Annotated in this window: 46 protein-coding genes and 1 other annotated feature (1 of these 47 running past the window's edge); of the genes, 8 read left to right on the forward strand and 38 right to left on the reverse strand. The window is 28.2% G+C overall.

All coding sequences use genetic code 11. The features are described 5' to 3' along the window. Positions 1 to 275: 275 nt before the first annotated feature. Together BM027_RS04785 and ychF are read right to left on the reverse strand one after the other, a co-directional pair. Positions 276 to 1,124 carry a TerC/Alx family metal homeostasis membrane protein gene (locus tag BM027_RS04785; RefSeq protein ID WP_090089290.1) on the reverse strand — a complete coding sequence of 283 codons (849 nt, stop codon included), beginning with the start codon at positions 1,122 to 1,124 and terminating at the stop codon, positions 276 to 278. 406 nt (positions 1,125 to 1,530) lie between these two features. Beyond that, positions 1,531 to 2,628 carry a redox-regulated ATPase YchF gene (gene ychF, locus BM027_RS04790; RefSeq protein WP_090089292.1) on the reverse strand — a complete coding sequence of 366 codons (1,098 nt, stop codon included), beginning with the start codon at positions 2,626 to 2,628 and terminating at the stop codon, positions 1,531 to 1,533. A gap of 164 nt (positions 2,629 to 2,792) precedes the next feature. Between ychF and pdaA the strand changes: the two genes are divergently transcribed. After that, positions 2,793 to 3,662: a delta-lactam-biosynthetic de-N-acetylase gene (pdaA, locus tag BM027_RS04795; RefSeq protein ID WP_090089295.1), complete on the forward strand. Its 870-nt coding sequence runs from the start codon at positions 2,793 to 2,795 to the stop codon at positions 3,660 to 3,662. A 117-nt stretch (positions 3,663 to 3,779) separates the two neighbouring features. Here pdaA and BM027_RS04800 read toward each other — a convergent pair whose 3' ends face one another. The 12 genes from BM027_RS04800 to zapA all read right to left on the reverse strand — a co-directional run bounded on the left by BM027_RS04800 (position 3,780) and on the right by zapA (position 21,042). Next, positions 3,780 to 4,433: a cyclodeaminase/cyclohydrolase family protein gene (locus BM027_RS04800; protein ID WP_090089297.1), complete on the reverse strand. Its 654-nt coding sequence runs from the start codon at positions 4,431 to 4,433 to the stop codon at positions 3,780 to 3,782. A 26-nt stretch (positions 4,434 to 4,459) separates the two neighbouring features. After that, positions 4,460 to 5,695, reverse strand: coding sequence for an O-antigen ligase family protein (locus tag BM027_RS04805; protein WP_090089300.1), 1,236 nt, complete (start codon positions 5,693 to 5,695; stop codon positions 4,460 to 4,462). Continuing rightward, a complete protein-coding gene (locus BM027_RS04810) occupies positions 5,679 to 6,839 on the reverse strand; it encodes a glycosyltransferase (protein ID WP_090089302.1) in 1,161 nt (386 codons plus the stop codon). The genes BM027_RS04805 and BM027_RS04810 overlap by 17 nt, the downstream gene beginning before the upstream one ends. A 6-nt stretch (positions 6,840 to 6,845) precedes the next feature. Further along, positions 6,846 to 8,129 carry a glycosyltransferase family protein gene (locus BM027_RS04815; RefSeq protein ID WP_090089304.1) on the reverse strand — a complete coding sequence of 428 codons (1,284 nt, stop codon included), beginning with the start codon at positions 8,127 to 8,129 and terminating at the stop codon, positions 6,846 to 6,848. 8 nt (positions 8,130 to 8,137) lie between these two features. Then, positions 8,138 to 9,667 carry a murein biosynthesis integral membrane protein MurJ gene (murJ, locus tag BM027_RS04820; RefSeq protein ID WP_090089307.1) on the reverse strand — a complete coding sequence of 510 codons (1,530 nt, stop codon included), beginning with the start codon at positions 9,665 to 9,667 and terminating at the stop codon, positions 8,138 to 8,140. 4 nt (positions 9,668 to 9,671) lie between these two features. Next, entirely contained in the window at positions 9,672 to 10,391 is a 720-nt protein-coding gene (locus tag BM027_RS04825) for a WecB/TagA/CpsF family glycosyltransferase (protein WP_090089310.1), read from the reverse strand. Positions 10,392 to 10,455: 64 nt separating this feature from the next. Beyond that, on the reverse strand, positions 10,456 to 11,544 hold the full coding sequence (locus tag BM027_RS04830) for a tetratricopeptide repeat protein (RefSeq protein ID WP_090089312.1): 1,089 nt from the start codon (positions 11,542 to 11,544) through the stop codon (positions 10,456 to 10,458). A 254-nt stretch (positions 11,545 to 11,798) separates the two neighbouring features. Further along, on the reverse strand, positions 11,799 to 13,526 hold the full coding sequence (locus BM027_RS04835; protein ID WP_090089315.1) for a phospho-sugar mutase: 1,728 nt from the start codon (positions 13,524 to 13,526) through the stop codon (positions 11,799 to 11,801). A gap of 315 nt (positions 13,527 to 13,841) precedes the next feature. Then, positions 13,842 to 14,567, reverse strand: coding sequence for a 2-thiouracil desulfurase family protein (locus BM027_RS04840; RefSeq protein WP_090089317.1), 726 nt, complete (start codon positions 14,565 to 14,567; stop codon positions 13,842 to 13,844). A 39-nt stretch (positions 14,568 to 14,606) separates the two neighbouring features. After that, positions 14,607 to 16,964: an endonuclease MutS2 gene (locus tag BM027_RS04845; protein WP_090089320.1), complete on the reverse strand. Its 2,358-nt coding sequence runs from the start codon at positions 16,962 to 16,964 to the stop codon at positions 14,607 to 14,609. A 16-nt stretch (positions 16,965 to 16,980) separates the two neighbouring features. Then, on the reverse strand, positions 16,981 to 19,329 hold the full coding sequence (locus BM027_RS04850) for a U32 family peptidase (protein ID WP_090089323.1): 2,349 nt from the start codon (positions 19,327 to 19,329) through the stop codon (positions 16,981 to 16,983). A gap of 213 nt (positions 19,330 to 19,542) precedes the next feature. Further along, positions 19,543 to 21,042 carry a cell division protein ZapA gene (gene zapA / locus BM027_RS04855; protein WP_090089325.1) on the reverse strand — a complete coding sequence of 500 codons (1,500 nt, stop codon included), beginning with the start codon at positions 21,040 to 21,042 and terminating at the stop codon, positions 19,543 to 19,545. 500 nt (positions 21,043 to 21,542) lie between these two features. Between zapA and cax the strand changes: the two genes are divergently transcribed. Beyond that, positions 21,543 to 22,586 carry a calcium/proton exchanger gene (gene cax / locus BM027_RS04860; RefSeq protein ID WP_090089328.1) on the forward strand — a complete coding sequence of 348 codons (1,044 nt, stop codon included), beginning with the start codon at positions 21,543 to 21,545 and terminating at the stop codon, positions 22,584 to 22,586. Positions 22,587 to 22,809: 223 nt separating this feature from the next. After that, entirely contained in the window at positions 22,810 to 24,159 is a 1,350-nt protein-coding gene (locus BM027_RS04865) for a [Fe-Fe] hydrogenase large subunit C-terminal domain-containing protein (RefSeq protein WP_090089330.1), read from the forward strand. A gap of 144 nt (positions 24,160 to 24,303) precedes the next feature. Here BM027_RS04865 and BM027_RS04870 read toward each other — a convergent pair whose 3' ends face one another. The 12 genes from BM027_RS04870 to ytxC all read right to left on the reverse strand — a co-directional run bounded on the left by BM027_RS04870 (position 24,304) and on the right by ytxC (position 39,233). After that, positions 24,304 to 26,088 carry an ABC transporter ATP-binding protein gene (locus BM027_RS04870; RefSeq protein ID WP_090089333.1) on the reverse strand — a complete coding sequence of 595 codons (1,785 nt, stop codon included), beginning with the start codon at positions 26,086 to 26,088 and terminating at the stop codon, positions 24,304 to 24,306. Beyond that, on the reverse strand, positions 26,088 to 27,815 hold the full coding sequence (locus tag BM027_RS04875) for an ABC transporter ATP-binding protein (protein WP_090089335.1): 1,728 nt from the start codon (positions 27,813 to 27,815) through the stop codon (positions 26,088 to 26,090). Before BM027_RS04875 ends, BM027_RS04870 begins: the two co-directional genes overlap by 1 nt. Before the next feature lie 487 nt (positions 27,816 to 28,302). Beyond that, positions 28,303 to 29,220 carry a S66 peptidase family protein gene (locus BM027_RS04880; protein WP_090089337.1) on the reverse strand — a complete coding sequence of 306 codons (918 nt, stop codon included), beginning with the start codon at positions 29,218 to 29,220 and terminating at the stop codon, positions 28,303 to 28,305. A 544-nt stretch (positions 29,221 to 29,764) separates the two neighbouring features. Then, positions 29,765 to 32,143, reverse strand: coding sequence for a phenylalanine--tRNA ligase subunit beta (pheT, locus tag BM027_RS04885; protein WP_090089340.1), 2,379 nt, complete (start codon positions 32,141 to 32,143; stop codon positions 29,765 to 29,767). Positions 32,144 to 32,161: 18 nt separating this feature from the next. Beyond that, positions 32,162 to 33,181: a phenylalanine--tRNA ligase subunit alpha gene (gene pheS, locus BM027_RS04890; RefSeq protein ID WP_090089342.1), complete on the reverse strand. Its 1,020-nt coding sequence runs from the start codon at positions 33,179 to 33,181 to the stop codon at positions 32,162 to 32,164. Positions 33,182 to 33,346: 165 nt separating this feature from the next. Then, positions 33,347 to 33,567: a binding site (T-box leader), on the reverse strand. Between the two features lie 113 nt (positions 33,568 to 33,680). After that, on the reverse strand, positions 33,681 to 34,460 hold the full coding sequence (locus BM027_RS04895; protein ID WP_090089345.1) for a TrmH family RNA methyltransferase: 780 nt from the start codon (positions 34,458 to 34,460) through the stop codon (positions 33,681 to 33,683). An 87-nt stretch (positions 34,461 to 34,547) separates the two neighbouring features. Continuing rightward, entirely contained in the window at positions 34,548 to 35,216 is a 669-nt protein-coding gene (locus BM027_RS04900; protein WP_090089347.1) for a potassium channel family protein, read from the reverse strand. Between the two features lie 14 nt (positions 35,217 to 35,230). Continuing rightward, positions 35,231 to 36,577: a TrkH family potassium uptake protein gene (locus BM027_RS04905; protein WP_090089349.1), complete on the reverse strand. Its 1,347-nt coding sequence runs from the start codon at positions 36,575 to 36,577 to the stop codon at positions 35,231 to 35,233. Positions 36,578 to 37,036: 459 nt separating this feature from the next. Then, positions 37,037 to 37,396: a 50S ribosomal protein L20 gene (gene rplT, locus BM027_RS04910; protein ID WP_090089351.1), complete on the reverse strand. Its 360-nt coding sequence runs from the start codon at positions 37,394 to 37,396 to the stop codon at positions 37,037 to 37,039. Between the two features lie 29 nt (positions 37,397 to 37,425). After that, on the reverse strand, positions 37,426 to 37,623 hold the full coding sequence (gene rpmI / locus BM027_RS04915) for a 50S ribosomal protein L35 (RefSeq protein ID WP_090089354.1): 198 nt from the start codon (positions 37,621 to 37,623) through the stop codon (positions 37,426 to 37,428). 20 nt (positions 37,624 to 37,643) lie between these two features. Then, positions 37,644 to 38,165 (reverse strand): translation initiation factor IF-3, encoded by a 522-nt coding sequence (gene infC, locus BM027_RS04920; RefSeq protein ID WP_090089356.1) that lies wholly within the window; start codon positions 38,163 to 38,165, stop codon positions 37,644 to 37,646. Positions 38,166 to 38,333: 168 nt separating this feature from the next. Next, the gene (gene ytxC, locus BM027_RS04925; protein ID WP_090089358.1) at positions 38,334 to 39,233 is read right to left on the reverse strand and encodes a putative sporulation protein YtxC; all 900 of its coding nucleotides are present in this window, start codon (positions 39,231 to 39,233) and stop codon (positions 38,334 to 38,336) included. A 162-nt stretch (positions 39,234 to 39,395) separates the two neighbouring features. Here ytxC and BM027_RS04930 point away from each other — a divergent pair, with 162 nt between their 5' ends. Next, positions 39,396 to 40,100 (forward strand): DUF6873 family GME fold protein, encoded by a 705-nt coding sequence (locus BM027_RS04930; RefSeq protein ID WP_090089360.1) that lies wholly within the window; start codon positions 39,396 to 39,398, stop codon positions 40,098 to 40,100. A gap of 260 nt (positions 40,101 to 40,360) precedes the next feature. Here BM027_RS04930 and hslO read toward each other — a convergent pair whose 3' ends face one another. The 3 genes from hslO to BM027_RS04945 all read right to left on the reverse strand — a co-directional run bounded on the left by hslO (position 40,361) and on the right by BM027_RS04945 (position 42,369). Then, positions 40,361 to 41,245 carry an Hsp33 family molecular chaperone HslO gene (gene hslO / locus BM027_RS04935; RefSeq protein WP_090089361.1) on the reverse strand — a complete coding sequence of 295 codons (885 nt, stop codon included), beginning with the start codon at positions 41,243 to 41,245 and terminating at the stop codon, positions 40,361 to 40,363. Positions 41,246 to 41,259: 14 nt separating this feature from the next. After that, complete coding sequence (locus BM027_RS04940; RefSeq protein WP_090089364.1) at positions 41,260 to 41,997, reverse strand: class I SAM-dependent DNA methyltransferase; 738 nt, start codon at positions 41,995 to 41,997, stop codon at positions 41,260 to 41,262. Positions 41,998 to 42,111: 114 nt separating this feature from the next. After that, complete coding sequence (locus BM027_RS04945; protein ID WP_090089366.1) at positions 42,112 to 42,369, reverse strand: alpha/beta-type small acid-soluble spore protein; 258 nt, start codon at positions 42,367 to 42,369, stop codon at positions 42,112 to 42,114. Positions 42,370 to 42,734: 365 nt separating this feature from the next. Here BM027_RS04945 and BM027_RS04950 point away from each other — a divergent pair, with 365 nt between their 5' ends. Genes BM027_RS04950 through dapB form a run of 3 tightly spaced genes read left to right on the forward strand, consistent with a single transcriptional unit; the run spans position 42,735 to position 45,390 of the window. Continuing rightward, the gene (locus BM027_RS04950) at positions 42,735 to 43,727 is read left to right on the forward strand and encodes an aspartate-semialdehyde dehydrogenase (protein ID WP_090089376.1); all 993 of its coding nucleotides are present in this window, start codon (positions 42,735 to 42,737) and stop codon (positions 43,725 to 43,727) included. A 16-nt stretch (positions 43,728 to 43,743) separates the two neighbouring features. Continuing rightward, entirely contained in the window at positions 43,744 to 44,622 is an 879-nt protein-coding gene (dapA, locus tag BM027_RS04955; protein WP_090089379.1) for a 4-hydroxy-tetrahydrodipicolinate synthase, read from the forward strand. 9 nt (positions 44,623 to 44,631) lie between these two features. Next, complete coding sequence (gene dapB, locus BM027_RS04960; RefSeq protein ID WP_090089381.1) at positions 44,632 to 45,390, forward strand: 4-hydroxy-tetrahydrodipicolinate reductase; 759 nt, start codon at positions 44,632 to 44,634, stop codon at positions 45,388 to 45,390. Positions 45,391 to 45,806: 416 nt separating this feature from the next. Here dapB and BM027_RS04965 read toward each other — a convergent pair whose 3' ends face one another. The 7 genes from BM027_RS04965 to BM027_RS04995 all read right to left on the reverse strand — a co-directional run bounded on the left by BM027_RS04965 (position 45,807) and on the right by BM027_RS04995 (position 55,461). Further along, positions 45,807 to 47,462, reverse strand: coding sequence for a peptide ABC transporter substrate-binding protein (locus BM027_RS04965; protein WP_090089385.1), 1,656 nt, complete (start codon positions 47,460 to 47,462; stop codon positions 45,807 to 45,809). Positions 47,463 to 47,518: 56 nt separating this feature from the next. Continuing rightward, positions 47,519 to 48,499 (reverse strand): ABC transporter ATP-binding protein, encoded by a 981-nt coding sequence (locus tag BM027_RS04970; protein WP_090089386.1) that lies wholly within the window; start codon positions 48,497 to 48,499, stop codon positions 47,519 to 47,521. Next, entirely contained in the window at positions 48,499 to 49,506 is a 1,008-nt protein-coding gene (locus tag BM027_RS04975) for an ABC transporter ATP-binding protein (protein WP_090089387.1), read from the reverse strand. Before BM027_RS04975 ends, BM027_RS04970 begins: the two co-directional genes overlap by 1 nt. Before the next feature lie 14 nt (positions 49,507 to 49,520). Beyond that, the gene (locus BM027_RS04980) at positions 49,521 to 50,465 is read right to left on the reverse strand and encodes an ABC transporter permease (RefSeq protein WP_090089388.1); all 945 of its coding nucleotides are present in this window, start codon (positions 50,463 to 50,465) and stop codon (positions 49,521 to 49,523) included. Positions 50,466 to 50,478: 13 nt separating this feature from the next. Further along, the gene (locus BM027_RS04985) at positions 50,479 to 51,405 is read right to left on the reverse strand and encodes an ABC transporter permease (RefSeq protein ID WP_090089389.1); all 927 of its coding nucleotides are present in this window, start codon (positions 51,403 to 51,405) and stop codon (positions 50,479 to 50,481) included. A gap of 554 nt (positions 51,406 to 51,959) precedes the next feature. Further along, on the reverse strand, positions 51,960 to 53,633 hold the full coding sequence (locus BM027_RS04990; protein ID WP_090089390.1) for a peptide ABC transporter substrate-binding protein: 1,674 nt from the start codon (positions 53,631 to 53,633) through the stop codon (positions 51,960 to 51,962). Positions 53,634 to 54,315: 682 nt separating this feature from the next. Continuing rightward, positions 54,316 to 55,461, reverse strand: coding sequence for a pyridoxal phosphate-dependent aminotransferase (locus tag BM027_RS04995; protein ID WP_090089391.1), 1,146 nt, complete (start codon positions 55,459 to 55,461; stop codon positions 54,316 to 54,318). Between the two features lie 273 nt (positions 55,462 to 55,734). On the opposite strand from BM027_RS04995, the gene dapD reads away from it, so the two are divergent. Further along, positions 55,735 to 56,445 carry a 2,3,4,5-tetrahydropyridine-2,6-dicarboxylate N-acetyltransferase gene (gene dapD, locus BM027_RS05000; protein WP_090089392.1) on the forward strand — a complete coding sequence of 237 codons (711 nt, stop codon included), beginning with the start codon at positions 55,735 to 55,737 and terminating at the stop codon, positions 56,443 to 56,445. Between the two features lie 153 nt (positions 56,446 to 56,598). Here dapD and BM027_RS05005 read toward each other — a convergent pair whose 3' ends face one another. Both BM027_RS05005 and BM027_RS05010 read right to left on the reverse strand, forming a co-directional pair. Continuing rightward, positions 56,599 to 57,249: a single-stranded DNA-binding protein gene (locus tag BM027_RS05005; protein WP_090089393.1), complete on the reverse strand. Its 651-nt coding sequence runs from the start codon at positions 57,247 to 57,249 to the stop codon at positions 56,599 to 56,601. An 89-nt stretch (positions 57,250 to 57,338) separates the two neighbouring features. Continuing rightward, positions 57,339 to 57,671, reverse strand: the 3' portion of a protein-coding gene (locus BM027_RS05010; protein WP_090089394.1) for a polysaccharide deacetylase family protein. Its footprint extends 441 nt past the window's final position; only the last 333 of its 774 coding nucleotides appear in the window; the start codon falls outside the window, past its right edge — the gene reads right to left on this strand; its stop codon occupies positions 57,339 to 57,341.

The following is a 57,671-nucleotide window of genomic DNA, read 5'->3' on the forward strand; positions in this document are numbered from 1 at the left end:
TACCCATAAAAGATTGCTCCTAATATGCATTAGGACAATCATTTATGGAACAACTTCAAATGAAGAAACTCTAAGCTTATTTTTCAATGCTTCTTCCACAAATGTTATTTCTATTTCTTTTTTGAATATACATCATATCATTAAATGATTTGTATTATGAGACAGACCCTTATTTTTTTCAATGTGCCTTACATTTTTGTTAACTTTAAAATTTCTAGTCACTTCTTATAGCAAATACCTTTTATTTACTTTTATCATATTTCTGTTTACTATTGCTATTTTAAATATCTCATACCCTTTTCATTTTTACTCCCATCAAATATCAAAGATAATAATATACTACTAAGTAAAATAATCATTATAATCAATACAGATATTAAAGCTGATATTTCTATACCAAAATGTATAATTACAAGCTTTATTCCTGTAAACATTAATATGAAGGCTACTCCATACTTCATAAACTTAAACATATTATTCATTTTTGCTAATATATAATACATACTCCTTAGCCCAAGTATTGCAAATATGTTAGATGTATAAATTATAAAGGTATCAGTTGTAATTGAAAAAATAGCTGGTATCGAATCTAATGCAAAAATAACATCTGAAAACTCTATTACTAATAGTGCAACAAATAGTGGCGTAGCATAAATAACTTTATTTTGTCTAATGAAGAAATTATTATTATGAATAGTATTAGTTACTGGTATTATTTTTCTTAGTATCTTAACAGCAAAATTATCATGAAATTGTATATTATGATGTCTAGAAAATAGCATTTTAAAACCGCTAACCAATAATATCACACCAAATACATAAAGTATCCAATGAAATTTACTTACTATTGTTACACCTAATAATATAAATATTAAACGTAATATCATGGCGCCAAGAACTCCATATAGTAATACTCTTTCTTGATATTCAGGGCGTATTCCAAAACTTGAAAATATCATTAAAAATAGAAATAAATTATCTAAGCTTAAAGACATCTCTATTATATATCCACCAAAATATTCAACTGCTGCACTTTCCCCTCTTGTATAAAATACAAATACATTAAACAAGATTGATAATATTATCCAAAAAATTAAATTACGTAATGAACTTTTTGTCTTCATTAATAAAACTCCTTAATAAAACTCTTAAAGTATTTATATTAATTATTTTCAGATTATATCCTTACGTAATAAAAGTTTAGGCACATTAAATAAAAAAATCACGCAATTTCTTGCGTGATTTAATAAATCTAATTAAGACATATTTAAATTAATGACTATTTTTTAAAACAGTGTTGATATTGTTACATATTGTTCAGTGTGCTAAAGAATTGGACTTAAGAACATCTAAATGAGTATAGTCCCATTCCAGCTTGTTCCAAAAGCAAATTTTGGACAAGCAACTAATGTGACAATACTCATTAAGAGTTCTAAAAGTCAAATTCTAATGCACACTTCACAAAAATGTAACAATATCAACACTATATTAAAACAGCATTAAATTAATAAATTTAAAATATAATAATTCCTATACGTTAAATCTAAAATTAACTACATCTCCATCTTTCATTATGTATTCTTTTCCTTCAAGTCTGAACTTTCCTTTTTCTTTAGCTGCTGCTTCTGAACCACATTCAACTAAATCTTCATATCCAACAACTTCTGCTCTTATAAATCCTCTTTCAATATCTGAATGGATTTTACCTGCAGCTGCTGGAGCCTTTGTTCCTTCTTTAATAGTCCAAGCTCTTACTTCTTGAACTCCTGCTGTTAAGAAACTCATAAGTCCTAGTAATTTATATGAAGCTTCAATTAAAGTATCTAGACCTGATTCATTTAAACCATACTCTGTAAGCATTTCTGCTTTTTCTTCATCATCTAATCCAGATAGTTCTTCTTCAATCTTAGCAGAAACAACCATAACACCTGAATTTTCTTGTTTTGCATACTCTTCAACCTTTTTCACATATGCATTATGTGGATCTCCACTCATAACATCATCTTCTGATACATTACATGCATATAATACTGGCTTTGAAGTAATTAAGAATAAACTTTTTATAAATGCATCCTCATCTTCTGTTACTTCTAAAGTTCTAACTGGAAGATTATTCTCTAAATGTTCTTTAACTTTTTCCATTAATGCATATTCTATTTTAGCTGTCTTATCTCCTGATCTTGCAAGCTTTACTGATTTTTCAAGTCTTCTCTCTAAAACTTCTAAATCAGAAAATATTAATTCTAAATTTATAGTTTCTATATCTCTTATAGGATTAACAGAACCTTCTACGTGAACAACATTTCCATCATCAAAACATCTAACAACATGAACGATTGATGAAACTTCTCTAATATGAGATAAAAATTTATTTCCTAAACCTTCACCTTTTGAAGCTCCCTTAACTAATCCTGCTATATCATAAAACTCGATAGCTGTATATATTTTTTTCTTTGTATTATACATCTTTTCTAAAACATCTAATCTCTTATCTGGTACACTAACTACACCCACATTTGGTTCAATTGTACAGAATGGATAATTAGCTGATTCTGCTCCAGCTTTTGTTATTGCATTAAACAATGTGCTTTTACCTACATTCGGTAAACCTACAATTCCTAACTTCATTTATGTACAGTCCTTTCTAACATTTATAATACACCTTTAAAAATTATACTCTAGAATGCCTTTTTTTTCAACTAAGGCATATTAAAGAAAGAAATTACCATGACTAATACTAAATAAAATACTAATACTAATTTATATAAAATTAATGATTGAAGGTGTGCTAAATGAAAATTTTCTATAAAAAGTGGATTTTAACTTTTCTGTTAATTGCATTAGTAATAAATTTTATTTCTATTCCTGCTAATGCAAAATTCAAAGAATTTAAAGAATTTAAAGAAGAGGATATTGAAGAATTTGAAAATGTAAAGATAAAAGATATATTTTCATTATTTTCTAACGATGGAGAACTTAATTGGTATTTTGTTGGTAAAGGTAAGGGAAACATTGCAGAAGGTCCAAAAGAATCTCTATCTTTTCTCAAAGAAAATGATGCATATTTTTTAGGTGATGCATCAAAAAAAATAATATACCTTACTTTTGATGAAGGATATGAAAATGGTAACACAGGTAAAATATTAGATATATTAAAAGAACTTAAAGTGCCTGCAGCATTCTTTGTTGTTAAACCTTATATTGATAAAGAACCAGATTTAATAAAAAGAATGGTGGATGAAGGACATTTAGTATGTAATCATAGTTCTCACCATCCATCAATGGCGCAAATACATGATAAAGAAAAATTTAATTCTGAATTTACACAAGTGGAAGAAGCGTATAAAAATCTTATAGGAAAAGATATGCCAAAATATTTTAGACCACCTATGGGAAAATACTCAAAAGAATCTTTAAGTATGACTAAAGACTTAGGTTATAAATCTATATTTTGGAGCTTTGCATATAAAGATTGGCTAGTTAAAAATCAACCGGCTGAAAGTTATGCTGTGGAAAAAATAACCAATGGAGCTCATCCTGGATGTATAATGCTTCTTCATGCAGTTTCATCTACTAATACTAAAATATTAGAACCTGTTATTAAAAACCTTCAATCACAAGGATATGAGTTTAAATCTTTAGATGAATTTCCATTTGATTAATTTTTAAGGGAAGTCAAAAGTGACTTCCCTTAATTCATATTTCAAAAATAGAGTGTGCCTAAGCTAAACATTTATCATTACACAATAGCTTATCATAAATTAAATATGCCTAATTATTTAAACTTCAGGAAAAATACAAGCATTTACTTTTTTATTTATTAGATCCTTTTTCATTAAAGAATTATTTAATATAGTATTTAATTCATCTTTTATTTGATTAAAAAATTCTTTATCTTCTCTTAAACAATTTAAATTAACTTTTACATTCATTATGGAACTCTCTATAGCACAATGAAGTAATATAGCTGACATTCCTAAATCTGAAAGAAGCATCTTATTTCCATACTTACTCATTACATTTAGGTTTTTATAAAAAGATATTGATTCTCTTGCCAATGTTAAAGGTGGTAACATAGCTTTTTTTGTATTTTCTTTTATTGCTAAGTTTCTTTTTTCTTTATCTTCTTCTGTCTCTTTAGGTAATTTATATGAGTCCATTAAAGCCAAGAACCCATTTCGATCTTCTTCCATAAGTTCTAAACTTCTAGTAGTAAATTTTTTTGATTCCTCTTGAAACTCTTTTATCATAGATTTATCATCTTCATTTAATGATTCATAGCTCTTCTTTCCAATGGTTAATGAATACACCATTGAATTTAATGCCCCCGATAATGCTGCTATTAATCCTGCTACGCTTCCACCACCCGGTGATGGTAAATCTGATGACACATTTTCTAAAAACCCCACAATTGTTTCTTTATAAAACTCCATTTAAATTTCCTCCTTACTTTGCTTACTTAGCTTATATTTTTATTATCTAAAATTGATATCAAATAGCCTAAATATGTCCAAAATATAATAGATATAAAACTTACTATATAAACTAAATTACTTTCAAATAAATTTACAGCTATAATTCCAACAAGCATAGAAGTTATAGTTGTCATTTGAATTTTTTCTTTTCTCTTTAGCTTATCCAACTGCTTTATTATAAATACCATAATGCTTAGTAAAAAAGTAATAATTAATCCTAAAGCAATTACTCCATTAGTAGTTGCAATTTGAACATAAATATTGTGTAGTCCACCGCCTTCAATTCCTGGTAAGTACTCAACTTCTTTTACATCTGTTACGGCTTCTATTAAATCACTACTTCCAACTCCAGTTAAAGGATGCTGTTGTATTACCATACTACCTGATGTCCATAATATATTTCTTCCTGATGTAAATTTATGAAGCCTATCTTCATTAAAAGTAAAACATATGCTTCCTGCAATAATTGGTATTAATATTAAGGCAAATCTAAAATACTTATTTTTATAATACACAAATAAAAATAAGAATATTATCGCAATTATAATTAAATATGAACTTCTACCTTTAGCTTCAATCATAGTTATTGTCTGAATTACTATGTTTAACACTAAAAGCATTTTAACTTTACCACTTTTAGCTCTTAAATTAAGATATACACTCATAGCAATAGCTAATGATGCTGCTATTGCTAATGCATTTTCATTTATAAAAAGCCCATTTGTTGAACCAAATATTATTTCACCTATTTCTATAGTCTTACCTGAAAAACGCATATATAAAGATATTATTGATAATGGAAACATAAATATAGTATAAAAATATGTTATTATGTTAATTTCCTTAATATTTGTTTTTTTATTTTTGAATACATCAATTGTAAATATAGATGTTAATAAAATTAAATTGAATATCCAAACTTTAATATTATCTATATTTCTATAAACAGTTAAATTAAATATTAATGTAATAATAATAAACCCTGCTAAAGGAATATCAAATTTATAAATTTTTCTTGTTTTATATTCATTAAATATCATAAATAATATTAGTAACATACCCCATACTAATGCTATACTATTTAATGTCTTTATTCCTATCTTTATTCCTGGTATATTTGAAAGAATAGTTACAAAACTTATACTAACAAATAAATATAGTAATCTAAAATATAATCTATTGTTTATAAAATTATATATATTTTTAAATATTTCTTTCATATACTTCTTTGTACACCCCTTTTAGCTTCTTAACTAGCACTTCCTCACAGTAGTTAAAAGCAGTCTTATCTCTTATATCATATTTATTATAGCTATTATAATTTTCTTTAATGTATATTAATGCATTAATTAATTCTATCATATTATTTTTTTGAATAATTAATCCATTATCTTCTGTTATAATATCTTCAGCTCCACCATTTTTAGCTCCTATTACTGGTTTGCCACATGCTAAAGCTTCAATATACACTACTCCAAATGTTTCATGTTCTGAAGGAAGAGCAAATGCATCACAATTTTTCATTTCATTTGCAGTCTGAGTCCTCGATAACGCTCCTAAAATAGTTATTTGATCATTAATGCCTAATTCTTTAATAAGTTCCTCTAATGACGATTTAATAGAACCATCTCCACCTATTCTAAGGGTTACATCTTGATTTTTAAATGCTTCTTTAAATGCTTTAATCAAAAGCTCCATACCTTTTCCTTCTTCAAGAAAAGCACAAGAAAAAAAATTAAAATGCTGTTTTTCTTTATATTCTTCTGTTTTATTATCAATATTAAACATTGATAAATCAACCATATTATAAATTACATCTATTGGCTTATTTACATATCCTTGAAGCTCTTTTTTGAGTCCATTTCCAACTGCAATTAAAGAATCTGCACTTTCATAAGCTTTATAAATATACTTTTTATAACTTTCTTTTAAATACTTCGCATATTTTAATGAAGAATGTTCTGTTATTACTAGTGGAATATTGTACTTTTTACTAATGTATGAAGCTGCAATACCACCCCATAAAGCTGAATGCGCATGTATTAAGTCTACTTTTCCTTCATTCTTAACAATATCTTTATATAATTTATCCATCCTTCTATTAAAGCTCTTAAACATAAGCGGATTCTTAGGTAAGTAATTGTAATCTTTGTATCTGTATGTCCTAAGTCCATCTTCTACATTAAAATTAATCTTTCTCTTTTCATTAATTTTCCCAAATAAGGTAATTGGCCAAATTTCATTATAAGCAACAGTAATCTTTTCTCCACTATTTTGAAGTGCTTTAAACTGTTCTTTAAAAAAGCTTCCATGAACCTTATTCTTAGGTGATGAATACCAAGAAGGTATTACCATTATGTGCATAAAAGATCACTTCTCCTCCAATATATTGTTTAACTTCTTGACTATACTGTTCCACTCATACTTATAATCAGGAACTACTTTTATTTCTTTATTTTTGTAATTCTCTATCAATCTATAAATCTTATCTTTTATTTCATATGATGAATTATTACTAGTAATACATTTATCATGATTTTCTACTAAATCTCTAATTGGATCTTTATCATCACCATATATTACAAATACTTTACCATTTGTTCCAAAATAATCATATATCTTAGCTGGTATTTGTTTAGAATTTTTATTACCAAATAACAGTAAAACTTCAGAATTAAGCATATACTTTAAAGCTTCATCAAAAGGTATTCTTGATGAAACACTTGATACTTCTAATTGTTCTAATCTTTTCTTACCTTCAACATCATCTATATTTCCAAAAAACAAAATATTAAGCATATTATAGCTATCTATGTTTTCATTTTTAATTTCTTCAAGTGCCTTAATAAATGGATTTATATCTCTAAGTTTAGAAAATATTTCTCCTGTATAAACCATATTCAGTTTATCATTTTTTATAAGCTTTGGAACTTCTTCTAATGATAATCTTTGATATAAACCTTTATCAAATCCTCTATTTAATATATATGTATATTTAGATTTCTTCTTTGAAAAATTATATCCTTTTATATAATCATTTTTGTTTTCTTCTGTTACAAAAATGAATTTATCTGCTAAATTAACTACATTTTGTTCCATTCTCTTTTCTATTATCTTCTTTAATATAAATGATTTTTGCCTTGTTGAATCTTTAAGCCATGGATCACTCCAATATGTAATCCAAGGTATATTTTTAAACTTCTTTTTTATGTAATAAGCACATAGATGAGAAGATGGTGGTTCATGCATAGAAAATATAACATCAAACTTTTCACTTTGCATTAAATTAATTCCATATTTTGATGCTCTTTTTGCCCATCCATAATACATATCTGGTATTACTATTGAATTTTTTACTTTTCTTAAAATTTTTTTATTTTTTCCAATACTCACATTAACATTATTTTGAGAAGATTTTTTGGGCATTAATTTCTTAAAAATAGGTCCACCATCAATTATGTGACATTTAATTTTAGTGTCCATCATAGAAAATAAATATTCATCATAATATATTGAGTTTTTAGGGAAATTAACTGTTAAAAGATGTACTTCATTCCCATTAATTTCACTCAGCTTATTTAAATACTGTAAAGTTTCAATTGCTGCTGAGTTATTTATTAATGGAGAATAACACGCAATAAATAATATTTTCATATTCCCTCCTATTTTTTAATCTTTCTTAACACTAAATTTTTAACTTCTATAATTTCTTTAATCTTAAACCAATAACACAATGTAACATATACTATAATTCCAAGTATAGTCCCTAAAAATAAAACTACTATCTTAGGCATGCTTTCATTTATAAAACTAATAAAAGCAATGATTGCTATTCCCATTAAAATTGAATTTAATGTTATTATGCTTATCTTTTTGATTATATCTTTAAATTTAAAATTCTTTTCTAGTTTCACAATGCTTCTAAATAATAATAATGAAGTTATTATCATAGCTATAGATGAAGCTAGTGCTACTCCAACTAAGCCTATATATTTTGATAATGTAATACTTAATAATATGTTTATTATTACACCTATAATTCCATTTAAAGTTGTAATTTTAGTTTTTCCCATAGAAAATAAAGTAGAATTTAGGATATCCCTCATTCCAGTAAAAAATATTCCAACTGAATATCCTAATAAAGCTAATGTTGTTAAATTTACTGCATATTCTTTAAATTCTCCTCTTTCATATATAATACTAACAACATTTCTTTTAAAAATTATAAGTCCAATTGTAATTGGTATTAAAAGAAGTGCTAAATATATGATAGATTGTTTTAATACACTTATAAATTCTTTATGATTTCCATTATTCCGAGTATTTGCCATAATAGGATATGCAACACTTGCAATAGAAGTTGTAATTATACTGTTAATAAAAAATATTAATTTTACAGCGTAATTAAGGGCAGAAACTGATCCTACTTCTAATGATGTTGCTATCATTGTATCTACTACCATATTTAAAGAATTTGCTCCTGATGCAATAATAACAGGAATTATTAATATTAAAATAGCTTTTAATCCTTCATCCTTAAAATCAACAAAAAATCTATATCTATATCCATGAGATACTAGTGATGGTACTTGAACTGCTACCCTAAAAAAATTTCCTATTACATTTGCTATAGTTAATCCAATAATATCGTAATTTTTAAAAAATAGTAAATATAAAATCATAGGAAGATTAAAAAACAATCCTAGAATTGAAGGTATAATAAAATCTTCATTTACCTGTAATAATGAAGTAAAACATGCATTAATAGACAAGAATAAAAGATTTATCAACGTAATTCTTGTTAATCTAACTGCTAATATAGTAGTTTCTGTATCGAATCCTTTTCCTAAAGTTGCTACTATTTCTTTTGAAAAGATGCTAGTTACTATAAAAAATACTAATGAAATAATAAATAGTATATTAATTACATTATTTGCAAAGGCATACATATCTTCTTCATTCTTTTTAGCTCTTATTTTACTAAGTATTGGAAGAAACGAAGTTGATATTGCAAGTCCTACAAGCATAAATATTGTTTCTGGAATAGTTACTGCTACATTATATGCATCAGTATAAATACCAGCTCCAAAGCTTTTGCCAATAAGCATATCTCTAACAAATCCTATAACTCTACTTATGCAAGATACTATCATTATTATAAAGGTTGATTTTACTAAACTGTTTGACTTCATTTTATCACCTATTTTTATTTCTATGTTTTAATACTGTTATTAAGAATTTAGGTATTGAAGCAAGCCTAGTAATCCTCCAAGGCTCCTTAACAACTCTATATAGCCATTCTAGCCCTAAACTTATCATCCATTTAGGTGCTCTTTTAGATATTCCTGCAAAAATATCAAAACTACCTCCAACTCCCATAAATATCTTGCATGGCAAAATATTTATATTGTTTTCAATAAAATATTCCTGTCTAGGACATCCCATTGCTACAAAAATAGCCCATGGTTTTTTACATTTTATATCATCAATTATATCTTTACAATTTTCTAAATCAAAAAATCCATTATGTATTCCAACTAGATTTAAGTTTGGAAATTCGAGTTTAATGTTTTGTGAACATTTTTGTACAACCTCTTCCTTTGCACCCAAAAGATAAATAGACTTTTTTTCTGAATTCGCTTTTTTTAAGAGATCTTTCATAACATCTATCCCTGCAATCTTTTGCTCAACAGGTTTCTTTAATATTTTAGAGGCAAGAACGGTTCCAACTCCATCTGGTATTATAATAGAGTGTTCACTATTAAAACTCTTTTTAAGCAAGGAATCATTTAATCCATTAAATAGAATTTCTGGATTTCCAGATATAATATTTACTTTTTCAAAATTTCCTATATATTTTATTAATTCATCTTTGTTTTTATTAAAAACTTTAAAATCAAGTATTTCTGTAAACATAATTTCTCCTATACTAAGGTATCTTCAATCAAACTAACTAATCAATATGTTAATCTATTATATATTATCCTAACAAAGTCTTATCTAATTCTTTTACAATTTCATCTTCTGGCTTTAACTTTTTAGCAATTTCTAAATGAATTTTTGCTTCTTGATCATTACCTAAATTCATATAACACATTACAATATTAGTGCAAATCTCAACATCTTTTGACGCTTCAAATGCCTTTTTAAAATACTTTATTGCATCTTGATAATTTCCAAGACAAGCATAATTTATTCCTAACTCGTTAACTACCTCAAGTATACCCGACTCAATTGTTAAACTTTCATTTAAATAATATATTGCCTTTTCATAGTTTTCTAAATTTCTATATCCAATAGCTAAATAATAATAAAGAAGTGGATTTTTTTCAAATTGCTCAGTTAATGGCAATAATATTTCAATCGCTTTTTCCGGCTCTTCATTTAAAATTTCAATAGCCTTTTCATACTGACTTATATTATTAATATCATTAATTATTTGCTCTATTTCACCTGTTTTGCTTCCACCTTTATTTAAATATTCATTTATTTCAGCTTGAGCATTTATATAATCTCCCTTATCTCTTAGTATTAAAGCATTATAAAGATATGGTTCAGGCATTTTATTAAACTTAGATTTACACTCTTCAATATCTTCTAATAAGATTTCATCAAAACTCGAATTTTTTTCTCTTATTGATTCTCCAGTTAATAATAAATTTTTTAATATCTCTTCTTCTCTATTATATCTGTACAATCCTTTTAATAATATATATGCATCCTCTAATTTATCTTCCTTTACTCTATTTGCTATAAGACTTTTAATACACTCTTCAGAATTTGGGATGTATGTTAAAACAATTCCATAATCTTCATTATACTTAAGTTTTTCATCGCAACCAAATACAATAAACATACCTTCAATAAAATAATAAATCGGTAAATTGTGTATTTTGATTTCATTATTCGCATTTGAAGCAATATATTCAGAGCTTATTGGCATATATAAATCTTTATTATGAAAAGTTACATATTCTGGAACTTTAATATTTTTCTTAAATCCCTCTTTATCCATTTCTAGGAATAAAATTTTACTTAATTTGTCTTTATACATTGTTTTATAATTCATTGTTATTATTGCACCACCTAAACTTAACTTCTTAACTTCTTAACTTCTTAACTTCTTAACTTCTTAACTTCTTAACTTCTTAACTTCTTAACTTCTTAACTTCTTAACTTCTTAACTTCTAGTAATTATAGCCTTATTCCATAATTAATGATAGATTAAATTTTAAAAAACTATCATATTAAGATTTTCATGCTTTCACATATACAAACAAATTGCTATCACCATTAAGATGATAGCATTGATAAAAACTTTGACTAGTTTAATTTACTGTTAATTAGTTTCATCACTTTTTCTTTAAATTCTTCAACTTTTTCTTCTGCATTATCTAAGCTTCTGCCTTTTACAGCTAAGTAAATCTTCATCTTTGGTTCTGTACCTGATGGTCTTACTACAAAATATGATTCATCTTCAAGTATAAACTTTAATACGTTTGATTTAGGTAAGTTAATTTTATTTTGAGTTTTTTCTAACACATTTTTCTCAACACTTAATTTATAATCAAATTTCTTAACTATTTTTACTCCACCAATTTCATCTATATTAGTATTTCTCATTGCTTCTATGCAAGCTGCAATTTGTTCTTGACCTTCTTTACCTTTTAATTCTAAAGATACAAGAGTTTCATTGAAGTAGCCATACTTTTCATATATTTCTATTAAAGCATCATATAAGCTCTTTCCTTGTTCTTTATAATATAAACACATTTCACATATTAACATTGAAGCTATTACAGCATCTTTATCACGTACAAAATCACCAGCAAGGTATCCATAGCTTTCTTCAAATCCAAATAAATAAGTGTTGCTTCCAGAGTCTTCAAATTCTCTAATCTTTTCACCTATATATTTAAATCCTGTTAGAACATCAATAATTTCTATATTAAAATCTTCAGCAATGCTTCTTGCACCTTCAGTCGTTACAATTGTCTTTATTACAACTCCATTTTCAGGTAAGTTATTAGTTTCTTTCAATGAACTTAATATATAATGAGTTAACAAGATACCTGTTTGATTACCAGTTAAAACTTTATATTTGTTAGAGGAATCCTTAACTACTACCCCTATTCTATCACAATCCGGATCAGTACCAAATATAATATCTGGATTTGAAGTTTTAGCCATTTCTAAAGCTAATTTAAATACGTCTGGATTTTCTGGATTTGGATAAGATGCAGTTGGAAAATTACCATTTGGAGCTTCTTGCTCCTTAACAACTTCAACTCCAGCATATCCTAGTTCACTTAATACTCTTCTTACCGGAACATTTCCTGCGCCATGAATTGGAGTATATATAACCTTTAAAGTATCAGCTTTCTTATTCACTAATTCTTTTCTTATAGCTAGTCCTTTAACTCTTTCAATATAAATTTTATCTATATCTTCACCTATATATTTTAATAATCCACTCTCTAAAGCAACTTTTTCATCTATACTTTTTATTTGTGAAAAATCTTCAATTGAATTAACACAATCAATTATCTTATTTGCTTTTTCATCTGTAACCTGACCACCAAATTCATCATATACTTTATATCCATTATATTGCTTTGGATTATGTGAAGCTGTTACCACAATACCACCGCTACATTTTAATTCTCTTGTAGCAAATGACAAAACTGGTGTTGGTCTTAAGCTTTCATATAAAAATACATTTATGTTATTTGCACATAAAGTAAGTGCTGCGGATTTAGCAAATTCCTTAGACATATTTCTTGAATCACATGCGATTGCAACTGAAGGATTTTTAAAATTTTCATTTAAATAATTTGCAAAACCTTGAGTAGCTTTAGCAACAGTATATACATTCATTCTATTGCTTCCAGCACCTATTACTCCTCTTAATCCACCAGTACCAAAATCTAAATCTTTATAAAATCTATCTTCTATTTCCTTTTCATCAGATATACCTTTTAATTCATTTTTTGTTTCCTTATTAATGCTTTCTGAATTAATCCATGAGTTATATTTTTCTTTATAGTTCATTTGAACGCCTCCCAATTTTTCCTCAATATCTACCATTATACAATATTTATGTATATTTAAAAATACCTTTTTAGTTTTCAGTAAAATTTTTACAATTAATTTTACCTAAAATAACATTAAATAATTTAATTACTTAATGTATATTTAAAGTATACTCTCTACACTTTTATAAAAACTAAGGCATATTTAAAAATATACGGTGCATTTTTAAACTATTGTTTTATTTCATGTGCCTAAACTCGAAAAATCACTTTAGGCATCTCCAAATAAATAACTAGTCAGTTTTCTTTGACTAGTTATTTATTTTACAATGCCTTATTTTTCATTATCCTTAACTTCCTTAACTTCTTCAATACTTAATCCAGTAGCTTCAGCTATTTCATCAATATCTGTAAATCCCATTAGATCTTCTGCTAGTGAAATCATAAGTTTTTTAACATTCTCTTGAACTTTAGGTGGTAAATCTGAAAAATCTCCCAAATTATCTGTTAAATCTAAAGTTTCTAATTCTTGATAATCTTCTTCCAATTTAAAACTTCTTCTTTTATTTGCCTTATTTCTATCATACTGATTAAGATATACTAGCTTATCTCTATTAGGTTCTAAATCTTCTTCTGAGAATACATCTATTCCTTCTTTAGTCAAAAGATATGCAGTAATACCCATACCCTCAATTTTATCACCTTTAAAGCTTCCATCATAGACAAAATTAACTCCACACGATGGGCTGTTTTCTTTTAATATAGCTTTAGTCGCCTTAACTTCTTTTGCAATTTTTAAAGTTTCATATGCTCCCTTTAAAAATCCCTCTGTTACATCAATGCCTTCGTCATTCATAGCTTTTCCATTCCCATTTAATATCTCACTTGATAAATCATTTAATTCTGTTGGCCTTCTTGGAGTACAAAGTCCCCCTAATTGTTCTGGACATACTAAAACTGCCTTGCCTTCTCTAAATAATTTTGCACAATTTTCATTTAGATTATTTTCTCCATTATACTTGCAATTTACTCCACACAAACAAGCACTTATTATATACATATCAAACCACTCCTTAAAAAAACGAATAAGGCATATGCCTTACTTAAGTTCTACTATTGTTGCTCCATCTCCACCTTCACCATAACCACCTAATCTATAGGTTTTTACGTGCATATGTCTCTTTAACATATCATTTATTGCTTTTCTAAGTACTCCAGTTCCTTTTCCATGCACTATTGTAACTTCTCCAAGATTTGACATATAAGCATCATCTAAATATTTATCCACTCTATAACAAGCTTCTTCAGCATCCAATCCTCTTAAATCTATACGACCTTCAACTTTACTAAAATTAAGCTTTAGTTCTCTTTTCTTTTTAACTTTTGCAGCTTTAGTTTGTTTTGTCTTTCTTAAATCTTTTAATTTTACTGCGACTTTCATGATACCAGCTTCAACTTGAACTTCTCCTCTATTATCTGGCATAGAAATAATAATAACATTTTGGTTTAAAGACGGTAAGAACGCTTCCATACCTAAAGTAATTTTTTCTATTAACTCGCCTTCATTTTCTTTCATGTTATTAAGTTTCTTTTCTCTATCTTCTAAGCTATCTTTCAATTTTTTACGTTCTTCTTCTAATCTTTGTCTTCCTCCAGTTGAAATTCCAAGCTTCTCGAGTTCTCTCATAGCCTTTAAGATTTCATCAGCTTCATCTTTTGCATTAGCAACTATTTCTTTTGCTTCGCTTCTAGCATCCATATAAGCTTTATCCCTGGTTTGCTCTAATCTTTGAAGCTTTTGTTCATAACTTCTCTTTAATTCTTCTGCTTCACTTCTAATTAACTTAGCATCTCTTGCATCTTTTTTAGCAAGTATACTCTTTTCTTGAAGATCTCTGATTAAATCCTCAAACTGTAAATTTTCCTTAGACATATACTCTTTAGCAGAGCTAATTACATCTCCATCTAAACCAAGTCTTCTAGAAATTTCAAAAGCATTAGACTTTCCTGGAACTCCAATTAATAGTCTATATGTAGGTCTTAACGTATTTATATCAAATTCTACTGAAGCATTTTCAACGCCATCTGTTTTTAGTGCATAAGCTTTAAGTTCACTATAGTGAGTTGTTGCAATTAACTTTGCTCCTCTATTGCTTAAAGTCTCCAAAATAGCTATAGCAAGTGCTGCTCCTTCAGTCGGATCAGTACCAGCACCTAATTCATCAAATAAAACTAAAGATTCTTTGTTATCACTTTCCATAATCCTAACAATATTAGTTAAATGTGATGAAAACGTTGAAAGGCTTTGTTCAATACTTTGCTCATCACCTATATCTGCAAAAATTTCCTTAAAAAAGCATACAGAAGAGTTATCTCTAGCTGGTATTAAAAGTCCACTTAATGCCATAATATGAAGAAGTCCTACTGTCTTTAATGTAACAGTCTTTCCTCCTGTATTTGGGCCTGTTATCATTAATGTATTAAACTCTTCGCCTAAATATATATCAGAAGGTATAACTTTATCTTCCTCAATCAAAGGATGTCTTCCTAATATGATATTAAAAATACCATCTTCTCGCACTATTGGTTTTATTGCATTTAATGAACTTGCATACTTTCCTTTTGCAAATATAAAATCAAACTGAGTAAGTATTTTAAAGTTACTTTCACATTGGTCTGAATGATCCTTAACTCTTAAAGATAGTGCTGTAAGAATTCTATCTATTTCAGCCTTTTCTTTTAACATAAGCTCTTTAATTTCATTATTTAAATTAACTAAACTCATTGGTTCTATAAAAAATGTAGCTCCAGTTGAACTTTGATCATGCACAAGTCCTGGTACCGCACTCTTATATTCTGATTTCACAGGAATTACATATCTATCGCCTCTCATTGTGTATAAAGAATCTTGTAGATATTTTGCATTGCTCTTAACTATTGAATTTATCTTATCTCTAACTGAAGAATTTTTTTCCTTAAGACTTCTTCTTATATTATGTAATGTTTGACTTGCTTTATCGCTAATTTCCTCTTCTGACACAATAGCTCTATCTATTTCATTTTCTAATTCATTGATGGGAGTTAAAATATATGCTAGGTCTTCTAACTTAAGATAAGATGCTTCTTGTTCTTCCCTCTTGAAAAACTCTTTCATCTTCCTAGTTGCTCTAAGCATCCCACCAACTTTTAATAATTGATCTGGAGTTAGGGTTCCTCCTTTTTTAGCTCTTTCTAAAGGATCTTTTACATCAAAAAGTCCTTCTAAAGGTGGTGCTCCTTTTTTCATTAACATTTCAAGAGCCTCATTAGATTCTTCTAAGTTATTATTTATTTCATATATATTATCATAAGGTTCTAATTCATCTAACTTTTGCTTAGCAGAATTGCTATGCGCATACTTCTTTAACTTTTTTTTAATTTTATCGAATTCTAAAATTCTTAAAGATCTTTCATTCATTGGCTAATTATCTCCTCTATTCTACACCTCGTCTATAATGTCCCTTAGTATAATTTCTATCTTTATTTTTTTCACCTTTTTTAATCTCATCTAAAATAATCTTTACTTCATCATAACTTTCATCTTTAAAATCAACTCTAAATGTTGAAATATTAAACGACTTTAATTCATCAATTTGTTCCACTAAATTTAAAGCTAGTGAATTTAAAATATGACTTCTACAACTATTATCACCTAATACTTTAAATCCTTCATTCTTCCTATCTATTAGCGTAAAACTATCTTTTATACACGCACCATTACATTCTTTTTTGCTAGATTTATTTCCAAATATACTTCCAATTGGACAATATTCACTAACCATTAATTCAGTTTTTCCATATATACCAATAGCTACATTAGAATTAACATTTTTCATTAATTCTTTTATTTCTTTTCTATTCAATTCTAAACTAAGTGTTGGTATATCTATATCTTCACAATAAAACTCTAAACCTTCGTTATTAAAAATATTTAACTTATAATCTCCTATTATAAATAATTTATCTCTATAAAGTCTAATTATACCTACATTTGAAGTTATTAATCCCTTTATATAAGGAATAACTTCATCTATCTGTTTAACTATATTCTTAAATTCCTTTTTTATAATATTAGGCACCATAAAATAAATATTTTTATCTTTTATATTTTTAAAGTCATCCTTAGTTAAAAATTCTTTATGTTTTGTATAAGAAATATCTAATGCTATGTTCTTAACACATTCATCTTCTAGTAAAGCTTTTAGCTGATTTTTATTAATACAGCTATAAACATATCCTAAGTTTTCTCCAAATTTTATATTCTTCTTTTCCTTAGTTCCTTGAATTCTCTTTCTTCTAAATGAAGATACCTCTCCTTTTAGAATTTTTTCAAATAACTCTCTTCTTAAATTATTTAATGATGATATCTTTATAAATCCATCTTCAAATACATTAAAATCTATCTTTTCAAACTTGTATGGAATTTCTCCTGATTTCTTCAAACACTCTTCTATCCTATCAGCGCTTAATGGAGCATTAGTTGCTACTTCAACCATATCTCCTGCAACTTCATATTCTTTTCCATTAAATTTAGTTTTAAGAATAAGTGGAGAATTAATTTTAAACTCTAATTCCCCTCTAAGTGTAATTTTCTTTTTATAAGGCTTTATGTATTCTTTTAAATCATCATATAACTTCTTGTCTGATGTTTTATATAAGCTATTTCCCTTCTTATATCCTCCAGATGGAAATAGCTTAACCTTATCACCTTTAAAAGCTTCCTTAACTTCTTTCCCATTAAGTAGTATCTTACTTAATATAAATCCCGCTTCACCATATCTTATTCCATCTCCAAGTGAAACACTTTCTTCTAAAATAATCTCACCTTTTTCTAAAGCTTTCCCTATAAATACCCCTGTATTCTTAGGAAAATTATAACTCATCATATCTTTTCCTATATTTTTATAAATATATGCCTTAGAAAATCCTTCTCTATTAAAGAGTTGAAATAATTCACGTCTTCCTTTATTTAAATCAAATTTCTTTTTATATAATACTTTATCAATTGCGTTTCTGTAAGTATCTACAACCCCTGATACATATTCCGGTCTTTTCATTCTCCCTTCAACTTTTAAAGAAGAAGTTCCACTATCTATAATTGCTTCAACATCATCAATCAAACACATATCTTTAGGACTTAACAAATAAGCCTTCTTTTCTCCTAGCTTTTCTCCCTTTAAAGTGTATTGCATTCTACAAGGTTGAGCGCATCTTCCCCTATTCCCACTTCTTCCACCAATCATTGAACTCATCAAACACTGTCCTGAATAGCATACGCAAAGTGCTCCATGAACAAATATCTCTGTTTCTATACCTAAATCTTTTGATATATATTTAACCTCATCTAAAGAAAGTTCTCTAGACAATACTATTCTTTGCAATCCCTTTTCGGTAAAATATAATGCACCTTCTCCATTATGTACTGTCATTTGTGTTGATGCATGAAGTTCAAAATCAGAATATACACTCTTAATTAAACTTATTAAACCCACATCTTGAATTATTAAAGCATCTACTCCTATTTCATAAAGATATCCAACATATTTTAATGCTTCTTTTAATTCGCTTTCTTTTAATAAGGTATTAATTGTTACATATACTTTAACTCCATAGCTATGTGCATAGTCTAATGCCTTCATCATGGTTTCATTGTCAAAATTTGAAGCATATGCTCTTGCTGAAAACTTATTTCCTCCAAGATATATTGCATCTGCACCTCTATTTATTGCAGCTATTAAGCTTTCAATACTTCCCGCTGGTGCTAACAGTTCAATTTTATTCATTAATTTCCTCCTAAGTATTTTTTAGTTTTAAATCACTAATATGATCCATTAGATAAAAGAATCAGTTGATATCCATGGTAAAAACTGCTATAAAATAATAGCAGTTTTAAATTTCATTTATAAGTATTACATTCTTGCTTTATATTAAATATCTTTGCAAAAAAATAACTAGTTAATATGTTAGTGCATCTTACATTATATTTTGTCGGTACATTATTTCTTTTTCTTTGCAAGAGGTGCTAACTTTTGTTTGCTTTTATTTATACTATTAACTGAGTCTTGTTTTTTTAATTTTGCTATCTCTATTTCTAGATTCATGAATTTCTCTTGTAACTCTAGAACTTTATATTTTGAGCTTCTAAATTTTCCATTTATTTCTTTGCTTCTTTCTAATAAATTACTTCTTTGTTTGGTAAGATCCTCTATTTTATTTTTTAATTCTACCAATGATTTTTCTTTATTTTCTAAATTTCCTTTTAACTCTTCTATTTCCTTATGCTTTATATTAAGTGTTTCCTTGTTTGTATTATGTTTATTTATTAAATTATAATTATTATTCTTCATGGATTTAATCTCATTATTTAGTTCAAGTTTTTCTTTGTCTAATTTATTATTTATATTTTTAACTTTGATAAATTCATCATTTAGATTTTGTATTTTTTGTTCCAAGTCTTGTTTTTCTCTTTTTTGAGATTTCATTTGATTAGTTAAATTATCATTTATTGTACTAAATTCTTTTAACTTTCCTTTGCACACTCCAAGCTCTTTATCTGCTTCATAATAATAATTATTTATTTCCTCTAATTCCTCTTTACATTTTTTATGTTCTTCTTGAATTAATTGTCTCTTAGTTCTTTCATCAGACAAAACTAATTTTAGTTCTTCTACATCACTTTGCATTGTTGAAGCATTACTTTCAAAAGAAGTAGTTTTTTCTTTTAACAGTATATTTTCTTCTTCTAAAGACCTTCTAATATTACTGATTCTTTCAAGTTCTAGTCCTACTTCTATATTTTTCTCATTTAATCCCTTTAATTTCTTATCCAACTCTTTATTTTCAATATTAAAATCAAAAATTTTCTTTTCAAAATTCTTTGTTTGTTCTGTGGAGTGTTGTAAATCCTTTTTTAAATTAATTTCTTTATTTCTAGCTTCATCTACCTTTTTATAAAGGAACTTATTCTTTTCTTTAACTTCAATAATCTCCTTATTTAAAACTTCATTTAAATTTTTAGTTTCTTTTAAATTCTCATTAAACCTTTTATTTTCATTAATAAGTATATCATTTTCATTCTTAAATTTCTTTGCTTCCTCTTTTAAAGTATTAAAAGATTCTTCAATACCTGAATATTTATCCTTTAATGATTGTTCTTTATTAATTAAATCTTCTTGAATCTTTGATTTTTCTGATAAACATTGTTGCAAATCTAAATTAAGCTTATCTACCTTTTTAATTAATTCAGTATTATCACTCTCAATATTCTTTTTCTTACTTACTGATGTACGTAAATTCAAATCACTTTCATAAAGTTCATCTGCAATATTAACTGCAGCCAAAACAGTAGCCGCACTTGTACTTAATCTAGAATTTTTAGCCATTACTTCTCTAACTTTTCCATCTACAAAACTTGCTAAATCAAGTAGATACTGTTCATTTTTATCACCTTTTAAATTGTAATCCATACCATTTATATTAACTGTTACCTTTATCATAATAACACCTCTTAAATTTCTTTATTATTATTTAATTATATTCTATATTTGCACATAACACAATTGTATACCCCTATACTAATCATATAAAAATATTTACTTTTTTATTACTTTTTATAACAAATTTAATATTTTAATATATAAATTTTAAAATTTCTCAATTGATAGTCTATTTATTACTGCTGAATCAATAGTTTGGTTATCTTCTATAACACTAACATAGTTTGAAATTAACTATTAAACGAGTAAAATAAAAAATAATTATAAAATTATTTTTATACATTTTTCTTAACAAGTATGTTGCTATATATAGTTGGTTACAATAAAAAAACAAGAATTTATATGTTTGTTATATTGTACTTAATATGTATATAATATCAATAGATAATTATTGATAAAATTTAAAATATATTCATAATTATTTAGAGCTAAACAGCTAGCAAACTTCTAAGATAAATAAAACTACTTTCGAAAAAATTTAAAAGGAGGATTTTATTCAAATGAAAATATTAAAGTATATGCTTATATTTATACCAATAAGTTTTATAGCAAAATTTATTAATGCATCCCCCTCTATAATGTTTGTATTAGCAGCATTATCTATAATTCCATTAGCTGGTCTTATGGGTGAAGGAACAGAGGAAATATCATTCTATTCTGGACCTAAAATAGGTGGATTTTTAAACGGCACATTTGGAAATGCAACTGAACTTATAATATCATTTTTTGCTCTTAAACAAGGCCTCTTTGAGGTAGTTAAATCATCTATTGCTGGTGCCGTTATAGGAAACATTTTATTAGTACTTGGTGCAAGTATGTTAGCTGGTGGATTAAAACATAAAACTCAAACTTTCAACAAAAAAATAGTTGATGTTTCTTCAAGCATGTTACTATTTGCGGTTATAGGTTTGTGTATTCCAGCTTTGTTTACTCATACAGTAAGTCCAGACTTATTGAATACAAGATATGAAGGATTAAGCATTGTTGTTGCAATAATAATGCTTATAATATACATATTAAGTTTAGTCTTTTCATTCTACACACATAAGGATTTATATACTTTTAATAGTGAAGAAAATACAACTGCAAAGTGGTCTTTAAATAAAGCCATAGCAGTATTAATTGTTTCTACTATATTAATAGCCATAGAAAGTGAATTTTTAGTAAGTGGAATAGAGTCTATAACTAAAAGTTTAGGATTAAGTGAATTCTTTGTAGGTATTATATTAATTCCTATAATAGGAAATGCAGCGGAACATAGTACATCTGTTGTTATGGCAATGAAAAATAAAATGGATGTAGCTTTAGAAATTGCTATAGGTTCTAGTTTACAAATAATATTATTTGTTGCTCCAATATTAATATTTATAAGTTTGATATTTACTCCTATGAGTATTATATTTAACGAATTTGAATTAATAGCACTTATAGTGGCTGTGCTTATAGCTAATAGAGTATCAAGTGATGGAGAATCTAATTGGTTAGAAGGAGTTCAACTCCTTGCTGTATATTTTATAATTGCAGCTTCCTTCTTTATTCTATAATTTAAGGCACATAAAAAAAAATAATAGACCAGTATGCATATCTATTATTTTCTTTTATGTGCTTAACTTATTTTAGATTGTAGTATTATTATTTGCAAATAAATATATACTAAGTATATATTTAGGCACATTCAAAAAATAATAGACTAGTATGCATCTTATATTTTCTTTCATGTGCCTTAAGAGTTTTTAATTTTACATTTCACAAATTGGAGGTATATTAATGAATAATAAATATAATGATTTATTTGATGAGTTAGTTAAATCATATTATGATGGCAATTTTGACGAAACTCTTACTCGTATTATGGTATGTCATAAAAAATCTCCTCAAGAAACTTTTACTATTATTTCATCTTTGTGTGGAGTTCATATTGAATTTGATAATAACTATTTATATAACTTAAAAAAGGCAATAACAGAGTATACTGTTAACAAAAGAATAGTTGAAAAAATTAAAGACTGTTCAGCAAATTGTATTAAAGATAAAAATGATAAATTTAAATGTCAGGCGTCTTGTCCATTTGATGCAATACTTTATGATTCAAATAATAAATCTACTTATATAGACCCAAATCGTTGTCTTAATTGTGGATTATGTATAGATTCCTGTAAAAATGGATTGATTTTAGATAAAGTTGAATTTCTTCCTATAATGAATTTAATAAACAATAATGAAACAGTTATTGCCGCTGTTGCTCCTGCCATTATTGGTCAATTTGGTTCTAATGTTACTATGGATCAATTAAGAGCCGCATTTATCAAGATTGGATTTACTGATATGGTAGAGGTAGCCTTTGCTGCTGATATGTTAACCTTAAAAGAATCAGTTGAATTTAATAAGCATGTACATGGGCCTAAAGATTTAATGATAACTTCTTGCTGCTGTCCTATGTGGATTGGAATGTTAAAAAAGGTTTATAAAGACCTTATTCCAGATTTATCACCTTCAGTATCTCCTATGATTGCTGCAGGACGTGTTATTAAAAAGTTTAATAAAGATGCAAAAATAGTTTTCATTGGCCCATGTATTGCTAAAAAAGCAGAAGCTAAAGATAAAGATTTAATTGGTGCCATAGATTTCGTATTAACCTTTCAGGAACTTGATGAAATATTCAAAACTTTAAGTATTAAACCAGATAAATTACAAGGTATTCCTTCTATTGAGTATGCTTCACGTGGTGGAAGATTATATGCTCGTAGCGGTGGTGTTTCAATTGCTATTTCTGAAACTATAGAAGAGCTTTATCCCGATAAGTTCAAGCAATTTAAACCTGTTAAAGCCTCAGGCATTAAAGAATGTAAAGAAGTCCTTGAAAGTGCTCTAAACGGTACTATTGATGCAAACTTTATCGAAGGTATGGGATGTATTGGAGGTTGCGTTGGTGGTCCAAAAGTTATGATTCCTCCTGAGCAAGGGCAAATGGCCGTTGATAATTTTGCTTATGACTCTCCTATAAAAGTAGGTACTCATAGTGCTGTTCTTGATGACGTTTTAGAAAAACTTGATATAACCTCTTTAGATGATTTTGAAGATAAGAAAAAAATTAGTATTCTTGAACGTGAGCTTTAAAAAGGTGTAGCCTCAAGATGATTTATATATCATCTTGAGGCTATTTTTTTCTATTACATTTTAAACAATACTTATACTTCTTCATTTTGATAATTTATATAAGGCTCTGTTTTAAAACAGTGTTGATAAAACAGAGCCTTGTACTTAATTAATTTGCTCCTCATTTCCAAATTGACTATTATAAAGTTTTTCGTAAAAACCTTGTTTTGCCATTAGTTCTTCGTGGTTTCCTTGTTCTATAATATTTCCTTCATTTATAACTAGAATTAAATCAGCATTACGAATAGTTGAAAGTCTATGAGCAATAACAAAACTAGTTCTTCCCTTCATTATATTTTTCATAGCCTTTTGAAGTAATAATTCTAGTCTAGTATCAACTGAACTAGTTGCTTCATCTAATATTAATATTGCAGGATCTGATATTATAGCTCTAGCTATAGTTAACAGTTGTTTTTCTCCTTGAGATATATTTGAAGCCTCTTCATTAAGAAACATATTATAACCATCAGGTAGGGTTTTAATAAAGTGATGAACATTAGCTATTTTAGCTGCTTCTACAATTTCTTCCTTAGTGGCTCCAAATCTGCCATACTCAATATTGTCATAAATTGTTCCATTGTATAGCCAAGTATCTTGAAGAACCATTCCAAAAATTGAACGTAAATCTTCACGCCTCATGTCTCTGGTGTCTATCCCATCTATTTTTATAGATCCACCTTGAATATCGTAAAATCTCATTAATAGATTTATTAATGTAGTTTTACCTGCACCTGTTGGTCCCACTATAGCTACCATCTGTCCACTCTTTATTTCTGCGCTTAAATCCTTAATTAAAATTTTATCCTCATTATATCCAAACTTAACATGTTCAAATGTAACATTTCCCTGTGGATTTTTAAGTTTTACTGAATTTTCACTGTCTGCAACATCTTCCTCTTGATTTAATATTTCAAATACACGTTCAACTGCTGCAAATGCTGATTGTATTGAAGATGATAGTTGAGTTACTTGAGAAAGCGGTTGATTTATTTGCCATATATAACGTATAAAAGCTTGAAGGTTACCAACTGTAATTAGTCCACTAATTACATAAATTGATCCAAGCACTCCAATAGCAGCAATCCCTAAATAACTTACTAATGAAACTAATGGAGACATTATACTTGATATAAATTGAGCCTTAAATCCAGTATTACAAAGTTCTTCATTTATATTTTCAAAATCTTCTATTGAATCATCTTGCTTTCCATATAACTTTATTTCATTAAAGCCAGTATACATTTCTTGAACTTTACCATTTAATTTTCCTAGTGCCTTTTGCTGTTTATAAAATAGATTTTGTGATTTGCTAACTATAAATCTAGTTACTAAAAAACTTAATGGTATTATAAGCATAGCTAAAAGTGCCATTTTTGTGTTAATTGCAAACATCATTGCAATGGCTAAACTTAAAGACAACATTGAGTTAATTACTTGACTAAAACTCTGTTGCAAAGCATTTGAAATTGTATCTATATCATTTGTAATACGGCTTAGTACATCTCCATAACTATTTTTATCAAAATAACTTATTGGTAATTTTCTAATCTTGTCTTGAACAGCATTTCTTAAATCCCTCATAGTATTTTGAATAGCATTAGTTAATAAGAAACTTGCTACATATGTTGCTACTGCACTAAATACATAAATGCAAGTTAAAATTCCTAATGTTCTTATAATATAACCAAAATTTACTGAAGCACCTTCAATTCCTTTACCCATATTAATTACGTCATTTATAAGCTGTGTTATTATGAGTCCTTCAGTCATTGGAGCAATAGCATTAAAAATAGCTGCTGCTATTATAAATAAAATAGCCAAAATAAATGGCATTCTATATGGTCTCACAAATGGAGAAATTTTATTTATAGTAGTTTTTAATTTATTCATTATGCTAATTCCTCCTCTGTAAGTTGAGATGATGCAATTTCATGATATATTTCACAGGTTTTAAGTAATTCTCTATGATTACCTATTCCCACTACTTCACCTTCATTTAAAACTATAATTTTATTAGCATCCATAATAGAACCTATTCTTTGTGCAACTATTAAAACTATAGCATCATGAGTTTCCTCTTTTAACTTAGCCCTAAGGGTTGCATCTGTTTTAAAGTCTAGCGCAGAGAAGCTATCATCAAAAATGTAAATTTCAGGTTTTCTAACTACTGCTCTTGCAATAGATAATCTTTGCTTTTGTCCTCCTGACACATTAGATCCACCTTCACTTATTAGTTCATCAAACTTTTTAGGTCTACTTGTGATAAAATCATATGCCTGAGCTACCTTAGCAGACTGTTCAAGTTCCCCTTTATCTGCACTCTTTTTACCAAACTTAATATTAGTGCCTATACTTCCTGTAAATAGTACTGTTTTTTGAGGTATAAATCCTATCTTATTACGTAATGCCTTTAAATCATACTCCCTCACATCTACTCCATCTATTTTTATGCTACCTTCTGTAACATCATAAAATCTTGGAATTAAATTAATCAAGCTACTTTTTCCACTACCAGTACTTCCTATAAATGCAATAGTTTCACCCTTCTTTGCAACAAATGAAATATCTTTAAGTACAGGCTCCTCGCCATCTGGATAAGTAAAAGTAACATTATCAAACTCTACTATTCCTTTAATTTCTGTATCCTTAATCCCATTTTTAGGATTTTTAATAAGTGGCTCTTCATCTAATAATTCTTGGATTCTATCAGCTGAAACTTGCGCCTTTGGATACATAATAAATACCATTGAAAATAACATAATAGAGAACATAGCATGAAATAAATACTCTATAAATGCAACTAATTGTCCAACTTGAAGTGTTCCAATGTTTATCATATTACTTGAAACCCAAAATATAGCTAAAATAGCTATATTTAATAAGAAAAAGAATGTTGGCTGAGAAATTGCCATAAGCTTATGCAGTTTCTTAGATACACTTGCATAATTATTATTGGTTTCTGCAAATCTTTCTCTTTCGTGATCATCATTTCCAAACGCTCTAATTACTCTTATACCTGTTAAATTTTCTCGTGAGATTCGATTTAATTTATCTAATCTCTTTTGTTGAGTTTCAGAAAGTGGCTGAGATATCTTAGCTATAACCACTACTCCAATAACTATAAATGGTATTGTTATTCCTAATACTATTGATAGATGTAAACTTGTTTTAAGAATCATTACTAAACTTACAGTAAACATAATTGGTGTAAGTAATGCTGTTCTTAGGAGCGTATTCACAAATTGTAGCAATTGAAAAGCATCATTAGTTGTTCTAGTAATCATTGAAGATACACCAAACTTATCATATTCACTATGTGAAAATTCCTGAGATTTTCTAAAAATATCATTCCTCATATCCCTAGTTATACTAGTAGAAATTTTTGAAGAACAATATCCAAGCAATATAGTACCCATAACTCCAACTATTGAAATAAAAATGATTATAAGTCCCATTCGTTTTATGTATGATATATCATTATTTGCTATACCATTATCAATAACTTTAGCCATTATTGTTGGAATGCCTAGTTCAACTAGTGCAAATCCGAAAACTGATATTATATTTAGCATAATAATCAGTTTATAATTTTTTAAATACTTTAAGATTAATTTCATTATGTCTTTTTAACTCCTTTTTTTAATTTTAGCTATGTTTTAAAATATCAACATTCACTTAAAACATAACCTTAATTTTTCATATAAAATAATGCTTTATTATTATTCCTTATATATTGTACATTAATTATAATATACTTTCCATTATATACTATCATACTTTATTGTTTACTATAATTTTTAAATAATTTCTTAACTTACTAATTCCATTTTTCATCAAAATCTATACTTTAGAACGTGAAAGAAAATAATAGATAAGCATACTAGTCTATTATTTTTTTGAATGTGCCTTAAACTAATAAAACATAAAAAAGTGTGCTTAACTTTTAAACACACTTTTTCTCAATTTAAATCATAATATTCTTAAACGTTAATATTAATATTTTTTCTCCGACTTTCATTTAGCCATATTCAAAATAGTTTTCTCTTATTATAATTTACAGATATTACTGACTCAAAATCAATGTGAAGTTTAACTTATGTTCTTCTATTCTATTACCCTAATTTCTTTTTTAGTTGAATCCATTTTAAGTTTTGCTCCAAGTGGCAATGTCATTGTAGGTAGACAGTGACCACAACACACATTATAAATTATTGGTTTATTTTCTGCTAATAATAATTCTTGAAAAATCTGTATTAATGATAAGCTTTCTTTTCCTTCTTCAGGTATACAATTAGTCCATGCCCCTAAAATAATTCCTTCTGCATCCTTAAATTTGTTGCATTGTTTTAATTGCAGGAGCATTTTATCAATTTTATATGGATATTCTCCTATATCTTCTAAAAATAATATTTTTTCCTTCGTATCTATTTCATACTTTGTCCCCATAGATGAACAAATCAAAGAAAGATTTCCTCCAACTAATCGTCCTTCTGCATATCCTTCAACCAAAGTTTTCATTTCAACCCCTTTAGGATTGTTTAACACTCCTAGTGGCTTATTATTAAAAATGTTTCTCTTAAAATACTCCATAGTATATTCATCTAATCCACTATAAATTTCTGTTGCTGGCATTGGTGAATGAAAAGTTATAAATCCACATTTTTGGTTTAACACATTATGAATTGCTGTTACATCACTATACCCTGCAAATACCTTGGGATTTTTTTTAATCATCTTATAATCCAACATATCTAAAAGTCTTGCCGAACCATATCCACCTCTTATAGCAAAAATGCCATCAATACTCTTATTAGAAAACATTTTATTTATATCTTTTGCTCTAATTTCATCACTTCCAGATAAATAACCATGCTGTGCTGTACAACTTTTTCCAAGAACAACTTTAAAACCTAACTTTTCCATAGCTTCAATTGATGCTTTTATCCTCTCATTTGAAGTTGGACTTGAAGCTCCTATTAGAGCTATTTTATCTCCTATTTTCAAAGGTTTTGGTCTTATCACATTCTTCACTCCCTCTGTATTTAAGACATATTTTTAAAAATGGATAGCCAATATGCTTAATTTAAATTTTAATAATACTTAAATTTTATACCTTTACTAACATATTCATCATTAATTTTTATATACGGTACTTTTTATGTACTAAACAGTCTAATAAACCTTATAAAATTAAATTTAGTTATATATATGCTTTATATGATTATAAATTTAACACCTTTGATGAATTTTTTAATTATATTAAAACAGAGAGATTTAAAAAAGAGGATGTAACAAAAAATATTTTTTTGTTACATCCTCTTCCTTATTTCATATACCTTAGGCATATGAAAATAAATAACAAGTCAGTATGCTAGTCTATTTTGCGTCATAAGGAAGCTCGACTCGTATACACTCGCTGAGTAAGTGATTCACACAAAATCATAGATTTTGGTTCTCTACTCATGTCGATAAAATCAGCCCATAGCTTGCTATGCGTTAATTTCATCTCCTTGCCTGACTCAAAATATACGTCGCATCTTTGACTTGTTATTTTCTTTAATATGCCTTAATCTCTTAATGTAGCACCAATTTTGTATTCTAAAGATCTTAAAATCTTATCATGTGTCTTATTAACTTCTTTATCTGTTAATGTCTTATTTTCATCCCTATAAGCTATTGCATAAGCTATACTCTTCTTACCATCTGGTATTTGCTTACCTTTATATATATCGAATAGTTCAACTTTCTCGACTATATTGCCACCAGCTTTTCTTATTGTTTGTTCAATTTCTTGAACTAATATTTCATCATCTACTAACAATGCAATATCTCTTGTTACTGCTGGGAACTTTGGTAGTACTTTATATTTTCTAGCTGTTTCAGCATTTTCATATAGGATATCTAAGTTTAATTCTGCTGTAAAGCACGGAACATCAATTCCATAATTTTCTGAAACATCTGGATGAACTTCTCCTAATATTCCTGCCTTGTTTTTTCCAAGTAATAACGCTGCTGTCTTTCCTTGATGATAACTTGGATTATCAATTTCTCTTTTATAATCTGCGTTGTTTATTCCTAATCCTTCAAGTATATTTTCAACCATTCCTTTAAGATCTAAATAATCACAATCGCCATAAATACCAATAGTTAATACATTCTTTTCTATTGGAAGTTTTGTATCATCTTCACTTGGAATATATATCTTACCCATTTCAAACAATCTAACAAAAGAATTATTTCTTGCATAGTTTCTTTCTAAAGATTCCATCATTGAAGGTAATGTTATTGTTCTCATTACGCTATAATCTTCTCCTAATGGATTCTTTATTTTAACTACATTTCTAAGTTCACTATCTTTAGGTAAATTCACTTTATCAAATACCTTTGGAGATACAAATGAATAACTTATAGATTGATTTAATCCACTTCCAGTTGCAAGTAATATTACATTATCATCTAAAATTTCTTTTCTATATTTAGGTTCTCTTTCAGTAGAAACCTTAAATATTGTTGTAGGCACTTTATCATATCCATAAATTCTTGCAACTTCTTCAGCAATATCTTCTTTAATTGCAAGATCAATTCTAAATGTTGGTGTTTTTAATATTAAATTATCTCCGCTTATTTGTGTAAATATATCTAAACTATCTAAGCATCTTTTCATTTCTTCTTTAGAAATATCTGTTCCAAGGAAAGTATTTATCCAATTATAATCAACTGTTAAATTTCCTTCTTCTTTTTTATGGTTGTATACATCTATAGTACCTTCCATAACTTCTCCAGCTTCTAACTCACAAATTAAAGCACATGCTCTATCTAATGCAAGTTTAGCTAAATTCGGATCAATATCTTTTTCAAACCTAGCTGAAGCTTCTGTTCTTAAGTTTAACTTTTTAGAGTTTACTCTTATATTTCTTCCATCAAAGTTTGCACATTCAAAAACAACTTCTGTAGTATCATCTTTGACTTCTGAGTTAAGACCACCCATTATACCTGCAAGACCTATTGTTCTATCTCCGTCTTTAATGCAAAGTACTGAATTATCTAATTCTCTTTCAACATTATCTAAAGTTGTAAATTTTTCTTTATCTTTAGCTCTTTCAACTACTATTTTATTGTTTGTAAGTTCTCTTCTATCAAATGCATGCATTGGTGCCCCTGTTTCAAGCATAACAAAGTTAGTAATATCAACTATGTTATTTATAGGTCTTATCCCTGCTTCTAGAAGTCTTTCTTGCATCCAACCTGGTGATGGAGCTATCTTAACATTCTTAACTCCTCTTGTCATATATCTATTGCAAAGTTCATCATTAATTTCAACTTTAATCTCGTCATTAACGTTGCTAGAATTTAAAACTTTATATTCTAAATTAGGCATTTTATATGATGTTCTTAATGTAGCAGCAGTTTCTCTTGCCATACCAATCATACTTAAACAATCAGGTCTATTTGAAGTTATTTCAAAGTCTAAGATTGCTTTATTTAATCCTAAAATTTCTTTAATATCTCTGCCAAGTTCAGTATCACTTGGTAAAATCATTAATCCATGAACAGGTTCATCTCCAGCAGTACCTAGTTCTTCTTCTGAACAGAACATTCCATTTGAAGGCACACCTCTAAGTTTTCCTTTTTTAATCTTAGTTCCATCAGCTAATACTGAACCATGTAGTGCAACTGGCACAACATCTTGTTCTTTCATATTAGTTGCTGCAGTAACAATTTGTATTTCTTCACTTCCAATATTAACTTGACAAATACTTAATTTATCTGCATCTGGATGCTTTTCAATTTTTGTAATTTTTCCTGTAACTACATTTTGGATTACATCACCTTGAACAATCACCTCTTCAAGTTGTGATCCTGATAAAGTTAATTTATCTCCTAATTCTTTTGGGGCTACATTTATTTCTGCATAATCTTTTAGCCAATTATATGGTACTTTCATCTTTCTTACCTCCTTAGTCTAGAATTGATTTAAAAATCTCATGTCACTTTCATATAATAATCTTATGTCATCTATACCGTACTTTAACATTACCATTCTATCAACACCGAATCCAAAAGCAAATCCACTATAAACTTCAGGATCTATTCCACAATTTCTTAATACGTTTGGATGTACCATTCCACATCCAAGTACTTCTATCCAGCCACTACCTTTACATACTCTACAGCCTTCTCCTCCACATACAAAACAAGTTGCATCCATTTCAGCTGATGGTTCAGTAAATGGAAAATGATGTGGTCTAAATTTAGTTACTACTTTATCACCAAACATCTTCTTTGCAAATAATTCTAAAGTTCCTTTTAAATCTGCAAAAGTAACTCCTTTATCAATAACTAAACCTTCCATTTGATAAAATATAGGTGAATGAGTTGCATCTACTGCATCTGATCTATATACTTTTCCTGGAGAGATCATTTTTATTGGCGGTTCTTGCTTTTCCATTGTTCTAATTTGAACTGGAGAAGTTTGAGTTCTTAAAACTATATTGTCATTTATATAGAATGTATCTTGCTCACTTCTTGCTGGATGATCTTTAGGAATATTTAATGCTTCAAAATTATAATGATCAAGCTCTACTTCTGGACCTTCTTCAACAGTAAATCCCATTGAAATAAAAATTTCTTTCATACTTTGTAGTGTTAAGTCTAAAGGATGTCTCTTTCCTATAACTTTTTTGTTTCCTGGAAGAGAAATATCTATAACCTCACTAGCAAGTTTCTTATTCTTTTCTATTGCTTTTATTTCCTTAGCGATAGCTTCTATTTTTTCTTCTACTGCACTCTTAGCTTCATTAACTAACTTACCTACTAAAGGTCTTTCTTCTGCTGATAAGCCACCCATTCCTCTTAGTATTGTAGTAAGTTCTCCTTTTTTACCTAAAACTTTAACTCTTATTTCTTCTAATTCACTAATTTTTGAAACTGATTCAAGTTTCTTTAATGCAGCTTCTTGAATTTCTTTAAGTTTCTCTTTCATATCTTTGTTCTCCTTTCAAAATCTATTTAATTATGTAGTTTTTAGACCTATGCCTTATTAGGCACATTAAAATAAATAACAAATCAGCATGCAACGTATATTTCGTGTCATACTGCGTCGGTAATATTAGCTTATTTTTAAGCAAAAAAAATTCATCCCCCTCATAAAAGGGACGAATTATCCGCGTTACCACCCTAATTGAAACTTATAAAATATAAGAATCCAACTTAATATTTTAACGGCATTACCGCTAGCTACTACTAAAAATTTCATAGCTAGAACTCCTGAGTGAACTTCAATATCATTTCATTTAAAAAGGCTTCCAGTCTATGGCCTCTTCTCCCTGAAAATTTCCTAATATCTACTCTCTCGTTCATAGTTTTTTAATATTTAATTCAGTATAATTATACAAATAAATCAATTTAATTTCAATACATTATTAAAATTAATATATATATAAGATTATAAATGTATTAACTTAATTAGAACATATATATAATTAAAAAGAATTCTGCCTAACTTTTTCATAAATGATAATTGATGTGGCTATAGCAACATTCAAAGATTCCGCACCACCTGGCATTGGTATCTTGACTCTACTATCTGCTAAACTTAAAACTTCATCTGACACACCATTTCCTTCATTTCCAACCGTTAGTATAACTTTTCCTTTTAGTTCTTCTTTAAAAAAATCTTCACTGCTTTCAAGAGAAGTTACAACTAATTTAAATCCATCTTGTTTTAATTGTTTAATTAACGATAAATCTTCATCATAATAAATTGGAATATAAAATAATGAACCCATAGTTGCTCTTATCGTCTTTTCATTATAAATATCCACTGTTCCCTTAGTAAGTATTATTCCATTAACACCTGCTGCGTGTGCAGTTCTAATTATAGTTCCAAGATTCCCAGGGTCTTGTAATTTATCACAAAGCAAATAAAAATTTCCATAAGAATTAAAATTGTTTTTTTTCATACTAACCACAGCGATAATTCCTTGAGGATTTTCTGTAGACGTAAGATCTTTAAATAAATTATCAGAGATACAATATATTTTTGTATCTTCTTTTATATTATTGCCAAGAAAGCGTTCAATTTTTTCATTACCTTCTTCTGTTAAAATTAAATAATCAATATTTAATTTTGCTTTAAATCCTTCATCTATTAACCTAAATCCTTCAATTACATACTTATTGGTTTTACTTCTATTTCTTCGTTCTTTAAGTTTTTTTGTTTCTTTATACAAAACATTATCTTTACTTTCAATAAAAATCAAAGCGTACACCTCAATTAAGGAATATAGAAAAAAAATAATAAGTCAAAGATAGACTAGCTGACTTACTTGTTATTTTTTTGAATATGCCTAATCTAATCTTAATATCATTCCTTCAAGTTTACTTAAGTCTTCTGCTGAACCAATGGCAACTATTATGTCCTTAGCATTTACAATATCATCTGGTAGCGGTGAAATATTTATATCGTCACCCTTTTTAATTGCCATAACATTTATTCCATATTGACTTCTTAACTTTATTTCTCTTAAGCTCTTACCATCCCAGTCACTTATAGCTTCAATTTCCATTATGCTATAATCAGAAGATAATTCAATATAATCTAGTATACTTGTAGAAACTAAATTATGTGCTACTCTAACTCCCATATCTTGTTCTGGTAAAATAACTCTATCTGCACCAATTTTATATAATACTTTAGCATGCAATTTACTATTTGCTTTTGCTATTATATACTTAACTCCTAATTCTTTTACTAGTAAAGTTACCATAACACTAGCTTGAATATTAGATCCTATCGTAACTATCGCAACATCAAAATTTCTAAGTCCTAACGTTCTTAATGCATTTTCGTCAGTTGAATCCATTTGCACTGCATGCGTAACATTATCTGAAATCTCTTGAATTATATCTTCATCCTTATCTATAACTAAAACATCATTTCCTAACTCATATAAAGTTTGTGCAACTGAAGTACCAAATCTTCCAAGACCAATTACAACGAATTGTTTATTTGCCAAGGCTAAGTCATCTCCTATCCAATTAATATCTTTCCTTCTGGATATTTATATCCAGTTTTCTTCTTCCTATTTAATAAGGCTAAAATTACTGTTAATGGACCTACTCTACCACAATACATTGTAAGAATTATTATTAATTTTCCGCCTAATGATAATTGTTGTGTTACTCCTGTAGTTAATCCAACAGTTCCGAAAGCAGATGTTGCTTCATAAAGTAAATTTATAAAAGATTGACCTGTTTCTGTTACTGTAAGAATCATTGTAGCAACCATAACTATCATAATTGCAATAAAAAGTAATGTGAAAGCCTTATATACTATATCTTTTGAAAATCTTCTTTCAAAAACCTCAGTATCTTCTCTACCTTTTAATACAGATATTACAGTTAACACTAAAATTCCAAATGTAGCTGTTTTCAATCCTCCTGCTGTGGAACCAGATGACCCACCAATAAACATTAATATTATTGTTATTAATTTACCTGACATTGTCATTCCATCAGTGGACATACTATTAAATCCTGCTGTCCTTGGAGATACAGATGCAAAAAAAGAATTCAATAACTTATCTTTAAAACTCATGTCTCCTAATGTATTTGGATTGTTATATTCAAAAAGTAATATTAATAAAAATCCACCTACAAGCAATGAAATTGTAACTAAAATTACCATTTTTGAATTAATAGATAGTTTTTTAGAGCCTCTATAGTTATATATTTCAAGCCAAACAGTAAAGCCTAGCCCTCCAATAATTATCAACGCACTTATTGTAAAAATAATAATAATATTACTTGAATATCCAACTAAACTATTAAAATGTCCAAATAAATCAAATCCTGCATTACAAAAAGCAGATATTGAATGGAATATACTATAAAAAGCACCTTTCACTATTCCAAATTGTGGTACAAATTGTGTAGATAATAATAACGCCCCAAAAAACTGAACGGTAAACGTTAATGCAAATACATATTTAACCATTTTTACAAGTCCCTCAAGGTTAAAAGTATTCATAGCTTCTTGTATAAGCAATCTATCTCTTAATGTTATTTTTTTCCCAAGAAGTATTGCAATAAATGTAGTAAGAGACATGAATCCTAATCCACCTATTTCTATTAGAAGTATAATTACTACTTGACCAAAAGTATTCCAATAAGTTCCTGTATCTAGTGTAACAAGACCTGTAACGCATACTGCTGATGTTGATGTAAAAATAGCATCAATAAAATTAGTATACTCACCAGATGAAGATGAAATAGGTAAACTAAGTAAAATTGCTCCACTTAATATAACTAATGCAAAGCCCAATGATAATACTTGAACTACATTTAGTCGTGTTTTTTTTGTTAGACTTTTTGACATATAATCACCTCAAAAAGGTTAATTTTATTCCAGATAAAATAATCTTTTCCACATATTTTATCTCTTTATAAATAATTTTATGTAAATTTTATATTTATATAATAAGTTTTTCTAAAGTTCATTTAAATCAAATATTTTCTATAAATAACATCATTTGACATTAAAAATAACTTTAAGCATATAAAAGAAAACAACAATTCAAAGATGCGAAGTATATTTTGCCTTAAGATAAGTTCAACTAAATTCATCTGGAGTATAAAACTCCACATGAAAAGTTTCACTTTATGTCAGAAAAGAAGGTAATCTTAGCTATAGCTCGTCTATTAGCTGATTTTACCGACACAGTATGACTCAAAATAGACTAGTAACTGATTTGTTATTTTTTTGAATATGCCTTATATTCCATTTACATATTTTTTTCAGTATATAAATAAAATGCGACCTAAGTCGCATTTTGAATTAAGCGTTTATTTGTTTTTTAGCTACTTCTACTAAATCAGCAAACGCTTTAGGATCATTTATAGCTATCTCTGATAACATTTTTCTGTTTATATCAATTCCTGCTAATTTGATTCCATTCATAAATTTTGAATATGAAAGACCACTTAGTCTTGTTGCTGCATTTATTCTAGCAATCCATAAGCTTCTATAATCTCTCTTCTTGTTCTTTCTTCCAACATAAGAATTTCTTAATGCTCTAATTACTGATTCATTAGCTGTTTTAAATAACTTACTTTTTCCACCGTAGTATCCCTTTGCAAGTTTTAAAACCTTTTTATGATTCTTACGAGCGTTTTTTGCTCTTTTTACTCTTGCCATGCTTTAAACCTCCTGTAATCTATTGCGAATTATAGATATGGTAATAATTTCTTCATTACTTTTTCTTGTGATTTTGACACGTAGCCAGCTTTTCTAAGATTTCTTTTTGTCTTAGAACTCTTCTTTGTTAGGATATGGCTCTTGAATGCTTTCGCTCTCTTAAGCTTTCCTGTACCTGTCTTCTTAAATCTCTTTGCTGCACCTCTATGACTTTTCATTTTTGGCATGATAAAATCCTCCTCTCAAGTTATGCCTTTTTAGGGCCTAAAACCATTGTCATATTTCTGCCTTCTTTTTTTGGATGTTTTTCAATTAGGCAGACATCCTGTAATTTATTAGCGAAGTTGTTTAGAATTCCTTGCCCAATATGAGTAAGTTCCATCTCTCTTCCTCTAAACCTAACAGTGATTTTAACTTTATCTCCATCTAATAAGAACTTTCTAGCATTTTTAGCTTTTATTTCAATATCATGTTCTTCTATAGTAAGGCTAACCCTTACTTCTTTAATACTTATAACTTTTTGCTTTTTCTTTGCTTCTTTTTCTTTTTTAGATTGTTCATATACGAACTTACCAAAGTCCATAATTTTACACACTGGAGGGTTTGCATTAGGTGAAATCATAACTAAATCTAATTCTTCTTTTTCAGCAATTTCCATTGCTTCCCTTGAAGAAATCACACCTAACTGTGATCCATCACTTGCAACTACTCTTAGTTCTTTTTGTCTTATTTCTTCATTAATAAAAAAATCTTTATTAATACTTTTCACCTCCGAAAACTATATACATAATAAAAAGACGGCAACATGCCGTCTTATACTATCACTACTTTGAAATCTAGAGATATACAACCATACCAGTAGTAATTAACACTGTAGGGTGAGAAACGGCTTGTTTCTTCTTAACAAAACTTATTCTATCATCATTTATTTAATGTGTCAATATTTTTTATAATTTATTTTTATTGTATTGCATTCACTACACCCTAAACAATATTGTACTCTTTCTCCAAACACATTATTTATCGTATCTAAGAACTCTTTATTTGTCGAATTTTCCTTTTTATGAATCACTATAATTTTAGGAGTATTAGTTATTAAACCACTTATTAGTATATCTTCTGTATTCACATCAGCAACCTTTTTGCAGTCTGCAAATTCCTTTATGAATTCTTGTAATAGATCTTTCCCACAATCGTCTGTTACTATATATCCTCCACCTTCTTCAATAATTATATTTATTTTATCTATCTTGCTTTCTTGTATATCAACAAAATATTTTAATAATTTTACAAATTCCTTATACTCTTTTTCTACTATATAATTCTCCACAATTTTTTGTATGATTTTTTCTATATCCTCTCTAAGTTTTTTCATTCTAAATGTAATAAAACCATTTATATTAATTTCTTGCTTTTCCTTTATACATTCTCTTATTTCTTCTATAATTCCATTCATCTTATTTAAATAATATATTGAATTGCTATCTTTTAACATATCTTCACATTTTAATACTTTTATTATCTCATCTTCAACTTCTAATATTTCATCTTGCTTTAGAAAGAAATAACTATCAGTTAAAAATTCAAGCATTTCTTTTTTTCTATAATTATCAATTACTATTCTATATAAAATATTACTTACATATAAATTAATAATATCTTTTACCTTGTCATTATAAACTTCTTCTTCACAAATAATTTTGATAATATGAGTTTTTCCTTCAATACTTTCAACTAATCCTATAATTATATCCTTTTTCTTTAGTAATTCTCTTAGCTCTTGCAACTCTCCAACAAAATCTAATTCCTCATTATAAGCTAATTTTAAAACAAGCATGGATTTCACTCCCTTCTTAATATTAGTATGTAGTAAATTGACATCACTTATGCAAATAATAGATTTCTTAATCTATATCACAATAATCTATTGTATTTTTATTAATCTTGTAGTAACTTTTTTATATGAATTTAATATTAGGTATACGAAAGGAGCATTACTATGTACTGTTTTATCGATTATAGAGCTACTAAAGAAGAACTAAATAACCTACTAAAACTACACCTTGAACCTATATTAATTCCTAAATGTCCTTATGTATATGAAGCAATAGATGGGCATCCTGACATTCAATTAAATTTACTAAAAAACAATTCATCAATTCAAGTAATTGTACATAAAGATATTCCTGAAACTTTCAGAAAATTACTAGATCATAAGAACATAAAATATATTATTTCAAAAATATCCTTGTCTAATACATATCCAGGAAATATTATTTTAAATTCTTTAATTCTAGATAATTATTTTATACATAACCTTAAATACACTGATGAAAATCTTTTAAAATCTCAAGACTTTAAAGAACTTATTAATGTACCTCAGGGTTATACTAAATGTTCAATTCTACCTATTAGGGACAAGGCGCTAATAACAAGTGACGTTGGAATTTATAAAAATTTAATTAAATTTGATTTTGATGTTCTTCTACTTCCTCCAAGTGATATAATCCTTCCTTCACTAAACTATGGATTTATAGGTGGAACTGGCGGAATGATATCTAAAGATATGATAGCTTTCTTTGGTGATTTAAATAATTATGAGTGGGGTGATAAAATTAAAAAGTTTTTATACAAATATGATGTCTCCCCAATCGCTTTAAGAAAAGGTAAATTAATAGACAGAGGTAGTTTGCTTATCCTTTAGCCATTCTTTAATGTCTTTAATCATATCCACTATATAATAATATGATTTTGATTTTTTTTGTGTTCCTAATTAAGTCATATTCAAAAAAAATAACAAGTTAGTATGCTAGTATATTTGACTTGTTATTTCATATGCCTAATTAAGTGTTACTTATAAATAAAAAAAGATGCTTCAACCTTAGCTGGTCAAAGCACCTTTTTAACTCTGCACTGTTAATTTAGGCATATTTTTAAAAATGACAAATCAATATGCCTAACAACTTATTTTCTACTATTCTTTAATAAATTCTCTATATCTTCAGTAGAGAATTTATATTTAGTATTACAAAAATTACAAACTATTTCTTCACTTTTGCCTTCATTATATATTTCCTCTAGATCATCTTTTCCAATAGATATTAAAGCCTTCTCTACCTTATCCTTAGAACAATCACATTTATATTCAGGATATAAAGAATCTAGTATGTTTAACTCCATACCTTCAAATATATATTCTAATATCTCTTCTATAGTTTTTCCTTCTGATATTAATGTTGTAATAGGTGGAATTTCTTCTAATCTATATGTTACTAAATCAGCTAAAAGAGGATCTGCACCTGGCATCATTTGAACTATAAATCCACCTGCTGCTTTTACTGATAAGTCCTTATCAACTAGTACTCCTAAAGATACTGCTGATGGAGTTTGTTCTGATACTGTAAAATAATATGCAAAATCTTCAGCAATTTCTCCACTATATATAGGTACTTGACCCACATATGGATCTTTTAATCCTAAATCTTTTATTACATATAAAAGTCCATCTTTTCCAATAGCACCACCAACATCTAGTTTGCCTTTATCATTAAGTTCTCTATCTATATAAGGATTGCCTATAAAGCCCTTAACACAAGCATCATTATGTGTAGTTACTGTTATGCCCTTTGCTTCTCCTCCACCATTTATTTTTAGTGTAATAGATTCCTTATCTGATTTTAAAGTAGTACCCATTAAAGTTCCTGCTGTAAGCATTCTTCCTAGTGCAGCACTTGCTACTGGAGTACAATCATGTATTTTACTACCTTCGTTTACTAAATTGGTTGTAATCCCTCCAATTATTCTAACCATACCTTGTTTGGCTGTTGCTCTAACAATTTTATCTTTCATAAATATCGCCTCCATTATTTCCTTACAACGTAAACTATTCTTTCGCTTTCTTTCTCTACATCTTTATTAAAATATCCTTCAAATTTTCCAATCATTTTAAATCCACATGTATTTAAAGCATTTTCGATTTCTTCTTCTTTGTAAGCTCTTTCAAAATGTTCTTCTTCAAATTTTTCATACAATTCATTATCTTGCTTAACAAAAAATGTTAAAAACATATTTAATATTTCTTCTTCAAATACATTTTCCCATGTATAAAAAACATCTTCTGAATTATATGTATAAATATTATTTCCAAGCACTGTTGATAATTTATAATAAGAGTTTATATCAAATATAAATAAACCCTCTTCTTTTAAATGATTATATACACCTTTAAAATATGAAATTAAATCTTCATAGTCTGTAATATAGTTTGTTGAGTCAAGTACAGATGTTATAAGATTAAATTTATAATTTAAAGATAATTCACACATATCTTGACATATAATTTTTGCTTTAATTTTATTTTTCTTAAATTTATTAAAAGCTACATTTAACATATCATCTGATAAGTCCACAGCATAAGTGTTTTTAAAATATTTAGCTACATTTATTGATACATTACCTGTCCCACAAGCTACGTCTAAATAATCTTCACACTCTATATTGTTTTCTTTACATAAATCTATAATTCTATCTCCAACTAAATCATAATCAATATCTTCATATATAAGTTTATCATAAATATTCGCAAATTCTCCATATGCCATAAGTTGTTAACCATCCTTAATATAATTATTCCACCAATTATATTATATCTTAATCACTCATTAGTCAACGTCTATATTATATGTTGTTATATATATGCTTATGTCTTGCTAGTATTACTTTTTTTCTTTTTCTAGTATTTGATTATTAGTTGGCATTTTAAGCGCCTTTTTACGTTTTGTCATAAGTCCACCAATACGTCCTGTTTCTTCTGCTGAAAGCCCACCCCAGCCTTCTTTATTTACCTTATCACTTAAACCTAATTCATTTGCAATTTCATATTTAAGTTTTTCTCTCATCTTTTCAATATCTGTAAGTTCCTTATTAGATTTAATCTTAGATTTTATTATTTTTTTTAATGGCGTACTACTCACAGTTATACACTTCCTTCTAAACTATTTATATTATAGCTACATTTTTAGAATAAATGCATGGCATCTCTAAATTTAATAGCTATGCAAGCTTTTACACTATATTTATAAAGTCTTACCAAAATTAAAGTATATAGATACTCTTTATAACAAAATTTTATAAAGAATATAAATGTTTTTTATAAATTCATCACTTGTTCTTTTTATTAATAATATGTTCTAAATATAATATTAGTATGTACTAAAATATAAAATGGTATTAAAAAATTTCACTTATTTACTCGTATATACTTGATATTTTCATCATATTTAACTATAGTATTTGTATATTAGATAATTTGTAAAACAATAAATTAGGAGGGATTATCGTGTATAATATCGCAATAGTTGGGGCTACTGGAAATGTAGGAAGAAAATTTTTAGAAATTTTAGAACAAAGAGACTTTCCAGTAAGAAATTTATATCTTTTTGCATCTAAGAGATCAGAAGGTAAGACATTAAAATTTAAAGGAAAGGATTATCTTGTTGAGGAAACTTGTGAAAAGAATATAAAAGACAAAAAAATAGATTATGCACTTTTTTCAGCTGGTGGAGATGCAAGTAAAGAATTTTCACCTGTTTTTGCTTCATATGGAGCTGTAGTAATTGATAATAGTAGTGCTTGGAGAATGGATCCAAAGGTACCACTTGTAGTACCAGAAGTTAATCCTGAAGATATAAAACTTCATAATGGAATAATTGCTAATCCAAATTGTTCAACAATTCAAGCTATGCCTATTATTAAAGCTTTAAATGACAAATATGGAATTAAAAGAATAGTTTATTCTACTTACCAAGCAGTATCTGGAGCTGGTATTCAAGCTATTAAAGACTTAGAAGATGGAGTTAAGGGCATTGCCCCTAAAAAATTCCCTTATCCTATAGCAGGTAATGTATTACCTCATATAGATGTATTTTTAGACAATGGTTATACTAAAGAAGAAGAAAAGATGATTAATGAAACAAGAAAAATTCTTCATATGCCAGATCTTAAAATTACTGCCACTACAGCAAGAGTACCAGTATTAAATAGCCATAGTGAAAGTATAAATGTGGAATTTAACTCTCCATTTGAAATTGAAGATATATTTAAATTATTAAGAAACACTAATGGTGTAACTGTATATGATGATGTTAAGGAATTGAAATATCCTACACCACTTTTAGTTTCAGGAAAAGATGATGTTTATGTTGGTAGAATTAGAAGAGACTTCAGCCTTGACAATGGCTTAAACCTATGGGTTGTTGGCGATAACATAAGAAAAGGAGCAGCTCTTAATGCTATTCAAATTGCTGAAATAATGATCCAATCTAACAATTAAAAATGGAGGAATTTAAATGTCAGTATTTGAGGGTTCAGGTGTAGCTATAGTTACTCCTTTTGATAATGAAGGAGTAAATTATGATAAGCTAAAAGATTTATTAGAATGGCACATTAAAGAAGGTACAGATGCTATTGTTATTTGTGGTACTACAGGTGAAGCTACTACAATGACAGAAGAAGAGAAAAAAACAGTAATTAAATTTACAGTTGATACGGTAAACAAAAGAATTCCAGTAATTGCAGGTTCTGGTTCAAACAATACTAGTTCTGCTATAAAAATGAGTAAATATGCTCAAAGTGTTGGCGTTGATGCTCTACTTGTAATTACTCCATATTATAATAAAACTACTCAAAAGGGATTAGTAAAACATTTTGAAGCTATAAACGAAAATGTTAATATTCCTATAATTCTTTATAATGTACCTGGAAGAACCGGTGTAAATATTTCACCTAAAACTTTAGTTGAAATATCTAAATTAAGTAATGTGGTTGCTATAAAAGAAGCTAGTGGCAATATAAGTCAAATAGCTGAAATGAAGGCATTATGCAGAGATAAAATAGATATCTATTCTGGTAATGATGATCAATTAATACCTATTATGTCCCTTGGTGGTAAAGGTATTATTTCTGTTTTAGCTAATATTATGCCAAAAAAAGTTCACGAAATCACACAAAAATGTTTAGAAGGTAATTTTAATGAAGCTTTAAATCTTCACTTAGATATATTATCTTTAACTAATACTTTATTTATAGAAACAAATCCAATTCCTGTTAAAACAGCTATGAATCTTATGGGACTACAAGTAGGTCCTTTAAGGCTTCCACTTTGTGAAATGGAAGAAAAGAATTTAGAAATCTTAAAAGCTGTTTTAAAAGAAAATAAATTAATATAAGGTGATAAAATGATTAAATTAGTATTAAATGGTTGTTCTGGGAAAATGGGTAAGGTCATTACTGAATGTGCTACTAAATTTAAAAATTTAGAAATAGTTGCTGGTATAGATAAATTTCCTAGCCAAACTTCTTATCCTATATATGAAAATACACAAGATTTAGATATAGATTATGATGTTTTATTAGATTTTTCAAGAGCTGAAGCTTTACCTGCTTTAATAAGCTTAACAGAAAAAACTAAAAAGCCTTTAGTTATATGTTCAACTGGCTTTTCAAGTAACGACTTAGCTTTAATTGATGAAAAGAGTAAATCTCTTCCACTATTCCGTTCAGCTAACATGTCTCTTGGAATTAATTTAATAAATTCTTTATTAAGAAAAGTAACACCCCTTCTTTATGGTAACTATGATATTGAAATTATAGAAAAACACCATAATCAAAAGGTAGATGCTCCTAGTGGTACTGCAGTATTACTTGCAGATACAATTAAGGATTCTATAGAAGAAGAAACTAAGTTCGTCTATGGACGTTCTGGTTCATCTAAAAGAGAACAAAATGAGATTGGAATACATGCAATTAGAGGTGGTTCTATTGTAGGAGATCATGATGTAATCTTTGCTGGAACTGGTGAAATAATAGAATTATCTCACAAAGCCATATCAAGAGAGGTATTTGCAATCGGAGCATTAAAAGCTTGTGAATATATGGGCAATATATCTAATCCTGGGTTATATAACATGGACGATGTTATTGGTATAACTAAATAGTATATTTAATTCCTAATATAATATAAACTACACATAAATAAAGATAGAGATATGATTGACTCTAGATGCGAAGGTTAATTTCGTTAAGAGTTCTATCATATCTCTATTTTTAATAACTCATTTTTTAATAAATGGCTATGTTTTTAAATAATGTTGATATTTTAATATAAAGGCGAACTGGCATTGAAATTTGCTTTGTAGAACTCTTAATAAATATTGTCCTATTAATTACTTGTCACAATCTTTGATTGGGAGCATGCATTAATAGGACAATATTTATTTTAGAGTTCTTAAAGTGAATTCCATTGTCCATGAGCTTTATATTACAATGTCAACATTCACTTAAAACATAGCAAAATAGATAAACTTTAAAAAGCAAAAAAGATCTCCTAGTGGAGACCTTTTTCTTTAAATTATTATTTTCCTTCTATATATGCCTTATCAAAGTATATGAATCCAAGTGGTGATACATTAACATCTTTTACATAACTTTTAACACCTTTTACTTTTGAATTATAGTTTAAAGGTATTATAGGCATATCTTCCATTAATACATCTTCTGCTTGATGCATTAATTCAAATCTCTTTGTTGCATCTTGCTCTATCTTTGCTGCTTCAACTAACTTATCATATTTGGGATTATTATATCCAGCATCATTCATTCCAGAAGTGCTTTCCCACATATCTAAGAATGTCATAGGATCTATATAGTCAGCAGACCATGAATGTCTTCCTATTTGATATTGTTTTGCAGTTCTTGTAGTTTGGAATACTTTCCATTCTTGGCTTTGAAGTTCAACAGTTATTCCTAAATTTGTTTTCCACATATCTTGAAGTGCTTGAGCTAAATCTCCATTTGAACTATCAGGATTATATAGTACTACAAGAGTTGGGAAACCTTCTCCATTTGGATATCCAGCTTCAGCTAATAGCTTTTTAGCTTCTTCTAAATTACCTTCTGGTTTAAAATATTCTTTACTAGCAAAGTCTTTTCCATCTGGTCCTACAATTCCCTTAGGAATAAGGCTATATGCAGGTTCTTGACCACCTTTAAGTACATTTTTAACTATTTGTGTTCTATCTATAGCATATGTTAATGCTTTTCTTACTTTTGCATCTTTTAAAGCTTTAGCAGCAGCTGGATCAATTGCATCAACTTTATCTGAGATATTTACTACAAAAAATCCAGTTCCTAAATTTTCAAACTTTGTAGCACTTCCATTAGCAAGTGCACCTTGAATTTCTGAAGCTGGAACAGTTTCTACCATATCAAAATCACCTGTTTGGAAACTAGCCCATGAAGATGTCTCTTCTGTAACTAATTTAATATTTAGCTTATCAAGCTTAACATTAGCTGCTCCATAATAATTTGAATTTTTATCTAATACTATTTGATCTTTTATTTTGTAGTCAGTCATTTTAAATGGACCATTTGAAACATAGGTTTCAGCCTTATTTGCCCATTCTGCATTTCCTTCAACTACAGCCTTGTTTACTGGGAAGTAACAAGGAAAAGCTGTTAATTCTACAAAATATGGACATGGATTAACTAAAGTAACTTCTAACGTATTTTCATCAGTAGCTTTAACACCAACACTATCTGCTGTTGCATTGTTTAATCCTTTATTATAATCATCTGCACCTTTAATATATGTCATTTGATATGCATATTCAGCTGCTGTTTTTGGATTTAATACTCTTTTCCAAGCATATTCAAAATCATTAGCTGTAAGTGCATCTCCGTTTGACCACTTAGCATCTTTTTTTAAATGGAATGTATAAACTTTTCCATCTGCTGATAAATCATAGCTTTCTGCTATTCCAGGTGTTGCCTTATTGTTTTTATCTAATTTATAAAGACCTTCAAAAAGATTTACTATTACTGTACCACTATCTACAGCTGCAGTTAATGCTGGATCTAGTGTCTTTGGATCTGCTCCTAAATTATAAGTCATAGCTTTACCATTTGCACCTGACTTATTAGATGCACCTCCACAGCCTGTTAAAACTGAAACTCCTAAAGTTAATGCTAAAGCCATTGAGCATAACTTTTTAAGTTTACTTATTTTCATTATTATTTCCCCCTTAAATTTGATTTTATAATTATTTGCACTTAGCAAAATATTATTTAATCATAAAGATGACATGCTACAAAATGTCCTGGTTTAACTTCTTTTAATTCTGGATCAATTTCCTTGCAAATTGGTTTTGCATATTTACATCTACCTTCGAATCTACAACCAGGTGGTGGATCTATTGGAGAAGGAATATCTCCTTCTAATATTATTCTATTATTATTCTTTGAAGCATCTGGATCTGGTATTGGAACTGCTGAAAGTAGTGCTTGCGTATAAGGATGCATAGCTTCTGAATATACTTTATTACTTTCTCCCTTTTCTACCATTCTTCCAAGATACATAACTCCAATATGAGTTGATATATGCTTAACCATTGAAAGGTCATGTGCAATAAAAAGATAAGTTAATCCTAATTCTTCTTGAAGCTCTTCAAGCATATTTATAACTTGAGCTTGAATTGAAACATCAAGAGCTGATATTGGTTCATCACATACAATCAAAGATGGTTGAACAGCCAAAGCTCTAGCAATACCTATTCTTTGTCTTTGACCACCTGAGAACTCATGAGGATATCTATTAATGTGATCACTTGCAAGACCAACTTTTGATAAAAGACTTCTAATTCTTTCTGTCCTTGCTTCTCCTGAATATAAATTATGGACATCTATAGCTTCTCCAATGATATCTCCAACTGTCATTCTTGGATTTAATGATGCATATGGATCTTGAAATATCATTTGTAATTCTTTTCTAAGTGGAACCATCTCTTTAATAGAATAATTAGTTATATCTTTTCCATTAAATATTATTTGTCCTGATGTTGGAGTATAAAGCTTTAATATTGTCCTTCCAGTAGTTGTCTTTCCACATCCAGATTCACCTACTAATCCTAAAGTTTCTCCTTTGTTTATTGTAAAAGAAACTCTATCTACTGCCTTAACATAGCTTGTACCTTTAAATAAGCCCTTACTAACAGGAAAGTATTTACATAAATCTTTTATTTCTAAAATTACTTCCTTTTTATCTTCCACTATTTTTCCCTCCTTATAGGTGATTCAACTTTTGGTGCATCTTCATGGCATAACCAACATGCAACCTTATGCTTTTCTCCTACTTCAAATTGTGGAGGTTGTTTTTGAAGACAAATCCTCATCGCATATTCACATCTAGCAGCAAATGGGCATCCAACTGGTGGCATTAATAAATCTGGTGGTTGTCCTTCAATTGGCTTAAGTTTTTCCTTTGTATTTTCCTTAGGATTTGGAACGCTTCTTAAAAGTCCCCAAGTATAAGGATGTCTTCCTCTATAGAATATATCTTCACTAGAACCTGTTTCTACTATTATTCCACCATACATTACATTAATTCTACTACAAAGGTCTGCAACTACTCCTAAATCATGAGTGATTAATATAATTGAAGTATTAAGCTTGTCCTTTAAATCCTTCATTAAATCAAGGATTTGAGCTTGAATTGTAACATCTAATGCTGTTGTTGGTTCATCTGCAATAATAAGCTTTGGCTCACAAATTAAACTCATAGCTATCATTGCTCTTTGTCTCATACCACCTGAAAATTCATGAGGATACTGTTTCATTCTCTTTTCAGGACTAGGTATACCAACTAACCCAAGCATTTTAATAGCTTCTTTTTTAGCTTCTGATCTACTGATTGATCTATGTTTTAATAAAGGTTCCATTAATTGATCCCCTATTGTATAAACTGGATTTAATGATGTCATAGGATCTTGAAATATCATTCCTATATCATTTCCTCTAATAGCTTCCATTTCAGATTCTTTAACATTTGAAATGTCTTTACCATCAAAATGTATTTCACCGCCTGCAAGTCTTCCGTTATCAGCCAATAATCTCATAATTGACATCATAGTAACACTCTTACCGCAGCCTGATTCTCCAACTATTCCTAATGCTTCTCCCTTTTCCAAATAAAAAGATACACCTCTTACTGCATGTACTTCACCTACATTGGTTTTAAAGGAGGTTTCTAAATTTTTTACTTCTAATAAATTTTCCATTATCTATTCTCCTCCTATCTCTTATTCTTTGGATCTAATGCATCGCTTAATCCATCACCAAAAAGATTAAATGCTAATATAATTAAACAAATCATTAACGATGGGAATAATAATTGATAAGGATATTGGTAAATAGCCTTCATTGCTTCATTAGCTAATGTACCTAATGATGCTTTTGGTGGGATAAGTCCAAGTCCTATGAAGCTTAAAAATGCTTCAGTAAAGATAGCTTGAGGTATTAATAATGTCATCGTAACCATTATTGACCCAATACAGTTTGGTATTAAATGTCTTATTAAAATTCTAGTGTTTGAAGCTCCTAATGCCTTTGCTGCAAGAACAAATTCTTGTTGCTTTAATTGAAGTACATCACCTCTAACTATTCTCGCCATACCTATCCAATATGATATAGAAAGCGCTAACACAATTGTTGATAGTCCACTTCCACCACTTCCTGGTTTATTTAAAATAGCCATTAAGATTATTACATATATAGTTAATGGAATTGAATATAATACATCAACTATTCTCATTAATATGTTATCTACTCTTCCACCTGAAAATCCTGATATACCACCATATAATACCCCAATAAATAAGTTTATTATTGCAGCTGCAATACCTATTATTAAAGAATATCTAGCTCCGTAAAATACTCTAACAAATATATCTCTTCCTAATTGGTCTGTTCCAAACCAATGTTCTGAAGAAGGGCTTAAATTAGCTGTTCCTAAACTTGTTTCTGAATAACTAAATGATGATGTCATAGGAATCAAAATAGAAGCCGCTACTATTACTATTATTGCTATTAATGATATTAATGCCATCTTATTGCTTTTTAATCTATTCCATGCATCCTTCCAATAACCAATACTAGGTCTAACTATAACGTCAACCTTTTTTTCTTCTTCAGTTAGAGGAGTAAATAAGTCCTTTTCTAAGTTTATTTTTTGTTCCATAATCTCTCCCCCTCTAAGCCTCTACGTTTTCTAATTTTATTCTTGGGTCAATTACTACATACATTATATCAACTATGAAATTAAGCATTATTAGTATTGTACAATAAAACACTGTAACACCTAGTAACATAGTATAATCTCTATTTGTAACTGACTGAATGAATTCATTTCCCAAACCTGGAATTGCAAATATTTTTTCCACAACAAAACTTCCTGTTAGAATACTTGCTATTAACGGTCCAATATATGTAACTATTGGAATCAATGAATTTCTTAATGCATGTTTTAAGATAACTTTTCTTCCATTTAATCCTTTTGCTTTTGCTGTTCTTATATAATCAGCTTTCAAAACATCTAATAACTTATTTCTTGTAAGTCTTGTAATAAATGCCATTGATCCCAATGACAATGCTATAACAGGCATTATATAATGTTTCCAACTACTGAATCCTGTAGCCGGTAATAACCTTAAATTAACAGTTAAAAAGTATATAAGCACAGCTCCTATTACAAAGCTTGGTATAGTAATACCTAAAGTAACTAAAAGCATAATTAATGAATCTGCCCACTTACCTTTTTTAAGTGCTGCAATAATTCCAAAACCTACTCCTACAAGTACTGATGAAGCTACACTTACCAATCCAACTTTTGCTGATGCTGGAAACGAATATGAAATAGTTTCTGACACTCTTCTGCCTTTAAATGTCATTGACTCTCCTAAATCTCCTTTAAGTAAGTTTTTCATGTACATTGCATATTGTTCTCCTAGCGATTTGTCCATACCATATTTGGCTTCCATATTAGCTCTAATCTCAGGTGTCAATTTATCACTATCAAATGGGCCACCTGGCATAAGTCTCATTAGAAAAAATGTTAACGTTATTACAACCCATATTGTTAATATACTTGCAAACAATCTTTTCCCAATATATTTTAGCATGTTCCACTCTCCCTTTTTACAAAATTCGATCCTTCAATTTAAATTTACTTATTTAATAATTATATAATAATATTAAATTTTGTCAATAAATCCTAAGTATTCAGCCCCTTTAGTTAACAATGTAATAATATGAAGTTGACAATTTTATGGTAGCTCGTCCCCTGTATTTCTGCCAGATACATGTGTATTTTAATTATTGATTTACTATTTTTATTCTGTTATTATTGACATACTATTTCCATTTTTTCATATTTATTAAAAAACATATTATTATTTGCCGATTTACTATACAATCTATCAATTTTACAAAATTATCTACATTATTGATGTACATAATAATACTAATTATATAAGCATTTATATATTAGTGTTATTAACTATTTTCTTATTTGTATAATTAAATATGATCCTTATTATTATAAAACTACAAATACCCTACTAATTATTCTGAATAATAATATAGAAATTAATTGCATAAAACAAACCAAAAAAATTGCTTCAAAATATATAGATTTATCATCTATATATTTATTGAAGCAATTTTTATAATTTTTTTATTTTCCTTCTATATATGCTTTATCAAAATATATAAATCCTAATGGTGATACTCTAACATCTTTTACATAACTCTTTACACCTTTTACTGAAACATAATAGTATAAAGGAACTATTGGCATATCCTCCATTAGTACATCTTCTGCTTTATGCATTAAGTCAATTCTCTTAGTAGCATCTTGTTCTACTTTTGCACCTTGAAGTAATTTATCATATTCAGGGCTCTTATATTTAGCAACATTTAATCCTGAAGTACTTTGCCACATTTCTAAGAATGTCATTGGATCTACATAATCTCCAAGCCATGCATGTCTTCCAATTTCATATTTTCCGTCTGTTCTTGTCTTTTGGAATACTTTCCATTCTTGACTTTGAAGTTCAACTGTAATTCCTAAGTTGTTCTTCCACATATCTTGTAGTGCTTGCGCAATATCTCCATTTCCACTTTCTGGGTTATAAGTTGCTATTAATGTTGGAAATCCTTTTCCATCGGGGTATCCAGCTTCAGCTAATAGTTTCTTAGCTTCTTCTATATTAGCTTTAGGTGAAAAATATTCTTTTTGTGCAAAATCTTTTCCATCTGGTCCTGGAATTCCTTCAGCCACAAAACTATGTGCAGGAATTTGTCCCCCTTTAGTTATATTTTCAACAATTGAAGGTCTATCTACAGCAAGATTTAGAGCTTTTCTTACTCTTGAATCACTTAAAACTTTAGCTGCTTCTGGATCAATAGCTGATACTTTGTCTTTATCAAGATTTAACACATAGAAATAAGTTCCTAAAGCTTTAAACGCTGTTGCAGTTCCATCTTTTAATGCTGTTTGAGTTTCTGAATTCGGAACAACATCTACCATGTCAAAATCTCCAGTTTTATAACTTGCCCAAGCAGAAGTTTCTTCTGTAACAAGTTTCATATTTACTTTATCAAGTTTAACATTATCTTTACCATAATAGTTTTCATTTTTTTCTAATACTATTTGATCTTTAATTTTATAATCGGTCATTTTAAAAGGTCCATTTGAAATATAAGTTTCAGCTTTAAGTGCCCATTCTGAATTATTTTCAACTAATGCCTTATTAACTGGGAAGTAACAAGGGAAAGCTGTTAATTCTAAGAAGTATGAACACGGCTCAGCTAATGTAACTTCTAATGTTTTGTCGTCAATTGCTTTAACTCCAACATCATCTGCAGTTGCTTTAACTCCTGTTTCTTTAACTACTTTGCCTTGATTATATTCATTAGCATTTTTCAAATATGACATTTGATATGCATATTCTGCTGCAGTAGTTGGATTTAATACCCTTTTCCAAGCATATTCAAAATCTCCTGCTTTAACAGTATCTCCATTTGACCATTTACTATCTCTTAAATGAAAAGTATATACTGTTCCGTCTTTAGATACATCCCACTTTTCTGCTACCCCTGCAATTGCTTTATCTTTTTCATCTAATTTGCATAATCCTTCAAAAGTATTTGATACTACTATTGCTCCATCAACAGATGCATTTAGGGCTGGATCTAAAGTTTTTGGATCTGCATTTAAGTTATAAGTAAGAACTTGAGCTTTTGCTGTTGTTTTGTTAGCTGAGCCACCACAACCTACTAAAACTGACATCCCTAAAGTTAAAGCTAAAGTTACAGCACACAACTTTTTAAGTTTACTCTTTTTCATATTTAATTATTCCCCCTTCTTTATTTAAGGTATATTCAAAAAATAATAATTAAGTCCACTAGTTTATTTTGCGTCATACTGTGTCATCTAAAGCAACCCCGAGTATGTTGTGATTTTCCTTCACCCTTTACCCTTACACAAAGTAAATCTTTTCAGGTGGAGTTTTATACTCCAGATCAATTTAGTTTAACTTATCTTAAGACAAAATATACGTCGTATCTTTAACTTATTATTTTCTTTTATATGCCTATCTGACATGATAATTGTATTTACTAAAGTAGTTACAAAATTGTCAATATCATTTTTTAACTTTTATTGCTTAATATTTATTATATTATATAATATTCCAAGATTTTGTCAACAGATGCTTTTATTTTTCGCCTGTTCATTAACAGTTTTATAATATCAATATGATAAAAAAGCACTTCATTTACTAAAAATTACATCAAAAATGGTATATTTAGTAATATAATTTGCTCGAATTTATAATTTTAATAAAAAAATACATTAAACATTTAATTTAAATATAGGCTATGTTTTAAAATAGTATTGATATTTTAATATAAGGCACATTTCACAGTCCATGAGCTTTATATTACAATATCAACATTTACTTAAAACATAGCCTAAATATAAATATTTAACGTAAATTAATTTTTTATAAGGCATACTGACTTATTATTTATTTTAATATGCCTAAAGTTTTTATAAAATTTTCTAACCGATCAAAAGCTTGAGATAACATTTCTTCTGAATAGCAATAAGATATTCTCATATATCCCTCACCTTTTTTCCCAAAAGCCGTTCCTGGAACACAAGCTAACTTTCCTTCTTTTAACAATCGTATGCAAAACTCCTCTGATGACATGTTAAACTTCTTAATTGATGGGAATATATAAAAAGCACCCTTAGGATCTATCACGTCTATGCTCATGCTATTTAATCTATTAATACAATAATTCTTTCTAACTTCAAAAGTATCTCTCATTTTTTTAACATCTCCAAGTGATTTCTTTAATCCTTCTAGTGCTCCCCATTGAACTATTGATGGTGCACATGAAACAGCATATTGATGTACCTTAATTAGTTGCTTCATTAAATCTTTATTACATGCAAAATAACCTATTCTAAGTCCTGTCATTGAAAATATCTTTGAAAATCCACTTACATATATAACTTTATCTCTAATATCAGTACTTTGAGCTACTGAATAGTATTCATCAAATATTATAGCTGAATACATTTCATCAGTTATTACTATAATATCATTTTCCTTTATTAATTCTATTAAATCATCTCTTTGATTTTTAGATAATATAGCTCCAGTAGGATTTGAAGGAAAAGATAACAATAAATATTTAATATCTCCTTGTTTTACTTTTTCTTTGAGTTCTTCTATATTTAATGTAAAATCATCATTTAATGAATAATTTATTATATCTGCCCCTAAAATACTTGAAATACTTTCATATGCAGGATAAGCAGGTGATGGAATCAAAATTTTATCTCCTGCATTAATAAGTGCAGATAATATTATGTATAAGCCTTCACTACCACCAACTGTTATGCAAATCTCTTCTTTATCATAATTAATATTAAACTCTTTTAAATAATTACTTATTTCTTCTCTTAACGGTTCAATTCCAGCATTTGAAGTATAATCTGTTTTATTTTCTTCAATAGCTTTAATCATTGCTCTTTTTATATCTATTGGTACATTAAAATCTGGTTGCCCAATAGTTAATGATATTGCTCCTTCAACTTGTTGAACTTTTTCGTAGAATCTTCTTATTCCTGAAATCTGTACACTTTCAACTCTCTTATTCATTAATATCGCTCCCTTTTGATATATTTTCTTTCATGTGCCTTATTGCTTATCATTTCTTGTAAACAAGATCTATCTGACCTTAATAATAACTTTATGTTAAGTATACTTACTTGTTATTTTTTAATATGCCTTATTACGCATTTGTTATAAAACTATTCTACATTATTAATTAAGGTGATTCAAACTATTTGTGCTTTTATGTCTTTACCTCTTTTATTTAGTGTGGATTTTTATTATAATGAAATTGATTGTAAATAATGAAAGGGTGATATAATGTCTTATAATTTAACTGATCCATATGAAATCGCTAGATTTATTAAAGAATCTAAAAAATCAACTCCAGTCAAAGTATATGTTAATGGTGATTTAAGCGAAGCTCATATGGATAATATAGAATGGTATGGCACAAATGGGTTTTACATATTAATAGGAGAGTCTGATGCTTTAACTAAAATAGTATTAGATAATAAACATCTTATAAAACATTTTAGAATAGAAAACGATAGAAGAAACTCTGCTATTCCTATGCTTGATTTACTTGAAGTAGAAGCTAGAATTGAGCCAGGTGCTATAATTAGAGACAAAGTTACTATTGGTAAAAATGCCGTAATAATGATGGGTGCTGTAATTAATATAGGTGCAGAAATAGGAGAAGGAACTATGGTAGATATGAATGCTGTAGTTGGTGCTCGTGGTAAGCTTGGTAAAAATGTTCATCTTGGTGCTGGCGCTGTTGTCGCTGGTGTTTTAGAGCCACCAAGCAAAGAACCTTGCATTGTTGGAGATAACGCTTTAATAGGTGCTAATGCTGTAATTCTTGAAGGAGTTAAGATTGGTATTGGTTCAGTTGTTGCTGCTGGATCTGTTGTTGTTTCAGATGTAGCTGATGGTGTTGTTGTTGCAGGTTCACCTGCTAAGGTTATTAAATCAGTAGATGATAAAACAAAAGGTAAAACTCAAATTTTAGACGATTTAAGAAAATAAACATACATATAAAAAGAGGATTTCAAAAATATGAAATCCTCTTTCTTATATTATACATTATCAAAAATCATTGCTAAGGCACATTCAAAAAATAATAGACCAGTATGCATATATATTTGGTCTATTATTTTCTTTCATGTGCCTAAGCTAATTTTATACTGCGCCTTCTTGGTTTGAAGATTCTTCTCTTTCTACCTTCTCCATTTTAGAAATTGACACCTCATACGCAATTTTTCTAATACTCTCTGTATCTGAAACCTTTTTTTGATACTCTCTACTTTGAACTCTTCCCCATACTCTAATATTATCTCCAACACTTAATGTTTGGCAAAATCTTGAATTTCTTCCCCACGCAATTGTTGGAATATAATCAGATTTATTATATGCTCTGTTTACAGCAAGCAATACATCTGCAATTTCACGACCAAATGGAGTTGTTCTATAAATTGGTTCTTTGCAAATATACCCATCTAAGAATATTTCATTAGGATTTTTACTTCTTTCTATGCATGGTTCAATGTTACGTGCAAAAACAGTAAGTATAAGCTTATTAGATCCATCTATAAACTTATTATAAGATCTTAATTGACCCTCAACGATTACATCAGACCCCATCTCCAATTGTATATTACTAATCAATCTTTCTGAAACAGTTATATTTAACTTGTCCACTGAATCACTTAACCTCATCACATCTAAATCAAAAGTATAAAATCCTTCTCCATACATTTCATGACTAAATTCTAATTCAGATGTTACTTTACCCTCAAGGTAAATTTTGTTATTTAACATTAAATTATCCATTGTTACCCCTCTCTCCATAGTAAATTAATTTGCTAAACAGTGCTCCCACTAGCACTTATTACCATTATAATACAAAAACTGGTTTATTTTCAATCTTTATTATTATTTTTATGTTGAATCCCATTTTGATCAACATAATATTCATCAAAATATATTAGTTCTCCTACTGTTTTAAACTCATATCCTTGGTCTTTTAGTTCTTTTATAATTTTTTCTAAGTTAGCTGGAGTATATTTTGCATTGTTGTGGAAAAGTAATATTGAACCAGGCGCTACTTTTTTCATTACTTTATTATATTCCACATCTTGTCCTGATTCTTTCCAATCAACAGAATCTGCATTCCATTGTATAGGCATATATCCTAATTTTTTTACTTTCCTTAAAGCTTGCTTGTTATAATCTCCACTTGGAAATCTAAATAG

This window comes from Clostridium uliginosum (assembly GCF_900112485.1).
In the GTDB taxonomy this organism is placed as follows: domain Bacteria; phylum Bacillota; class Clostridia; order Clostridiales; family Clostridiaceae; genus Clostridium; species Clostridium uliginosum.

Coding starts and splice junctions, on each gene's coding strand:
- BM027_RS04975 (WP_090089387.1), bottom strand. CDS start 49,506: ATGGAAAATTTATTAGAAGTAAAAAATTTAGAAACCTCCTTTAAAACC.
- pdaA (WP_090089295.1), top strand. CDS start 2,793: ATGAAAATTTTCTATAAAAAGTGGATTTTAACTTTTCTGTTAATTGCA.
- BM027_RS04965 (WP_090089385.1), bottom strand. CDS start 47,462: ATGAAAATAAGTAAACTTAAAAAGTTATGCTCAATGGCTTTAGCATTA.
- BM027_RS04845 (WP_090089320.1), bottom strand. CDS start 16,964: ATGAATGAAAGATCTTTAAGAATTTTAGAATTCGATAAAATTAAAAAA.
- ychF (WP_090089292.1), bottom strand. CDS start 2,628: ATGAAGTTAGGAATTGTAGGTTTACCGAATGTAGGTAAAAGCACATTG.
- pheS (WP_090089342.1), bottom strand. CDS start 33,181: ATGAAAGAGAAACTTAAAGAAATTCAAGAAGCTGCATTAAAGAAACTT.
- pheT (WP_090089340.1), bottom strand. CDS start 32,143: ATGAAAGTACCATATAATTGGCTAAAAGATTATGCAGAAATAAATGTA.
- rpmI (WP_090089354.1), bottom strand. CDS start 37,623: ATGCCAAAAATGAAAAGTCATAGAGGTGCAGCAAAGAGATTTAAGAAG.
- BM027_RS04980 (WP_090089388.1), bottom strand. CDS start 50,465: ATGGAACAAAAAATAAACTTAGAAAAGGACTTATTTACTCCTCTAACT.
- BM027_RS04865 (WP_090089330.1), top strand. CDS start 22,810: ATGAATAATAAATATAATGATTTATTTGATGAGTTAGTTAAATCATAT.
- ytxC (WP_090089358.1), bottom strand. CDS start 39,233: ATGCTTGTTTTAAAATTAGCTTATAATGAGGAATTAGATTTTGTTGGA.
- hslO (WP_090089361.1), bottom strand. CDS start 41,245: ATGAAAGATAAAATTGTTAGAGCAACAGCCAAACAAGGTATGGTTAGA.
- BM027_RS04995 (WP_090089391.1), bottom strand. CDS start 55,461: ATGAATAAGAGAGTTGAAAGTGTACAGATTTCAGGAATAAGAAGATTC.
- BM027_RS04815 (WP_090089304.1), bottom strand. CDS start 8,129: ATGAAAATATTATTTATTGCGTGTTATTCTCCATTAATAAATAACTCA.
- BM027_RS04825 (WP_090089310.1), bottom strand. CDS start 10,391: ATGTTTACAGAAATACTTGATTTTAAAGTTTTTAATAAAAACAAAGAT.
- BM027_RS04805 (WP_090089300.1), bottom strand. CDS start 5,695: ATGAAAGAAATATTTAAAAATATATATAATTTTATAAACAATAGATTA.
- BM027_RS04905 (WP_090089349.1), bottom strand. CDS start 36,577: ATGTCAAAAAGTCTAACAAAAAAAACACGACTAAATGTAGTTCAAGTA.
- BM027_RS04940 (WP_090089364.1), bottom strand. CDS start 41,997: ATGGCATATGGAGAATTTGCGAATATTTATGATAAACTTATATATGAA.
- BM027_RS04850 (WP_090089323.1), bottom strand. CDS start 19,329: ATGAATAAAATTGAACTGTTAGCACCAGCGGGAAGTATTGAAAGCTTA.
- murJ (WP_090089307.1), bottom strand. CDS start 9,667: ATGAAGTCAAACAGTTTAGTAAAATCAACCTTTATAATAATGATAGTA.
- BM027_RS04875 (WP_090089335.1), bottom strand. CDS start 27,815: ATGAAATTAATCTTAAAGTATTTAAAAAATTATAAACTGATTATTATG.
- BM027_RS04830 (WP_090089312.1), bottom strand. CDS start 11,544: ATGAATTATAAAACAATGTATAAAGACAAATTAAGTAAAATTTTATTC.
- BM027_RS04840 (WP_090089317.1), bottom strand. CDS start 14,567: ATGTATATAATAAGTGCTTGTTTGTGTGGAGTAAATTGCAAGTATAAT.
- dapD (WP_090089392.1), top strand. CDS start 55,735: ATGTCTTATAATTTAACTGATCCATATGAAATCGCTAGATTTATTAAA.
- rplT (WP_090089351.1), bottom strand. CDS start 37,396: ATGGCAAGAGTAAAAAGAGCAAAAAACGCTCGTAAGAATCATAAAAAG.
- cax (WP_090089328.1), top strand. CDS start 21,543: ATGAAAATATTAAAGTATATGCTTATATTTATACCAATAAGTTTTATA.
- BM027_RS05005 (WP_090089393.1), bottom strand. CDS start 57,249: ATGGATAATTTAATGTTAAATAACAAAATTTACCTTGAGGGTAAAGTA.
- BM027_RS04985 (WP_090089389.1), bottom strand. CDS start 51,405: ATGCTAAAATATATTGGGAAAAGATTGTTTGCAAGTATATTAACAATA.
- BM027_RS04785 (WP_090089290.1), bottom strand. CDS start 1,124: ATGAAGACAAAAAGTTCATTACGTAATTTAATTTTTTGGATAATATTA.
- BM027_RS04990 (WP_090089390.1), bottom strand. CDS start 53,633: ATGAAAAAGAGTAAACTTAAAAAGTTGTGTGCTGTAACTTTAGCTTTA.
- BM027_RS04810 (WP_090089302.1), bottom strand. CDS start 6,839: ATGCACATAATGGTAATACCTTCTTGGTATTCATCACCTAAGAATAAG.
- BM027_RS04870 (WP_090089333.1), bottom strand. CDS start 26,088: ATGAATAAATTAAAAACTACTATAAATAAAATTTCTCCATTTGTGAGA.
- BM027_RS04800 (WP_090089297.1), bottom strand. CDS start 4,433: ATGGAGTTTTATAAAGAAACAATTGTGGGGTTTTTAGAAAATGTGTCA.
- BM027_RS04930 (WP_090089360.1), top strand. CDS start 39,396: ATGTACTGTTTTATCGATTATAGAGCTACTAAAGAAGAACTAAATAAC.
- zapA (WP_090089325.1), bottom strand. CDS start 21,042: ATGATAAAGGTAACAGTTAATATAAATGGTATGGATTACAATTTAAAA.
- dapB (WP_090089381.1), top strand. CDS start 44,632: ATGATTAAATTAGTATTAAATGGTTGTTCTGGGAAAATGGGTAAGGTC.
- BM027_RS04835 (WP_090089315.1), bottom strand. CDS start 13,526: ATGAACTATAAAGAAAAATATAACTCATGGATTAATTCAGAAAGCATT.
- dapA (WP_090089379.1), top strand. CDS start 43,744: ATGTCAGTATTTGAGGGTTCAGGTGTAGCTATAGTTACTCCTTTTGAT.